The organism is Sphingomonas sp. BL-S-05 (assembly GCF_055521695.1).
The window spans coordinates 65,172-121,160 of record NZ_CM145499.1 but is presented as its reverse complement, the minus strand read 5'-3'; the positions used below and the strand labels follow the sequence as shown (position 1 = coordinate 121,160).

The 55,989-nt window shown below is 67.4% G+C and carries 55 protein-coding genes and 1 tRNA gene (2 of these 56 running past the window's edge); 34 read left to right on the top strand and 22 right to left on the bottom strand.

Annotated elements, in window-relative coordinates:
* The 5 genes from ACZ1JS_RS00540 to ACZ1JS_RS00520 form a co-directional block, all read right to left on the bottom strand.
* On the bottom strand, window positions 1-794 hold the 5' portion of the coding sequence (locus ACZ1JS_RS00540) for an aldose epimerase family protein (protein ID WP_465167235.1). 346 nt of this gene lie to the left of the window's left edge; the window shows 794 of its 1,140 coding nt (coding positions 1-794); the start codon lies at window positions 792-794; the stop codon falls past the left edge of the window.
* Window positions 795-900: 106 nt separating this feature from the next.
* Window positions 901-2,184: a UDP-N-acetylglucosamine 1-carboxyvinyltransferase gene (murA, locus tag ACZ1JS_RS00535; protein WP_465167234.1), complete on the bottom strand. Its 1,284-nt coding sequence runs from the start codon at window positions 2,182-2,184 to the stop codon at window positions 901-903.
* A gap of 202 nt (window positions 2,185-2,386) precedes the next feature.
* Window positions 2,387-2,713, bottom strand: coding sequence for an ATP-dependent Clp protease adapter ClpS (clpS, locus tag ACZ1JS_RS00530; RefSeq protein ID WP_066688376.1), 327 nt, complete (start codon window positions 2,711-2,713; stop codon window positions 2,387-2,389).
* Window positions 2,714-2,873: 160 nt separating this feature from the next.
* Complete coding sequence (locus ACZ1JS_RS00525; RefSeq protein ID WP_465168595.1) at window positions 2,874-3,665, bottom strand: phasin family protein; 792 nt, start codon at window positions 3,663-3,665, stop codon at window positions 2,874-2,876.
* A 124-nt stretch (window positions 3,666-3,789) separates the two neighbouring features.
* The gene (locus ACZ1JS_RS00520) at window positions 3,790-5,517 is read right to left on the bottom strand and encodes a PHA/PHB synthase family protein (RefSeq protein WP_465167233.1); all 1,728 of its coding nucleotides are present in this window, start codon (window positions 5,515-5,517) and stop codon (window positions 3,790-3,792) included.
* A 75-nt stretch (window positions 5,518-5,592) separates the two neighbouring features.
* Between ACZ1JS_RS00520 and ACZ1JS_RS00515 the strand changes: the two genes are divergently transcribed.
* The 3 genes from ACZ1JS_RS00515 (at window position 5,593) to ACZ1JS_RS00505 (ending at window position 7,811) form a co-directional block, all read left to right on the top strand.
* Window positions 5,593-6,804, top strand: coding sequence for an LL-diaminopimelate aminotransferase (locus ACZ1JS_RS00515; protein WP_465167232.1), 1,212 nt, complete (start codon window positions 5,593-5,595; stop codon window positions 6,802-6,804).
* A gap of 242 nt (window positions 6,805-7,046) precedes the next feature.
* Complete coding sequence (locus ACZ1JS_RS00510; protein WP_465167231.1) at window positions 7,047-7,445, top strand: MAPEG family protein; 399 nt, start codon at window positions 7,047-7,049, stop codon at window positions 7,443-7,445.
* 102 nt (window positions 7,446-7,547) lie between these two features.
* Window positions 7,548-7,811, top strand: coding sequence for a DUF2061 domain-containing protein (locus ACZ1JS_RS00505; RefSeq protein ID WP_242118282.1), 264 nt, complete (start codon window positions 7,548-7,550; stop codon window positions 7,809-7,811).
* A gap of 42 nt (window positions 7,812-7,853) precedes the next feature.
* Here ACZ1JS_RS00505 and ACZ1JS_RS00500 read toward each other — a convergent pair whose 3' ends face one another.
* Complete coding sequence (locus tag ACZ1JS_RS00500) at window positions 7,854-8,324, bottom strand: winged helix-turn-helix transcriptional regulator (RefSeq protein ID WP_242118284.1); 471 nt, start codon at window positions 8,322-8,324, stop codon at window positions 7,854-7,856.
* A gap of 137 nt (window positions 8,325-8,461) precedes the next feature.
* On the opposite strand from ACZ1JS_RS00500, the gene ACZ1JS_RS00495 reads away from it, so the two are divergent.
* From ACZ1JS_RS00495 to ACZ1JS_RS00480, 4 genes are all read left to right on the top strand, one after another.
* Window positions 8,462-8,767 (top strand): CC_3452 family protein, encoded by a 306-nt coding sequence (locus ACZ1JS_RS00495; RefSeq protein WP_465167230.1) that lies wholly within the window; start codon window positions 8,462-8,464, stop codon window positions 8,765-8,767.
* Between the two features lie 51 nt (window positions 8,768-8,818).
* Entirely contained in the window at window positions 8,819-10,909 is a 2,091-nt protein-coding gene (locus ACZ1JS_RS00490) for a RelA/SpoT family protein (protein ID WP_465167229.1), read from the top strand.
* A gap of 319 nt (window positions 10,910-11,228) precedes the next feature.
* On the top strand, window positions 11,229-13,058 hold the full coding sequence (gene cobT / locus ACZ1JS_RS00485; protein ID WP_465167228.1) for a cobaltochelatase subunit CobT: 1,830 nt from the start codon (window positions 11,229-11,231) through the stop codon (window positions 13,056-13,058).
* On the top strand, window positions 13,055-13,306 hold the full coding sequence (locus tag ACZ1JS_RS00480) for a ribbon-helix-helix domain-containing protein (RefSeq protein WP_465167227.1): 252 nt from the start codon (window positions 13,055-13,057) through the stop codon (window positions 13,304-13,306). Before cobT ends, ACZ1JS_RS00480 begins: the two co-directional genes overlap by 4 nt.
* A gap of 233 nt (window positions 13,307-13,539) precedes the next feature.
* Here ACZ1JS_RS00480 and ACZ1JS_RS00475 read toward each other — a convergent pair whose 3' ends face one another.
* Window positions 13,540-14,556 (bottom strand): glycosyltransferase family 2 protein, encoded by a 1,017-nt coding sequence (locus ACZ1JS_RS00475; protein ID WP_465167226.1) that lies wholly within the window; start codon window positions 14,554-14,556, stop codon window positions 13,540-13,542.
* A gap of 95 nt (window positions 14,557-14,651) precedes the next feature.
* On the opposite strand from ACZ1JS_RS00475, the gene ACZ1JS_RS00470 reads away from it, so the two are divergent.
* From ACZ1JS_RS00470 to ACZ1JS_RS00460, 3 genes are all read left to right on the top strand, one after another.
* A complete protein-coding gene (locus tag ACZ1JS_RS00470; protein WP_465167225.1) occupies window positions 14,652-14,999 on the top strand; it encodes a hypothetical protein in 348 nt (115 codons plus the stop codon).
* Window positions 15,000-15,061: 62 nt separating this feature from the next.
* Window positions 15,062-15,724 carry a peptidoglycan-binding protein gene (locus ACZ1JS_RS00465; protein ID WP_465167224.1) on the top strand — a complete coding sequence of 221 codons (663 nt, stop codon included), beginning with the start codon at window positions 15,062-15,064 and terminating at the stop codon, window positions 15,722-15,724.
* A 45-nt stretch (window positions 15,725-15,769) separates the two neighbouring features.
* Window positions 15,770-17,197, top strand: a complete 1,428-nt coding sequence (locus tag ACZ1JS_RS00460) for a GGDEF domain-containing protein (RefSeq protein ID WP_465167223.1) — start codon at window positions 15,770-15,772, stop codon at window positions 17,195-17,197.
* Window position 17,198: 1 nt separating this feature from the next.
* Here the strand turns inward: ACZ1JS_RS00460 and queG are convergent, their stop codons facing one another.
* Window positions 17,199-18,263, bottom strand: a complete 1,065-nt coding sequence (queG, locus tag ACZ1JS_RS00455) for a tRNA epoxyqueuosine(34) reductase QueG (RefSeq protein ID WP_465167222.1) — start codon at window positions 18,261-18,263, stop codon at window positions 17,199-17,201.
* Window positions 18,264-18,321: 58 nt separating this feature from the next.
* Here queG and ACZ1JS_RS00450 point away from each other — a divergent pair, with 58 nt between their 5' ends.
* Complete coding sequence (locus ACZ1JS_RS00450; protein ID WP_465167221.1) at window positions 18,322-19,242, top strand: ABC transporter ATP-binding protein; 921 nt, start codon at window positions 18,322-18,324, stop codon at window positions 19,240-19,242.
* Entirely contained in the window at window positions 19,239-20,456 is a 1,218-nt protein-coding gene (locus ACZ1JS_RS00445) for an ABC transporter permease (protein WP_465167220.1), read from the top strand. The genes ACZ1JS_RS00450 and ACZ1JS_RS00445 overlap by 4 nt, the downstream gene beginning before the upstream one ends.
* A gap of 256 nt (window positions 20,457-20,712) precedes the next feature.
* Here ACZ1JS_RS00445 and ACZ1JS_RS00440 read toward each other — a convergent pair whose 3' ends face one another.
* Together ACZ1JS_RS00440 and ACZ1JS_RS00435 are read right to left on the bottom strand one after the other, a co-directional pair.
* Window positions 20,713-21,435, bottom strand: coding sequence for a class I SAM-dependent methyltransferase (locus tag ACZ1JS_RS00440; protein ID WP_465167219.1), 723 nt, complete (start codon window positions 21,433-21,435; stop codon window positions 20,713-20,715).
* Window position 21,436: 1 nt separating this feature from the next.
* On the bottom strand, window positions 21,437-21,868 hold the full coding sequence (locus ACZ1JS_RS00435; protein WP_242118315.1) for a GtrA family protein: 432 nt from the start codon (window positions 21,866-21,868) through the stop codon (window positions 21,437-21,439).
* A 94-nt stretch (window positions 21,869-21,962) separates the two neighbouring features.
* Between ACZ1JS_RS00435 and ACZ1JS_RS00430 the strand changes: the two genes are divergently transcribed.
* A complete protein-coding gene (locus ACZ1JS_RS00430) occupies window positions 21,963-23,813 on the top strand; it encodes an AcrB/AcrD/AcrF family protein (RefSeq protein ID WP_465167218.1) in 1,851 nt (616 codons plus the stop codon).
* Window positions 23,814-24,053: 240 nt separating this feature from the next.
* Here the strand turns inward: ACZ1JS_RS00430 and ACZ1JS_RS00425 are convergent, their stop codons facing one another.
* From ACZ1JS_RS00425 to ACZ1JS_RS00410, 4 genes are all read right to left on the bottom strand, one after another.
* On the bottom strand, window positions 24,054-24,347 hold the full coding sequence (locus ACZ1JS_RS00425) for a hypothetical protein (RefSeq protein ID WP_345878947.1): 294 nt from the start codon (window positions 24,345-24,347) through the stop codon (window positions 24,054-24,056).
* A gap of 125 nt (window positions 24,348-24,472) precedes the next feature.
* A complete protein-coding gene (locus ACZ1JS_RS00420; protein WP_242118323.1) occupies window positions 24,473-24,856 on the bottom strand; it encodes an acyl-CoA thioesterase in 384 nt (127 codons plus the stop codon).
* A gap of 126 nt (window positions 24,857-24,982) precedes the next feature.
* Complete coding sequence (gene cobS / locus ACZ1JS_RS00415) at window positions 24,983-25,981, bottom strand: cobaltochelatase subunit CobS (protein ID WP_345878945.1); 999 nt, start codon at window positions 25,979-25,981, stop codon at window positions 24,983-24,985.
* Between the two features lie 60 nt (window positions 25,982-26,041).
* Entirely contained in the window at window positions 26,042-26,710 is a 669-nt protein-coding gene (locus tag ACZ1JS_RS00410) for a winged helix-turn-helix transcriptional regulator (RefSeq protein WP_465167217.1), read from the bottom strand.
* A gap of 70 nt (window positions 26,711-26,780) precedes the next feature.
* Here ACZ1JS_RS00410 and ACZ1JS_RS00405 point away from each other — a divergent pair, with 70 nt between their 5' ends.
* Genes ACZ1JS_RS00405 through ACZ1JS_RS00385 form a run of 5 tightly spaced genes read left to right on the top strand, consistent with a single transcriptional unit; the run spans window position 26,781 to window position 29,623 of the window.
* On the top strand, window positions 26,781-27,206 hold the full coding sequence (locus tag ACZ1JS_RS00405; RefSeq protein WP_465167216.1) for a VOC family protein: 426 nt from the start codon (window positions 26,781-26,783) through the stop codon (window positions 27,204-27,206).
* The gene (locus ACZ1JS_RS00400; RefSeq protein ID WP_465167215.1) at window positions 27,203-27,925 is read left to right on the top strand and encodes a DUF1428 domain-containing protein; all 723 of its coding nucleotides are present in this window, start codon (window positions 27,203-27,205) and stop codon (window positions 27,923-27,925) included. The genes ACZ1JS_RS00405 and ACZ1JS_RS00400 overlap by 4 nt, the downstream gene beginning before the upstream one ends.
* On the top strand, window positions 27,922-28,689 hold the full coding sequence (locus ACZ1JS_RS00395; RefSeq protein ID WP_465167214.1) for a VOC family protein: 768 nt from the start codon (window positions 27,922-27,924) through the stop codon (window positions 28,687-28,689). Before ACZ1JS_RS00400 ends, ACZ1JS_RS00395 begins: the two co-directional genes overlap by 4 nt.
* Entirely contained in the window at window positions 28,686-29,171 is a 486-nt protein-coding gene (locus ACZ1JS_RS00390; protein ID WP_465167213.1) for a VOC family protein, read from the top strand. The genes ACZ1JS_RS00395 and ACZ1JS_RS00390 overlap by 4 nt, the downstream gene beginning before the upstream one ends.
* On the top strand, window positions 29,168-29,623 hold the full coding sequence (locus ACZ1JS_RS00385; protein WP_465167212.1) for an SRPBCC domain-containing protein: 456 nt from the start codon (window positions 29,168-29,170) through the stop codon (window positions 29,621-29,623). Before ACZ1JS_RS00390 ends, ACZ1JS_RS00385 begins: the two co-directional genes overlap by 4 nt.
* 168 nt (window positions 29,624-29,791) lie before the next feature.
* Here ACZ1JS_RS00385 and ACZ1JS_RS00380 read toward each other — a convergent pair whose 3' ends face one another.
* A complete protein-coding gene (locus ACZ1JS_RS00380) occupies window positions 29,792-30,406 on the bottom strand; it encodes a J domain-containing protein (protein WP_465167211.1) in 615 nt (204 codons plus the stop codon).
* 36 nt (window positions 30,407-30,442) lie between these two features.
* Between ACZ1JS_RS00380 and ACZ1JS_RS00375 the strand changes: the two genes are divergently transcribed.
* From ACZ1JS_RS00375 to ACZ1JS_RS00360, 4 genes are read left to right on the top strand one after another with little or no spacing between them, the layout of a single operon-like run.
* Window positions 30,443-30,733 (top strand): BolA family protein, encoded by a 291-nt coding sequence (locus ACZ1JS_RS00375; protein ID WP_465167210.1) that lies wholly within the window; start codon window positions 30,443-30,445, stop codon window positions 30,731-30,733.
* Complete coding sequence (locus tag ACZ1JS_RS00370) at window positions 30,730-31,434, top strand: glutathione S-transferase (protein ID WP_465167209.1); 705 nt, start codon at window positions 30,730-30,732, stop codon at window positions 31,432-31,434. The genes ACZ1JS_RS00375 and ACZ1JS_RS00370 overlap by 4 nt, the downstream gene beginning before the upstream one ends.
* The gene (locus ACZ1JS_RS00365) at window positions 31,434-32,336 is read left to right on the top strand and encodes a pirin family protein (RefSeq protein ID WP_465167208.1); all 903 of its coding nucleotides are present in this window, start codon (window positions 31,434-31,436) and stop codon (window positions 32,334-32,336) included. Before ACZ1JS_RS00370 ends, ACZ1JS_RS00365 begins: the two co-directional genes overlap by 1 nt.
* Window positions 32,333-33,244, top strand: coding sequence for an alpha/beta fold hydrolase (locus ACZ1JS_RS00360; protein ID WP_465167207.1), 912 nt, complete (start codon window positions 32,333-32,335; stop codon window positions 33,242-33,244). The genes ACZ1JS_RS00365 and ACZ1JS_RS00360 overlap by 4 nt, the downstream gene beginning before the upstream one ends.
* A 242-nt stretch (window positions 33,245-33,486) precedes the next feature.
* On the opposite strand, the gene nusB is transcribed toward ACZ1JS_RS00360, so the two are convergent.
* The 3 genes from nusB to hisG all read right to left on the bottom strand — a co-directional run bounded on the left by nusB (window position 33,487) and on the right by hisG (window position 36,354).
* Window positions 33,487-33,954, bottom strand: a complete 468-nt coding sequence (nusB, locus tag ACZ1JS_RS00355) for a transcription antitermination factor NusB (RefSeq protein ID WP_242118346.1) — start codon at window positions 33,952-33,954, stop codon at window positions 33,487-33,489.
* Between the two features lie 451 nt (window positions 33,955-34,405).
* Window positions 34,406-35,707: a histidinol dehydrogenase gene (gene hisD / locus ACZ1JS_RS00350; protein WP_465167206.1), complete on the bottom strand. Its 1,302-nt coding sequence runs from the start codon at window positions 35,705-35,707 to the stop codon at window positions 34,406-34,408.
* The gene (gene hisG / locus ACZ1JS_RS00345; RefSeq protein ID WP_465167205.1) at window positions 35,704-36,354 is read right to left on the bottom strand and encodes an ATP phosphoribosyltransferase; all 651 of its coding nucleotides are present in this window, start codon (window positions 36,352-36,354) and stop codon (window positions 35,704-35,706) included. Before hisG ends, hisD begins: the two co-directional genes overlap by 4 nt.
* 50 nt (window positions 36,355-36,404) lie before the next feature.
* Between hisG and ACZ1JS_RS00340 the strand changes: the two genes are divergently transcribed.
* From ACZ1JS_RS00340 to ACZ1JS_RS00290, 11 genes are all read left to right on the top strand, one after another.
* Complete coding sequence (locus tag ACZ1JS_RS00340; RefSeq protein WP_465167204.1) at window positions 36,405-37,436, top strand: DUF2332 domain-containing protein; 1,032 nt, start codon at window positions 36,405-36,407, stop codon at window positions 37,434-37,436.
* A complete protein-coding gene (gene thiL / locus ACZ1JS_RS00335) occupies window positions 37,433-38,308 on the top strand; it encodes a thiamine-phosphate kinase (RefSeq protein WP_465167203.1) in 876 nt (291 codons plus the stop codon). Before ACZ1JS_RS00340 ends, thiL begins: the two co-directional genes overlap by 4 nt.
* 230 nt (window positions 38,309-38,538) lie before the next feature.
* The gene (locus ACZ1JS_RS00330; protein ID WP_465167202.1) at window positions 38,539-40,713 is read left to right on the top strand and encodes a sodium-translocating pyrophosphatase; all 2,175 of its coding nucleotides are present in this window, start codon (window positions 38,539-38,541) and stop codon (window positions 40,711-40,713) included.
* Between the two features lie 122 nt (window positions 40,714-40,835).
* A complete protein-coding gene (locus tag ACZ1JS_RS00325; RefSeq protein WP_465167201.1) occupies window positions 40,836-42,773 on the top strand; it encodes an alpha/beta hydrolase family protein in 1,938 nt (645 codons plus the stop codon).
* 451 nt (window positions 42,774-43,224) lie between these two features.
* Window positions 43,225-43,443, top strand: a complete 219-nt coding sequence (gene infA, locus ACZ1JS_RS00320; RefSeq protein ID WP_003049127.1) for a translation initiation factor IF-1 — start codon at window positions 43,225-43,227, stop codon at window positions 43,441-43,443.
* A gap of 30 nt (window positions 43,444-43,473) precedes the next feature.
* Window positions 43,474-44,043 carry a Maf family protein gene (locus ACZ1JS_RS00315; RefSeq protein WP_345879154.1) on the top strand — a complete coding sequence of 190 codons (570 nt, stop codon included), beginning with the start codon at window positions 43,474-43,476 and terminating at the stop codon, window positions 44,041-44,043.
* A complete protein-coding gene (locus ACZ1JS_RS00310) occupies window positions 44,036-45,010 on the top strand; it encodes a ribonuclease (RefSeq protein ID WP_465167200.1) in 975 nt (324 codons plus the stop codon). The genes ACZ1JS_RS00315 and ACZ1JS_RS00310 overlap by 8 nt, the downstream gene beginning before the upstream one ends.
* Window positions 44,988-45,188, top strand: a complete 201-nt coding sequence (locus tag ACZ1JS_RS00305) for a DNA gyrase inhibitor YacG (RefSeq protein ID WP_465167199.1) — start codon at window positions 44,988-44,990, stop codon at window positions 45,186-45,188. Before ACZ1JS_RS00310 ends, ACZ1JS_RS00305 begins: the two co-directional genes overlap by 23 nt.
* Before the next feature lie 29 nt (window positions 45,189-45,217).
* A tRNA-Phe gene (locus ACZ1JS_RS00300) sits at window positions 45,218-45,293 on the top strand.
* Between the two features lie 140 nt (window positions 45,294-45,433).
* Entirely contained in the window at window positions 45,434-46,612 is a 1,179-nt protein-coding gene (locus tag ACZ1JS_RS00295; protein WP_465167198.1) for a M24 family metallopeptidase, read from the top strand.
* The gene (locus ACZ1JS_RS00290) at window positions 46,609-47,496 is read left to right on the top strand and encodes a glycoside hydrolase (protein WP_465167197.1); all 888 of its coding nucleotides are present in this window, start codon (window positions 46,609-46,611) and stop codon (window positions 47,494-47,496) included. The genes ACZ1JS_RS00295 and ACZ1JS_RS00290 overlap by 4 nt, the downstream gene beginning before the upstream one ends.
* Here ACZ1JS_RS00290 and ACZ1JS_RS00285 read toward each other — a convergent pair.
* The 3 genes from ACZ1JS_RS00285 to ACZ1JS_RS00275 are packed head-to-tail and all read right to left on the bottom strand — an operon-like array spanning window position 47,493 to window position 52,626.
* Window positions 47,493-49,235 carry a DUF885 domain-containing protein gene (locus ACZ1JS_RS00285; protein WP_465167196.1) on the bottom strand — a complete coding sequence of 581 codons (1,743 nt, stop codon included), beginning with the start codon at window positions 49,233-49,235 and terminating at the stop codon, window positions 47,493-47,495. The two genes, ACZ1JS_RS00290 and ACZ1JS_RS00285, sit on opposite strands and share 4 nt — an antisense overlap.
* The gene (locus ACZ1JS_RS00280) at window positions 49,232-50,236 is read right to left on the bottom strand and encodes an Ldh family oxidoreductase (RefSeq protein WP_465168594.1); all 1,005 of its coding nucleotides are present in this window, start codon (window positions 50,234-50,236) and stop codon (window positions 49,232-49,234) included. The genes ACZ1JS_RS00285 and ACZ1JS_RS00280 overlap by 4 nt, the downstream gene beginning before the upstream one ends.
* Before the next feature lie 17 nt (window positions 50,237-50,253).
* Window positions 50,254-52,626 carry a beta-L-arabinofuranosidase domain-containing protein gene (locus tag ACZ1JS_RS00275; protein WP_465167195.1) on the bottom strand — a complete coding sequence of 791 codons (2,373 nt, stop codon included), beginning with the start codon at window positions 52,624-52,626 and terminating at the stop codon, window positions 50,254-50,256.
* Window positions 52,627-52,701: 75 nt separating this feature from the next.
* On the opposite strand from ACZ1JS_RS00275, the gene ACZ1JS_RS00270 reads away from it, so the two are divergent.
* A complete protein-coding gene (locus ACZ1JS_RS00270) occupies window positions 52,702-55,371 on the top strand; it encodes a DUF5695 domain-containing protein (RefSeq protein ID WP_465167194.1) in 2,670 nt (889 codons plus the stop codon).
* 197 nt (window positions 55,372-55,568) lie between these two features.
* Here ACZ1JS_RS00270 and ACZ1JS_RS00265 read toward each other — a convergent pair whose 3' ends face one another.
* A protein-coding gene (locus tag ACZ1JS_RS00265; RefSeq protein ID WP_465167193.1) for a glycoside hydrolase family 2 TIM barrel-domain containing protein crosses the window boundary here: on the bottom strand, window positions 55,569-55,989 show its end. The gene runs 2,693 nt beyond the window's last position; only the last 421 of its 3,114 coding nucleotides appear in the window; its start codon lies beyond the right edge, outside the window; it ends in the stop codon at window positions 55,569-55,571.

The following is a 55,989-nucleotide window of genomic DNA, read 5'->3' as shown; positions in this document are numbered from 1 at the left end:
CCGTCGCGCACATCCTGTCCGACGATCCGCCCGCGGGTGAAATCGAACACCGTGCCGGCGACCGGGCGACGCTCGCCGGTCGGGATCAGCGCATCGTTGACCGGCGTGTAGCGGCTGGCGGGAATGGTCAGCTTATGGGTCATCGTACCCAGCGTGCTGCCCTCGCCGCCCATGTCGAACAGCGCATGGTTGGTCAGGTTGACGATGGTCGGCGCGTCGCTCTTCGCATCGAAATCGATGGTCAGCGCGCCCTTGTCGTCGAGCGCATAGGTGACGGTCACGTCGAGCGTGCCGGGATAGCCCTGATCGCCATTCGGACTGTTGAGCGCCATGGTCACCGACGCGCTCGGGCCGTCCTTGACCGACACGATCCGCCACACGCGCTTGTCAAAGCCGACCGTGCCGCCGTGCAGCGAATTGGCCTTGTCGTTCTGCGTCAGCTGATAGGCCTTGCCGTCGAGCGTGAACTTGCCGCCGGCGATACGGTTGGCATAGCGGCCGATCGTCTGACCCCAGTAATTGGGGGCGGTGACATAGCTGGCGGCATCGTCATAGCCGAGCGTGATATCGGCGACCTTGCCCTTGCGATCGGGCGCGTTGAACGCTTGCAAGGTGGCGCCGAGCGTCATGATCTTCGCGCTGACGCCGTTGCTGCCGGTCAGCGTCACCATCTCGACCGCGGTACCGTCGGGCAGCTTGCCGAAGCTCGACCGCTTGGCCGTGGCGGCATTGGCCGCACCGCCGCACAATATCGTTGCCATGGCCAATGTGCTGACCAGAAACGCCTTTTTCATCGTCACCCTCCCAATGCCGCCGGCGGGCGTTCGCGCCGCGTCCGGTTCGTCGGGAGGGGTATAGTCAGACAATAAGCGCTTGTTCAAGCGGCGAGCGGCGCAAAGCTCAACCGTCGCCGAGCCGTTCGATATCGGCGCCGACCGCCTGCAGCTTTTCCTCCAATCGCTCATATCCGCGATCGAGGTGATAGACGCGGCTGACCGACGTTTCGCCGTCCGCCGCCAAGCCGGCGATGATCAGGCTCATCGACGCGCGCAGATCGGTCGCCATCACCGGCGCGCCGACCAGGCCGGCGACGCCGCGCACCACCGCCGAACGGCCGGTGACGGTGATGTCCGCCCCCATGCGCGCCAGTTCGGGGACGTGCATGTAGCGGTTTTCGAAGATCGTCTCGGTCAGCACGCTCGCCCCGTCGGCGCGGGTCAGCAGCGCCATGAACTGCGCCTGCATGTCGGTCGCGAAGCCCGGATAGGGCGCGGTCGACAGGTTGATCGGACGGACGTCGCTCCCGGCCTCGACGAACAGCGACGTCGCTTCCTCGCGCACCGCGACGCCGGCTTCGACCAGCGCGTCGATCGTCGCGCGCATGTCGGAGGGCACGACATTGGCCAGCTCGACCGCGCCGCCGGTGATCGCGGCGGCACAGGCATAGCTGCCCGCTTCGATCCGGTCGGGCATGACGGCATAGGTCGCGCCATGCAGCCGGTCGCGCCCTTCGATGGTCAGCGTGTCGCTGCCGATACCGTCGATCGCCGCGCCCATCGCGACGAGGCAGCGGCACAGGTCGACGATCTCCGGCTCGCGCGCGGCGTTTTCGAGGACGCTGGTACCCTTGGCCAGCACTGCCGCCATCACCGCATTCTCGGTCGCGCCGACCGAGACCACCGGGAAGCGATAGCGCCCGCCGGGCAGCCGGCCGCCGGGCGCAGTCGCCTTCACATAGCCCGCCGCCAGTTCGATCTCGGCACCCAGCGCTTCGAGGGCCTTGAGGTGAAGATCGATCGGGCGGTTGCCGATCGCGCAGCCGCCGGGCAGCGACACCGTCGCCTCGCCCGCGCGCGCGACCAGCGGGCCGAGCACGAGGATCGAGGCGCGCATCTTGCGCACGATGTCGTAGGGGGCGACGGTCGAAGTCAGCCGCTGGCCGCGCATGGTCATCACCCGCCCGAACTCGCTGGGATGCGAGCCCTCGATCGTGGTCGACACGCCGAACTGATTGAGCAGATGGCCGAAACTGTCGACATCCGCCAGCCGCGGCAGGTTGCGCAGCGTCAGCGGCTCTTCGGTCAGCAGCGCGCAGGGCAGCAGGGTGAGCGCGGCGTTCTTCGCGCCCGAAATGACGATGCGGCCGGACAGGCGATTGCCGCCGCGAATGACGATACGATCCATGGGGCAGCTTCTAGTGGGTACGCGGGGGTGTGCAAGAGGGCGCACCGATCCTCCCCGCTTGAGGGGAGGGGGACCGTCGCCGAAGGCGATGGTGGAGGGGGCTCTTCGCGAACGCAGCGGTTCCGACTGCGGCCCTCCCCCTCCACCAGCCTGCGGCTGGTCCCCCTCCCCGTGAACGGGGAGGATTTCACGCGGTGAGCGCCTACGCCTTCTCCAGCGTGCACTGCAGCGGGTGTTGGTTCTGGCGGGCGAAATCCATGACCTGCGCCACCTTGGTCTCCGCGACCTCATAGGTGAAGACGCCGCAGACGCCGACGCCGCGCTGGTGGACGTGAAGCATCACCCGCGTCGCTTCCTCCATGCTCATGCGGAAGAAGCGTTGCAGGCACAGGACGACGAATTCCATCGGCGTGTAATCGTCGTTCAGCATCAGCACGCGGTACGGCGTGGGCTTCTTGACGCGGGTCTGGGTGGCGACGCCGAGACCGGTCGAGCGGTCGTCGTCATGGTCGCGGTCGTCACCGGCCATCTGGATGCGGGGCTGTCGAGACATGTCGCCGCAAAATATGGCATTCGCGCCCGACAGGGCAAGGGGGTGGTTGGTCATATGCGCCGAATTGGAAATAGCAAAAGGGGCGACCGCTCGCGCGATCGCCCCCTTCGTTAGACCGTAAAGGCTAACCGACCGCTTACGCGGTGACCTTCACCTTGTCGGCGGCAACCGCGACGCGGTTGCTGATCGGCTGCGCGGCGTCGCCGGCCAGCTTGATCATCATTTCGGTGGTCTTCGACGCTTCGGCGACGAACGAGTCGAACGACTGGCGGACGAAATCCGACTGCAGCTTCATGAACTCGGTCGGCGACTTGACGGTGGCGAGGGTCTTCGCGGTCGAGGTGGCGTGCTCGAACGACTTGCGGCCATATTCGGCCATTTCCTGACCGAGCGTTTCGAGGCCCTTGGCGGCGATGCGGCTGGCTTCGACCATCGCTTCGATGTTGCCCTTGGCCATCTCGTTCATTTCCTCGAAGCCCTTGGCGCCCTTTTCGAACGCGGCCTTCGCCTTTTCGTTGAATTCGGTGGTCATCGCCTGCGCCTTGCTGGCGGCGTTCTGGGCGGTGGCGGTCGCTTCGTTGGTGACGTCCATGGTCTTTTCCTCGACTAGAGCGGTGACGGTTTCGACCGCCTTTTCAGTTTCCTCGGCCACGACCTCGACGGTCTCGGCAACGGTCTTGGCCTCTTCCACGACCGGTTCGACGGGCGGCGTCGGAACGACCACGGCGGCGGTTTCGGTCTTGAGAGGCAATTCGGCCGGCGCGGGCTTGGTCGCGGCGACGAACGGTACGGGCGGAAGCTCCGCTTCGACCGGTTCGACGGCCGGTACCACCGGTTCCGGCGCCGCAGGAACGACGGGGGCGGCCGCGGCCGACCGGGTGGAACGGGAACTGGCGGGCTTGCGCGCGCCGGTCTTCGGACCTCGCATGGTCACTCGGACATCCTCCATCTGCTACTGCTGCGACGCACCAATTAGGCTGAGGTTCCTACAGTTTCAAGACGAAATTTGTGCAGCGCAACATAAATATACGCGACTGAAATTTCAAACGATTTCATCGCGTGCGCACATAGTCTCCGGGCGCATCGCCCAGCGATACCGCACTGCCCTTGCCCGGGATGCGCGCGCCCGTCGCCGGCACGGTTGCGCCGTCCGCCTCGGCGATCCACCGGCGCCAGTCCGGCCACCAGCTGCCCTTCGTCTCGCGCGCGCCGGCAATGAACGCGGCCAGCGAGTTTGCGGGCTGGTCGTTGGTCCAATATTGATATTTGCCGGCCGAGGGCGGGTTCACGACGCCGGCGATATGCCCCGATCCGGCAAGGACGAAGCGCAGGGGGCCAGCGAAATGCTCGGTCACCTTCCACACGCTTTCGGGCGGGGCGATGTGATCCTCGCGCCCTGCCTGGATATAGGCGGGTGTCCTTACCGTGGTCAGGTCGATCGGGGTGCCGTCGACGGTCATCGACCCCGGCTGCGCCAGCCGGTTGTCGCGGTACAGGTCGGTCAGATAGCCCAGATGCCAGTTCGCCGGCAGATTGGTGACGTCGGCGTTCCAGTGCAGCAGGTCGAACGGCGCATAGTCGTTGCCGAGCAGATAATTGTTGGTGACGTAATTCCAGATCAGGTCGCGCCCGCGCAGCAGGTTGAAGGTCGCCGCCATGTACCGCCCGTCGAGATAGCCGTCCTTGCCGACCTGCCGGATCAGGCCGAGTTGATCGTCATCGACGAACAGCGACAATTCGCCGGCATCGGCGAAATCGACCTGCGCGGTGAAGAAGGTGGCGGTCGCGACCTTCGCCGCTTCGCCCCGCGCCGTGAGCAGCGCCAGCGTCGCCGCCAGCGTCGTGCCGGCCACGCAATAACCGATGGCATGGACCGATTCGACGCCCAGCACCTTGCGCACCGTGTCGATCGCATCGATCTGCCCGCGCACGACATAATCGTCCCACGTCACGTCCTTCATCGACGCATCGGCGGATTTCCACGACACGACGAACACGCTCAAGCCCTGTTCGACCGCCCAGCGGATGAAGCTCTTCTCCGGCGTCAGGTCGAGGATGTAGAAACGATTGATCCACGGCGGAAAGATCAGCAGCGGGATCGCCCCGACCTTCTCGGTCGTCGGCGCATAATGGATCAGTTCGTAGAGCGGCGTGCGCTTGATGACCTTGCCCGGCGTCGTCGCGACGTTGCGGCCCAGTTCGAACGCGCTGGTGTCGCTCTGCGTCATCTGCCCCTTGGCCATGTCGGCCAGCATGTTCTGCAAGCCTTTCAGCAGATTCTCGCCGCGCGTCTCGATGATCTTCTCGACGACCAGCGGGTTGGTCGCGGGGAAATTGGTCGGGCTCATCGCATCGATCAGGCCGCGGGTGGCGAAGCGGATCTGCTCCTTCTGCTTCGGATCGACCCCGTCCAGCGCGTCGACGCCCTTCAGCATATGGTCGGCGACCAGGAAATAGCTTTGCCGGATGAAGGCGAACAGCGGATCGTCATGCCATTGCTTGGCCTTGAACCGTTTGTCGCGCGCGCGCTCCGGCGACTCGTCGACCGGTTCGGCGTTGGCCGGGTCGAGGAAGCGTTGCCACAGCTTCATCGTATCGGTCCAGAAATCGGTCTGGACCTTCAGCATGCCGGTCGGGTCGGGCAAGGCGGGTGCGCGTTCCATCAGGTCGATGCCCTGCTCCAACATCATCTGTTGCGCGCGGCCCAGCATCTGCGTCCAATGCTGCAGCTCTTCCAGCGACATGGCCGTCGCGGGCGGCACGTTCGGCTTGTCGGTCATTTTCCTCTCCCAACGGTATCCGGGCCTACCCGTTTATTGCTTCCTAGCGTAAGGGCGATGACGAAAGGAACGAGAATGTCCGACGAATTCTACCGCATGAAGCGCCTGCCCCCCTATGTCATCGCCGAAGTGAACGCGATGCGGGCCGCCGCGCGTGCCGGTGGTGAGGACATTATCGACCTCGGCATGGGCAATCCCGATCTGCCGCCGCCCGACCATGTCATCGAAAAGCTGGTCGAGGTCGCACGCAAGCCCTCGGCGCACGGCTATTCGCAGTCGCGCGGCATTCCGGGGCTGCGCCGCGCGCAGGCCAATTATTACAGCCGCCGCTTCGGCGTCGACATCGACCCCGACAGCGAGGTCGTGGTGACGATGGGGTCGAAGGAGGGTCTGGCCAGCCTCGCCACCGCGATCACCGCGCCGGGCGACGTCATCCTCGCGCCCAATCCCAGCTACCCGATCCACATGTTCGGCTTCATCATCGCCGGCGCGACGATCCGCGCGGTGCCGACCACGCCCGACGAGCATTATTTCGAAAGCCTCGAGCGCGCGATGGCATTCACCGTGCCGCGCCCCAGCGTATTGGTGATGGGATATCCGTCGAACCCGACTGCCGAGGTCGTCGACCTCGCCTTCTACGAACGCGTCGTCGCCTTCGCGAAGGAACATGGGCTGTGGATCATCTCCGACCTCGCCTATTCCGAGCTTTATTATGACGGCTGCCCGACGCCTTCGATCCTGCAGGTCAAGGGCGCGAAGGACGTCGCGATCGAATTCACCTCGCTCAGCAAGACCTATTCGATGGCCGGCTGGCGCATGGGCTTCGGCGTCGGCAACAAGAAGCTGATCGCGGCGATGACGCGGGTGAAGTCCTATCTTGATTACGGCGCCTTCACCCCGATCCAGGCGGCGGCCTGCGCGGCGCTGAACGGTCCGCAGGATATCGTCGAAAAGAACCGGCAGCTATATCACAAGCGCCGCGACGTGCTGGTCGAAAGCTTCGGCCGCGCCGGCTGGGACATCCCCTCCCCGCGCGCGTCGATGTTCGCCTGGGCGCCGCTGCCGCCCGCGCTCGCGCATCTGGGCAGCCTCGAATTCGCCAAGCAGTTGCTGACCGAAGCCAAGGTCGCGGTCGCACCGGGTGTCGGCTATGGCGAGAATGGCGAAGGCTATGTGCGGATCGCGATGGTCGAGAACGAACAGCGGCTGCGCCAGGCGGCACGCAACGTGAAGAAATATCTGCAGTCGATGGGCGTCAACACGCCGGCGGGACGGAACGCGGGGTAGGAGCCACCATGGCCCTTACCGTACCCCTGCGCACGCGGGGGGCCGGGTTGCGCTGAAGCGCGCCGAATTCATCGGCAGTGCGTATCCCCAGGCGGCCGGTGTCCAGAGTTTTAGAATGTCACGGATGGTCCATGCCGCCCTGGATCCCCGCCCGCGCGGGGATATGATACGGTCGGGAGACCGGCTGGAACCCCGACCCGCTTCCCGACGCTATAGGCAGCAACGCAACCCGGAGCGTGCCGATGACCACCCTGCCCCTCGAAATCACCCTGCTCGGCTGGTCGGTCGTGCTGCTGGTCGTGGCGTTGATGCTGCAAGGGCAGTTGGCCACGCGCGAACTGGGCGTGAAATGGAATGCCGGCCCGCGCGACGGGGACCGGCGTCCCCAAAGTGCACTGGCCGGCCGCGCGCAGCGGGCGCTCGACAATTTCAAGGAAACCTATCCAGCGTTCATCGCGCTCGTACTAGCTTTGGCCGTCAGCGGGCGGACCGGCGGGCTGGGTGCCACGGGCGCGTTGCTGTGGTTCGTCGCGCGTGTCGTGTATCACCCGCTCTATCTGTTCGGCGTACCCTATGCCCGCAGCCTGGTATGGGTCGCGTCGATGTTCGGGCTGTTGCTGATGCTGATCCGGCTATTGTGACAAAGTGTTGCTTGCGCGGTCCCATATTTTCCTCGCTACGCCGCCGTGCGGCGCTGTCGCACCCAGTGGCGCCCGGCATCCCGCACGGGCGGAGTCGACGCCATGTTCCTGTTCAAGGGTCTTGAGAGCCATCCGCGCAGTTTCGTGAAGGCGGTGTCGTGGCGAACGGTCGGATCGATCGATACCTTCGTACTGGGGCTGCTCTTTTCCGGCTCGGCCAAATTGGCAGGCGCGATTGCCGGCACCGAAGTGCTTACCAAGATAACCCTGTTCTATTTCCATGAGCGCGCATGGTCGCTCGTCCGCTGGGGCCGTCGCGAGGAACCGGTGGCGACCGGCGAAACGGCGACGCTTCCAGCCGGCTGACGCCGCCGCGCCTGTCGCGAGGGCACAGGCGTTCCCGATGGGTCAGGCGCCCGACACGTCCTCGGGCAGCGACCAGACCAGATCGCCCTTGCCCAGCACGCGCCCGTCATGGCTGTGTACCGCGACCGGCTGCACCGGGCGATGGTCCCGCGCGTCGACCAGCACCGGCGTCGCCGGTACGCCGGTCTCCCACCGCTCGCCCCACTGGCGCAGCGCGACCATCGTCGGCAGTAGCGCATAGCCCTTTTCGGTCAGTCGATATTCAATCTTGCGCCGGTCGCTCTCGACCACGCGGCGTTCGAGAATGCCGTGCCCGACCAGCCGCGACAGCCGGTTCGCTAGGATGTTGCGCGCAATGCCCAGTTCCGACTGGAACTCCTCGAAATGCGACAATCCGTTGAACGATCCGCGCAGGATCAGGAACGACCAGCGCTCGCCCATCGCCTCCAGCGCGGCGGGCAGGCTGCACTGGCTGGCGAGGTCGCGCAGCGGTTCTCGAAGAGCGGTCGTCATCCGCTACGGGTCTAGCGCATGGCGACGACCAGGGAAATAGCGACTTTTCGCAATCGCAGCAAACATATCAACTTGCAACTTACATGAATGTATATTAGCCGGCGCCCTAGTACGATCGCTTTGAGGAGCCCGTGTCGATGAAGATGTTCGCCCTGCTGACCGCCGCCGCGCTGACCCTGCCCTTCGCCGCCGCAGCACAGTCGAACCGTGGCTATAGCGCGGTTCCGGCGACCGCACCTGCCAGCGACACGCTCCTGACGCGCAGCACCTTGTGGAAATGCACCGCCGAACGCTGCGCGACGCCGCGTGCCGAGGGCAGCCATCTGACCATGTGCCAGCTTGCCGCTGCCCAGCTTGGTCCGCTGACCGCCTTTACCGCCAACGGCACCGCTTTCGCCCCCGAACAGCTCGCCAAGTGCAACATCCGCGCCAAAGGTGCCTGATCCGCGCGAAAACGGTTGCAAAGCCGACCCGGCCCGCTCCATCTAGTTCCCATGCTGCGGCAGTATGAATTGGTGGAGAGGGTCAAGACCTACGACCCGGATGCGGACGAGGCGCTGCTCAACCGCGCCTATGTCTTCTCGATGCACGCGCATGGCAGCCAGAAGCGCGCATCGGGCGACCCTTATTTCAGCCATCCGATCGAGGTGGCCGGCATCCTGACCGACCTGCATCTCGATGACGAGACGATCGCGACCGCGATCCTGCACGACACGGTCGAGGACACGGTCGCCACGCACGAGGAAATCCAGGCCAAGTTCGGCGAGAATGTCGCCCGGCTGGTCGAAGGCGTCACCAAGCTCAGCAAGATCGAGGCGCAGACCGAGAACGAGCGCGCCGCCGAAAATCTGCGCAAGTTCCTGCTGGCGATGTCCGACGACATTCGCGTGCTGCTGGTGAAGCTGGCCGACCGGCTGCACAATATGCGCACGCTCCATCACATCGCGAAGCCCGAGAAGCGCAAGCGGATCGCGCGCGAGACGATGGACATCTATGCCCCGCTCGCCGAGCGGATCGGCATGTACGAGTTCATGAACGAGATGCAGACGCTGGCATTTCGCGAGATCGAACCCGAAGCCTATGAATCGATCACCCGCCGCCTCGAACAATTGGAGGAAGGCGGCGGCGATCGCGTCGCCAAGATCGGCGGCGACCTGAAGACGATGCTCGACCGCCACGGCATCGCTGCCGAGGTATCGGGCCGGCGCAAGCATCCCTATTCGATCTGGCGGAAGATGTCGGAGCGGCATGTCACGCTCGAACAGCTATCGGACATCATCGCCTTCCGCGCGATCGTCGACAGCGAGGAGGAATGCTACCGCGCATTGGGCATTATCCACCGGCGCTGGCCGATGGTGCCGGGCCGGTTCAAGGACTATATCTCGACACCCAAGCGCAACGGCTATCGTTCGCTCCACACCAGCGTCATCCATGCCGAAAATATGCGGATCGAGGTGCAGATCCGCACGCGCGAGATGCATGCGCAGGCCGAATTCGGGCTGGCGGCGCACTGGGCGTACAAGCAGGATGCGGTCCGCCCCGATACGCAGGTGCGCTGGATTCGTGATCTGGTCGAGATTCTCGACAATGCCGAGAGTCCCGAGGAGCTGCTCGAACATACCCGCATGGCGATGTATGCCGACCGCATCTTCGCCTTCACCCCCAAGGGCGAGCTGCACCAGTTGCCCAAGGGCGCGACCCCGATCGACTTCGCCTATGCCGTCCACACCGATTTGGGTGATCAGGCGGTGGGTGCGAAGGTCAATGGCGGCGTCGTGCCGCTGCGGACCGAACTCAAGAACGGCGATCAGGTGCAGATTCTGCGATCAAAGGCGCAGCGTCCGCAGGCCAACTGGCTGAACTTCGCGATCACCGGCAAGGCGCGGGCCGCCATCCGCCGTTACATCCGCCTGCGCGAGCGCGACGAGACGGTGGCGCTGGGCAAGCGTATGTATCAGGAACTGATCGCCCGCCTGCCCGTCCCGCCGGGCACGGACGCGCTGGCCGAGGGGTTGAAGCGACTGAAACTCGCCGACGAAGCGACGCTGTTCGAATGTCTGGCGCATGGCAAGCTGACCGACGAAGCCGTCATGGAAGCGGTGATGCCCGGCGCCGTCGCCGATCCGAAGGCCGAACCGATCCCGGCGCAACGCGCGCCGATCGAGATTAAGGGGCTGACCGCCGGCGTCGGCTACGACCTCGCCACCTGCTGCCATCCGGTGCCGGGCGACCGCATCATCGGCATCCGCCGCGGCGACGGCCGGTTCGAGGTGCATGAGATCGGCTGCGAGACGATCGAGGCGATCGACCCGCACCACTGGATCGACCTGACCTGGGGCAATAATGCCGAGGGCGCGACCGCGCGCATCGCGGTGACGCTGAAGAACGAACCCGGCGCGCTCGGCGCGGTGGCGACCGTCATCGGCGGGCACAAGGCGAACATCCTCGGGCTCCGGCTCGACAACCGCGACACGACCTTCCACACCAACACCATCGACGTCGAGGTGCGCGACGCCGCGCATCTGATGAAGCTGCTCGCCGGCCTCCGCGCGGCGGACGCGGTGAACAAGGCCGAACGCCTCTAAAATCTACCCGGCACGGGGAGGGGACCGCGCCCGCAGGGCGTGGTGGAGGGGCATCGCCCCGGACGGAACGATATCGTTCGCCGCCCTCCCCCTCCACCATGCTGCGCATGGTCCCCCTCCCCACGATGTGGGGAGGGGGACCATGTTATTCCTCCCCGGCACGGGGAGGGGGACCAGCGTAGCTGGTGGAGGGGGGTGTCGGCATACGGAACCGCTGCGTTGCGCGGCCGTCCACCACCGCTCGGCGACGCCCCCTCCCCGTACCGGGGAGGAACTTCCCCCCTTGCCTCCCCCGCCCCCAATCCCCAAAGCACAGCCCATGGCACAGGAATCCCCGCTCGACCGGTTTCGTGACGTCCTGCGCGGCACGTCGCGCGCGATCGCCGACGAACCCGAGGTCGAACTGGCCTTTACCGCCGACGCTCCGACCGCATCGGGCAAGCATATCAAGGTGCCGATGCCTGCCCGCGCGCTGCCCGCCGATCAGGTCGCCGAAGCGCGCGGCCTCGCCGACGGTTTCGCGCTCCGCATGCGCCACCACAATGCCGCGCTCCACGCCCGCAGCGCACCGGGCGAAGCGGTCGCGCGCGCGGTCTATGACGCGGTCGAACAGGCGCGCGTCGATGCGCTGGGGTCGGCGGGCTATGACGGCATCGCCGACAATCTCGACCATGCGCTGGCGATGCGGATGCGGTCGGACCCGATCACCCGCGCCCGCACCCGCGCCGAAGTACCGTTGTCGACCGCGGTGCAGATGCTGGTGCGCGAACGGCTGACCGGCCGTGCCCCGCCCGCCGCCGCCGCGCCCGGCATGGCGCTGGTCACCGACTGGATCGAGGAACGCGCCGGCGCGCAGCTCGACACGCTGGCCGGGCTGGTCGCCGATCAGGCCGCGTTCGGGCGCAGCATCACCCGTCTGCTCGAGGACCTCGAACTGGTCGAGGGCGAGATCGAACCCGAACAGGCCGATGACGGCGGCGACGATTCCGAAGGCGAGGACGAACAGACGCCCGAGGATGACGGCGACGATTCCGGCGAACAACAGGGCGGCGAAGGGCAGGTCGAGGCGCGCGGCGAGGACCGCAGCGACGACCAGTCCGACGGCCAGTCCGACGACATGAGCGAGGACGTCGACGCCGAGGGCGACGACATGGCGGATGGCGAGGACGAGGGCGGGATGATGCCGGTCCGCCCCAACCGGCCCTTTGCCGACCTGCATCCGCAATTCGAATATCGCGCCTTCACCACCAAATATGACGAGGTGATCGCCGCCACCGAGCTTTGCGAGGCCGACGAGCTCGAACGGCTACGCGCCTATCTCGACCAGCAACTCGTGCAGTTGCAGGGAGTGGTGACCAAGCTCGCCAACCGCCTGCAACGCCGGCTGATGGCGCAACAGTCGCGCTCCTGGGATTTCGATCAGGAGGAAGGGCTGCTCGATGCCGCGCGGCTGGCCCGGGTGGTCATCAATCCGGCGCAGTCGCTCAGCTACAAGATCGAGCGCGACACCGAATTCCGCGATACCGTCGTCACGCTGCTGATCGACAATTCGGGGTCGATGCGCGGACGTCCGATCGGCATCGCCGCGATCAGCGCCGATATCCTCGCCCGTACGCTCGAACGCGTCGGGGTTAAGGTCGAGATCCTCGGCTTCACGACCCGCGCGTGGAAGGGGGGACAGGCCCGCGAATCCTGGCTCGCCGCCGGTCGCCCGCCGCAGCCGGGTCGCCTCAACGACGTTCGCCACATCGTCTACAAACAAGCCGACGAACCGTGGCGCCGTGCGAAAAAGTCGCTCGGGCTGATGATGCGCGAGGGGCTGCTCAAGGAGAATATCGACGGCGAGGCGCTGCTCTGGGCGCATGGCCGGCTGCTGGCACGACCCGAGGACCGCAAGGTGCTGATGGTGATCTCCGACGGCGCGCCGGTCGACGATTCGACGCTGTCGGTCAATTCGGGCAGCTATCTGGAACGGCATCTGCGACAGGTGATTGCGTGGATCGAGGGCAAGTCGCCGGTCGAGCTGGTCGCGATCGGCATCGGCCATGACGTGACCCGCTGGTACAATCGCGCCGTCACGATCATGGATGCCGAACAGTTGGCCGGCACGATGATCGAACAACTGGCGTCGTTGTTCGACAGCGAATGAAGCCGACCGCCCCGCCCGGCGGCTTTCGCGGGCCGGTCAAGCGGTCGATCACCATCGCCGGCCACGCGACCTCGATCAGCCTCGAACCCGGCTTCTGGGCGGCGCTGGAGGCGGCGGCGGCGCGGCGATCGCTGCCGCTATCGGCGCTGGTCGCGGCGATCGACGCGGTACGGATCGAGGGCGACGACCCGCCTAATCTGGCGAGCGCGATCCGGTCGTGGTTGCTGGGCGAGGTTTCGGGGCGGTAAGGGGTTCATGCGGAGGCGCAGAGAAGAAAGTAGATTTCGCGCAAAGGCGCAAAGGGCGCAAAGGGGTTGCGGTTGCTCCGGCGGGAATCTGTCCGGCGAAGCCCTTTATGCCTTCTGCCCGAAACAGGACCGCTTGCGCGGCAAGACCCTTGCCCTAAACGCGACTCCTTTGCGCCCTTTGCGCCTTTGCGCGAACCAAATCTCTTCCTCTTCGCGCCTTCGCGTGAACCGACCTACTGCTGCTCGGGCAGAACCGGCGCGACCGTGACCTCGTTATGATCCCCCGCGCGGTAGCCCAAGCTCGCCCGCCCCTTCACCGGTCCGGCGACATCCGCGACCAGATAGAGCGGCCGCCGCTTCGATTCGACGTACAGCCGCCCGAGATATTCGCCGATCATCCCCAGCACGAACATCTGCACCGCGCCGAGGAACACGACGACCAGCATCGTCGACGTCCAGCCCTGCACCGCGCTGCCCGACAGCCAGCCGATCGCGATATAGGCGAACAGCAGCAGCGACAGCGCGGTCAGCACCAGCCCCATATGGCTGGCGAGCCGCAGCGGCGCGGTCGAGAAGCCGGTCACCGCGTCCAGTGCGAAGCGGATCATCTTGCCCAGCGGATATTTGCTTTCGCCGGCCAGGCGTTCGTCGCGGTCATAAGGAAACGGCACCTGCCGGAAGCCGACCCATGCTACCATGCCGCGGATGAAGCGCGCCTGTTCGGGCAAGCTGAGGAACGCGTCGAGCGCCCGCCTGGTCATCAGCCGGAAATCGCCGGTGTCGAGCGGGATCGGCGTGTCGGTCACCCGGTCGAGCACGCGGTAGAAGGCGGCGGCGGTCAGCTTCTTGAAGAAGGTCTCGCCTTCGCGCTTGCGGCGCACGGCATAGACGACGTCCGCCCCTTCCGACGCCATCGTCTCCAGCATCGGCCCGAGCAATTCGGGTGGGTCCTGTAGATCGGCGTCGATGATCAGGATGCGTTCGCCCGCGCAAAGGTCCAGCCCGGCGGTCAGCGCCAGTTGGTGCCCGTGATTGCGCGACAGGTTGATCGCCACCAGCCGCGGATCGGCGGCGGCGAGCCGTTCCATCACCGCCCAGCTCTGGTCGCGCGACCCGTCATTGACCAACACGATCTCGTGATCGTCGCCGACCACCGCCCGCGCCGCCGCCGAAATGCGGGCGTGCAGCGTGTCGAGACAGGCAGCCTCGTTATAGCAGGGAACGACGACGGAGAGCGCGGGACGGATCATGGGCGGCTGCGTTACTCCATGCGACGCGGTTGGAAAAGCCGGATGGCACCGGTGCCGCATCCCGGTTAGGATCGGGCGTCGATGGAGCAATGCCGATGCGTGCCGCCCTTCCCTTCCTGCTGCTCGCCCTTGCCGCGCCTGCGTCCGCGCAAATCTGGGACGGTGGGCGCTCCGCGTTGCGCGAGATACCGTCAGCACCGCCGGCGACCTCGCTGGTTGCAAGCGATCTGGGCGACATCAACCGCGCGATCCGTGACGGGCGGCGGCGCGGCGACCTGACCCGGGCGGAGGCACGGACGTTGCTGGCCCAGAGTGCGGTCATCGGTCGCCTCAACCGCCAGTACCGACAGGGCGGTCCGATCGCGCTGAACGCCCCGGCACTCGTCGAGAGCACGCTGGCGTTGCGCGGACAGGTCGACGCGGCACGGGCACGGCCCAGATGATCCGGCTTGCGATGTAGGATTTCACTTGCCACCCCGGACCGCGGCAACGGGGAAACGACACGATGATCGGGGCAAGCGTCGGCGAGGACGGCATCAACCGCGCGGAGGATGTGCGGACGGTCCAGTGGCTCTTGCTGCGGATCGGCATCGACCCCGGCGCGGTCGACGGCCTTGCCGGGCCGCGGCTGGTCGCGGCGATCCGCACCGCGCAGGACCGGTTCGGTATCGACGCCGATGGCCGGATCGATCCCGGCGGACGGACCATTGCCCGCCTGTCCGCCGCCCCCGCGACATGGGACGGCGACAGCCGCAACTGGCCGCAGGAGCGCAAGCTCGCCAGCCTGCATCCCCGCTTTCGCAGCCGCATCGCCCGCGTGATCGCGAAACTGCGACGCGACGACCTGCGACCGACCATCGTCTATGGCTGGCGATCGGTCGCGGTCCAGCGACGCCTGCTCCACGAAGGGGTGACGCAGGTCGGCTTCAGTTTCCACAATGCACAGACGCCTGACGGCCTGCCCGCCGCCTGGGCCGCCGATCTGGTCGATGATCGCTGGTACTGGACCGAACCCGAATGCCACATCTTCTTCCGCGCGCTGGGTGCTGCGGGCAAGGCCGAGGGGCTGGTCTGGGGCGGCGACTGGACGTTTCGCGACTGGGCGCATCTTCAGGGGCGGCGCAATGGCGAACTGGCCGCTGTCCGGCGCGAGAGCGGACTGACCTGATCTACGTTACCGATTCTTCATCTCCCCGACTTAGCCTCGCCGGCCATGTCGTCCCCCGCCCCGCCACGACCGATTCCGGCCCGCACCGTCCCGGGCGCGGCGATGCTGCGCGACTTCCTGCTGGTCGCGGCGGTGGTGACGGCCGGGGCGATGATCGGATTGTTCAGCCACCACGCCTTTTCGGTCGCCTTCTGGCCCGCCAACGCCATGCTGGTCGGGATCATGCTGCGGAAACCATCGCTGTTCCGGCCGTTGGGCTGGGCAGGTGCTTTCGTCGGCTTCCTCGCCGCCGATCTGATGTTCGACCGCAATCTTGGCCTGTCCGCCTTCTTCGCGCTTGCCAATACCGCCGGCACGCTGACCGCGACGATCGCGCTGCGGCGTCTCGACCCCGCCGACCTGCGGCTCGAACGCGTCCATTCGGTGCTGCGAATCCTTGCCGGCCTGATCCCCGGCTGTCTGGTCGCCGCGCTGATCGGCGCGCTCCTGGTCGTCGTAGAATTTCACGGATCGGCCGCACAGACGATGGTGACCTGGCCGGCGAGCGAGCTGGTCAACTATCTCGTCGTCCTGCCGGTGCTGCTGACGCTGCGCCACCCCGATGCCCAGCCGCCCGCCATCGCCGAACCGCCGCTGTGGCCGACATTCGCGCTGGCGCTGTCGTGCGTCGCGGCGGTACAGTTTGACGGGCCGGGCAGCATCATGTTCCCGATGCCGGCGCTGCTGCTGTGCGCCCTCACCTATCCGGTCGCGATCACCGCGGTGCTGACGATGCTGCTCGGCACCGGCTGCCTCGTCACCATCGGTCTCGGCATGGTCGCGATCGGACAGGACATGGCCATCCCGCACCTGGTGCTGTCGGTGCGGATCGCGGTCGCGTTCCTCGTCCTCGTGCCGCTGACGATCAGCAGCGTGATGGCGGTGCAAAACGCACTGCTGCGCCAGTTGCGCGAGGCCGCCGAACATGACGGGCTGACCGGCCTGCTCAACCGGCGGGCGTTCGAACAGCGGCTGGAGAAACGGCTGCTGCGGCGGCTGCCGCCGGGGGACGGGCTTGCGCTGCTGTGGCTCGATCTCGATCATTTCAAGGCGATCAACGACCGTCACGGCCATGCGGCGGGCGACGCGGTGCTGCGCGCGGTCGCCGACACCCTGCGCGGCGTGTGCGGTCCCGGCGAGCTGTGCGGACGGCTGGGCGGGGAGGAGTTCGCGCTGCTCCTGTCCGCCCCCGACCGCGCCACCGCCCACCGCGTCGCCGAACGCCTGCGCGATGCGATCGCCACGCAGCAGGTCGACTGGCACGGTGCCACGGTCCACGCCACCGCCAGCATCGGCGCCTGTCACCTCACCCGCATGCCGATCGACACCGCCCCCCTGCTCCGCCGGCTCGACGAGGCGATGTACCAGGCCAAGCGCAGCGGCCGGAACCGCATCGAATGGCTCGACGCGCCCGAGGCGGCCCGCGCGGCCTGACTCAGCCGGAGTTTCCCTCGAGCCGCGCCAACGCCCATTCCGCCGCCTCGCGCACCACCGCATCGGGGTCGGTACAGGCCGCGCGCACCGGGCCGACCAGCGCCGCATCGCCGCTATTCCCCGCCGCGATCAGGGCGTTGCGCACCATCCGGTTGCGCCCGATCCGCTTGATCGGCGACCCTCGGAACACCTCGCGAAACCCGGCATCGTCGAGCGCGATCAGGTCGGCCAGCCGGGGCGCGGCGAATTCGGCCCGCCCGGCAAAGGCACGGTTGGCGGCGGCGGCATCGGCGAACTTGTTCCACGGACACACCGCCAGGCAATCGTCGCAGCCATAGATGCGGTTGCCGATTCCCGCCCGGAATTCGACCGGGATCGGCCCGGCATGTTCGATCGTCAGATACGAGATGCAGCGCCGCGCATCCAGCCGGTAGGGCGTAGGGAACGCGTCGGTCGGGCACGCCCGCTGGCACGCATCGCACGACCCGCACCGGTCGCGCGCCGCCGGATCGGGCGTCAGGTCGAGCGTGGTGTAGATCGCGCCGAGGAACAGCCAGCTGCCATGGTCGCGACTGACCAGATTGGTGTGCTTGCCCTGCCACCCAAGGCCCGCCGCTTCGGACAGCGGTTTTTCCATCACCGGCGCGGTATCGACGAACACCTTCAGGTCGCAGCCCGATTCCTGCGCCAGCCAGCGGCCGAGCGCCTTCAGCGCCTTCTTGACCACATCATGATAGTCGCTGCCCTGCGCATAGACCGAGATACGACCACGATCGCCCGCCCCGGCCAGCGCCAGCGGGTCGACGGCGGGGGCATAGCTCATGCCCAGCGCGATCACCGACTGCACCTCGCTCCACAGCGCCGCTGGCGAACCGCGCTGTTCGCTGCGCTCCTCCATCCAGATCATCGACCCGTGCCGCCCTTCGTCCAGCCACTGCCGCAGCCGCTCGGCGGTGCGCGGCGCGGCATCGGCGCGGGCGATGCCGCACGCGACGAAGCCGCATTCGGCGGCCTTGGCGCGAATACGCTCGACGATATCGCCTGACGGGGCCTTGTCTCGGGTCACCTCCCCCCGCTACCCTCTAACCGACGCGCGCTAAAGGGCGACGTGTGGGGGATGTTGCTTGCAGGACGAAAATTGGGCGCTCAGCGCGGACGGACTGGTCAAGCGCTTCGGCGATCGGCGCGTCGTCGACGGGATCGATCTGCAGGTACCATATGGCGCGGTCTATGGCGTGCTCGGGCCCAATGGCGCGGGCAAGACGACGACGCTGCGCATGCTGCTCGGCATCATCGAACCCGACGAAGGCCATCGCACCCTGCTCGGCCAATCCGCCCCGCGCGACGCATCCGACCGGGTCGGCTATCTGCCCGAGGAACGCGGCCTGTATCCCGGCATGAAGGCGCGCGAGGCGATCGCCTTCATGGGCGCGCTGCGTGGCCTCGACTGGTCGGTCGGGCGCAAGCGGGCGGCGGTGATGCTCGAACAGGCGGGGCTCGGCCACGCGGTCGACAGCAAGATCCGTAAATTGTCCAAGGGCATGGCACAATTCGTCCAGCTGCTGGGATCGGTCGTCCACCAGCCCGAATTCCTCGTGCTCGACGAACCTTTCTCCGGGCTCGACCCGGTCAATCAGGAACGGCTGGAGGCGCTGATCCGCGCCGAGCGCGATCGCGGGGCGACGATCCTGTTCTCGACCCATGTCATGGCCCATGCCGAGCGGCTGTGCGACCGGCTGTGCATCATCGCCGGCGGCAAGCGCCGATTCGAGGGGACGGTCGACGATGCCCGCGCGCTGCTGCCGATGAAGGCGCAATATGTCCCGCGCGACCCCAGCCCCGGCATCGCCGCGCTGCTGCCGGGCGATGCGCAGGAGGAACGTGGCGGCTGGCGCTTCACGCTGCCGCCTGCGGGGATTGAGGGGATATTGGTGCGACTGATCGACGCGGGCTACGGCATATCGGGGCTGTCGATCGAACGGCCTGGGCTGCACGACGCGTTCGTGCGCATCGTCGGCGAAGCCGATGCGGAGAAGGCCGCATGAGCCGCCTGATCCGCCAGACGCTGACCATCGCCCGTCGGGACTTCATCGCCACGGTGATGACGCCAATGTTCCTGCTGTTCCTGCTCGCCCCGCTGCTGTTCGGCAGTTTCGGCGCGGTCGGATCGCTGGGCGCGCAGAGCGTCGGGCAGAGCGCGGAGGGCAAGGAACGCATCTACGCCATCGCCGCGCCCGCCGACGCCGCCCGGCTGCGTGCCGCCGATGCGCTGATCCGTCCGGCGGTGTCACGCGAGCGCGGGCTGCCGACATTGGTCACCGTCGCGCCCGCCGCCGACCCGGCGGTGCAGGCGCGCACCCTCTTGTCCAATCCCGATATCGACGTGCCGGCGGTCCTGTACGGCCCCCTCGACCGGCCGCAACTGATTCACGCCAACCCCCAGTCGACCACCGCGCGCTATCTCGCGGCGCTCGCCGAACAGGCGCTGCGTGACAGCCGGGCGAACCTCGGCGCCGGCCGGCTATCGCGACCGACCTTCGCCCGCGTCGAGCGCAGCAGTACGTCGCTCGGCGGCAAGAGCGCGGCCGGCTTCTTCGCGGTCGTGTCGCTGTTCGTCGTCACGCTGATGCTTGCCGGACAGGCGGTCGGCACGATGGCGGAGGAACGATCGAACAAGGTGATCGAGGTGCTGGCCGCCGCCGTACCGCTCGAATCGGTCTTCCTCGGCAAGCTGCTCGGCATGTTCGGGGTGGCGGTGCTGTTCCTCGCTTTTTGGGCGGCAGTCGGGATTAATATCGGTGCGCTGTTGCCGCCCGACTTTGCCGAAGGGCTGTCGGGCATCGCCCCGGCGATCGGCATTCCGGGCTTCGTCGTGCTTTACATCCTGTATTTCACCATGGCCTATATGCTGCTCGGCGCGGTGTTCCTTACCGTCGGCGCACAGGCGGCCACGCCGCGCGAGATCCAGATGCTGTCGCTGCCGATCACCATTTTCCAGATGGCGATGTTCGGCTTTGCGCTGGCAGCGATCGGCCGCCCGGGCAGCTGGGTCGCGCTCGCCGCCGAAATCTTCCCGTTCAGCAGCCCCTTCGCCATGGCCGCGCGCGCCGCGACCAGCGGTGAATGGTGGCCGCATCTCGTCGCGCTGGCATGGCAGCTGCTATGGGTCGCGCTGACCATCGTGATCGGCGCGCGGCTGTTCCGGCGCGGGGTATTGCAGTCGGCCGGGCCGAAGTTCCGGTGGTTCCGGCGGGGCTGAGGCTCCCGCGACCGAGCATATCCGTTCGTGCTGCGTAGGGACTGAGCTTGTCGAAGTCCCGTATCGAAGCACCCTCGGCGGTCCTTCGATACGCCATTTCGACAGGCTCAATGGCTACTCAGGACGAACGGACAACGGGGTCAGTTACCTCGCAAACGTCGCCCCAGCGAAGGCTGGGGCCTCGTGCGGCGAGGCACGCGTCTATTTCAGGCAGATCCCAGCCTTCGCTGGGATGACGCTTGCGGCCCTCAAGCCCCTACTTCGTCACCAACGTCACGATCGAAAGCCCCGGCGGCATCGGAATGCGCCCCAGCAGATGCCGCTCCAGCCGGAAGATCGTCTCGAACGCGGTGTTCAGCGCCTTGGGCGGCGGCGAATCGTCGCTGTCGTCCTTGCCGGTCAGCTTGCCCGCGACCCGCGCCGCGACCGCGGCCGGGAACAGCAGCGAGTTGAAATAGCGCAGGCCGTTATGTTTCAACCCCGCATCGGCGATCGCCTTGGCCAGCGTCGCCTTCGAATAGCGGCGGTGGTGATGGTTCACCACGTCATGCGCGCTCCACATCCATTGATGCGCGGGTACGGTGACGAGGATCTTGCCACCCGGCGCCAGCCGGTCGGCCATGCCGCGGAACGTCGCGACATCGTCCTCGATATGCTCGACCACGTCGAGCACCGCGATCATGTCATATTGCGCGTCGACCCCGTCGAGCGTCGGCAGCGGCGCGGTACCGACCGGCTTGCCCAGCCGCTCGCTGGCGATTTCGCGCGCCGCCGGATCGATCTCGATCGCGTCGACCGTGCCGAACCCGGCCAGCATCGGCAGGTTGTGGCCCGTGCCGCACCCGATTTCGAGGATGCGCGCGCCCGGCTTCAATCCCGCATAGCGCTCGACATAATCGGCAAGGATTTCGCGCCGCGCGCGATACCACCAATGCGTCGAGTCGTGCGCCGCCATGCGGTCGTAAACGATGCGGTCCATCTTATCCGAATACCCATGAACGATTGAGCGCGAAGGTGGCGAAGGGGGTGACCAGCACGGCGGGGACCAGCGGTACCCAGTCCGCCATGCCCGCCAGATCGACCAGCCCGAAGGTGAACAGCGCGTTCAACACCATGCCGAATCCCTGCACCAGCAGGAACTTGACCGGCTGTTCCGCCCCTTCCGACCGCGTGCCATGGTCGCGAAAGCTCCACCGGCCATGCGCGACCCAGCCGAACGCGGCGGCGACGACGAACGCCGGCACGACCGCGACGAACGCATAGCCGGTCGGCAGGACATAGGTGACCAGCGGCAGGTACACGATCGCATAGATCACCGTCGACAGCCCGCCGACGATGCCGAACCGGATCAATTGGCCCAGCACGCCGTCGGGTATCAGTCGTTCGATCCGCGCGATCACCCGCGTGCCCACCCTTGTCCTTTGCGCGCCATCCGATACAGCGCCGCCTTTGCCACCATGGCTGGACAGCCGCCGTAGATTGCGCGGCGCGCGGGGGAAAGTAGTTTTGACCAGGCATCCCTCCTTCGCCCACGAACTCGACCGGCACTGGCTGCGCTGGCTGCTGCTCGCCTGGGTCGTGCTGGCGGCATGGTTCCTGTGGCAACGCTGGAACGCGGTCCACTGGCTGGCCCTGTCCGATACCGACGACAATATGCGGCTGATGCAGGTCCGCGCATGGCTGGGCGGGCAAGGCTGGTATGATCTGCGCCAATACCGGCTGAACCCGCCGGGCGGGCTCGACATCCACTGGTCGCGGCTGGTCGATCTGCCGATCGCCGGACTGATCCTGTTGCTCAAACCCTTTGCCGGACCGGTCTGGGCGGAACGGCTGGCGGTCGGCATCGCGCCGCTGTTACCGATGGGGGTGGCGCTGATCGCCCTGTCGGTGACGGTGCGGCGGCTCGTGTCGCCCGTCGCATGGCCGCTGGCAGTGCTGTTCCTGCTCGGCTGTTCGTCGACGCTGCTGATGTTCATGCCCGAACGCATCGACCATCATGGCTGGCAACTTGCCTGCCTCGCCTGGACCGTCGCCGGCATCGCCGATCGCAAACAGGCGCGCGGCGGCATGGTCGTCGGCCTGTCGTCGGCCGCCTCACTGACCATCGGCCTTGAACTCCTGCCCTATTGCGCGATGGCCGGGGCGATCGTCGCCTTGCGCTGGGTATGGGACCGGGCGGAGGCGCGGCGGCTGACCGTCTACGGAGCGACGCTGGCCGGGGCGAGCGCGATCGGCTTCGTCGCCTTCGCCTCCAACGCCAATTATACGATGCGCTGCGACGCCCTCACCCCGGTCTGGCTGTCGGCAGTGGTCGCGGGCGGCGCGTTGCTGGTGCTGATCGCGCGCATCGGACCCAGGGCGTGGAGCGTGCGCCTCGTGCTGACGCTGATCGCGGGCGGTGCGCTCGCCGCGGCCTTCGCCACGCTCTTCCCGCAATGCCTGCAAAGGCCGGAGGGGGTGTCGGAGGAACTGGCCCGCACCTGGCTCAACAATGTCCGCGAGGCGAAACCCCTCTACACCATGCCGGGGCGGACCATCTTGCTGATCGTCACCGGGCCGATCATCGGTCTGCTCGGCGCGATCTTCGCGACGTGGCGCGCGCGGCGTTCGGCGGATTTCGTCGGCTGGGCGGTGGTCACGCTGTTCACGACCTTTGCGGTGGCGATGCTGTTCTGGCAGATTCGCTCCGGCCCGGCCGCCCAGCTGCTGGCGATCCCCGGCACGGTCGCGCTCGCCTGGATCGTCGTGCCGTGGCTGCTGTCGCGCAAGAGCGCGGCGGTGCGGGTGCTCGGCACGGCGGCGCTGGTCTCGCTGCTCGTACTCGGCAACCTGTTCGTCGATCAGGTCAGCAAGCTGCTGTCGATGCTGCCCGACAGCGGCCTGACCAGCCATGTCCGCATCAAGCCGCAGGACGCGCGCACCAAGGTGATCCTGCGGGCCGGCGCGCGCTGCGCCAGCCTGCCCGCGCTACAGGCACTGAACCGGATTCCGGCGGCGGTGATGTTCACCCATGTCGATCTCGGCCCCCGCCTGATCGTCGCGACGCATCATGACGGCATCACCGGCCCCTATCACCGCAATGGCGACGCGATCCTCGACGTGCACCATGCGTTTCAGGGCGATCCCGACAATTTCCGCACCATCGCCCGCCGCCATGGCGCGACCTATCTGCTGACCTGCCCCAACATGGCGGAAACCACCGTCTATCGTGCCCGCTCGCCCGGCGGTTTCTACGACCTGCTGGCGCATAACAAGGTGCCCGACTGGCTGACCCCAGTGCCGTTGCCCAAGGGGTCGCCGCTCCGGCTGTGGCGGATCGATTATAGCGAGATGACGGCTTCATCGGCGAATCAATGAAACCAGGATCGAAGAGCCGACCCTCATGCTCCCGACCGTTCGTCCTGAGTAGCCATTGAGCGAAGTCCAACTGGCGTATCGAAGGACCGCTGAGCAAATGCTTCGATACGGGTCCTCGACAAGCTCAGCCCCTACTCAGCACGAACGGGCGGAGCGTCAGTCGCGACCAAGCCACCCCCAAACGCAAAGCGCCCGCCCCCTTGCCGGGAACGGGCGCTTCAGACCGAAAGGCCCTGTCGCTTAGCGGGCAGCGACCTGCTGCGCCGGGGTCAGCGGCTTGGCGATGCGGAAGCGGACCGGACGGCCGCCGACTTCGCCCGACACGGTGCGGTCGCGCACTTCGAGGCGGAACGGCTCGCCGCTGGTGACGACGGTGCCCGACAGCACGGTCGCGCCATTGTCGGCGACGGTGCGGGTATAGTCGAACTTGTAGCCGTCACGCTCGATCTCGCTCGCCGAAGCGAGGGTCGGGATCAGCATGCCCGCGGCGACGAGGGCGACACGAAAAGCGGCGGCGGCGGCAAAGCTGCGCATGGTGTTTCTCCGGCTGGTTGAGGGGTGACGCTCGGGCGTCGTTTCGTTGCCAGAGTTGTGCATGGTGCAGCGCAATATCGCAACTGCACAGGTTTTTACCGCAATTGCAGAAAACGAAATCGGAATTAGGGTAAAAAGCGATTCACCACATCGCGGGCCAGCCGCGCCGGCCGCTTCGTCCCCGCATCGAGCGAGCACCAGGTGCTCTGCACCTCGGCCAGCACCTCCTCGCCACGCTGGATCAGCGTCGAGAAATAGGCGCGCACTCCCTCGACCCGTTCGGCGACGACCGTCGCGACGATCGTGTCGTCGAGGAATGCGGGCCGGCGATAGGTGATCTCATGGCGCAGCGCGACCCACAGATGCTTGGCCACCGCCTCGGCCGGTGCCACACGTTCCCAATAGGCGACGACCGCATCCTGGACCCATGACAGGTACACGGCATTGTTGACGTGCCCCATATGGTCGATGTCGCCCGGCGCGACGGCAAGCGGATGCTGATGTCCCATTGCCGGAGCGTGGGCGCTGCTGACATACGAGTCAATGCGGGTCGCGCCGAACCGAACGGCAACGGGCGACCGGTTGGCCGGTCGCCCGTCGATCGACGCCCATCCCCCCCCCCCCCCCCGCGCAGGCTACGCCTTCGCCACCACGCTTTCGGGCAGGTCCTTACCGAACACCCGCTGATAATATTCGGCGACCAGCGCCCGCTCGGCCTCGTCGCACTTGTTGAGGAACGACAGGCGGAAGGCGAAGCCGACATCGCCGAAGATCAGCGCATTCTGCGCCCAGGTGATCACCGTCCGCGGCGACATCACCGTCGAGATATCGCCGTTGACGAACCCGCGCCGCGTCATGTCCGCCACGCGCACCATCTTCTCGACCGTGTCCTTGCCGCCGACCTTGTCATATTCGCCCGACTTGGCGAGCACGATCCGCGCTTCGGTGGCGGCGGGCAGGTAGTTCAGCGTGACGACGATGTTCCACCGGTCCATCTGCCCCTGATTGATCTGCTGCGTGCCGTGATACAGGCCCGACGTATCGCCCAGACCCACGGTATTCGCCGTCGCGAACAGGCGGAAATAGGGGTTGGGCCGGATCACGCGATTCTGGTCGAGCAGCGTCAGCTTGCCCTCAGTCTCCAGCACGCGCTGGATCACGAACATCACGTCGGGGCGGCCGGCGTCATATTCGTCGAACACCAGCGCGGTCGGCGTCTGGAGCGCCCAGGGCAGCAACCCTTCGCGGAATTCGGTGATCTGCTGCCCGTCCTTCAGCACGATCGCGTCGCGCCCGATCAGGTCGATGCGGCTGATATGCGCGTCGAGGTTGATGCGGATGCACGGCCAGTTCAGCCGCGCCGCGACCTGTTCGATATGCGTCGACTTGCCGGTGCCGTGATAGCCCTGCACCATCACCCGCCGGTTGTGCGCAAAGCCTGCAAGGATCGCCAGCGTCGTGTCGGGATCGAACACATAAGCCGGATCGGCATCGGGCACGCGTTCGTCGGCGACCGAGAAAGCGGGTACTTCGAGATCGCTGTCGATGCCGAACAGCTCGCGCACCTTCACCATCCGGTCGGGTGCGCTCAGGATCGTGGTCGCGGCAGCTTCGGGCAGGGTATCGGTAGTCATGCGGGCCTTTCGCGTGGGCACAGGGGAGCGCCCGCGGTCCTTTAGGACGAAGCGGGCCGCCTACTCAACCTTCGGCGGCAATCGGAACAGCGACGTGAACCGTTCGGCAATCGCCCGGTTCCCCTCGACTGCAATTGCCGCCACCGTCGCCAGTGGCCGTCCGCCATACACGACCGGCAGGAACGCCGACGGCGCGCCCGACAGCGTCGCATCGACCACCCCCTGCCCCCGCCGGACGTGCAGTGCCCCCTCGGCCAGCGTCGCGACATAGCCATCGTCGCCGAACCGGAACGCCACCTGCGCCTGCCAGTCCCCCGCCCGCTCCGCCACCAGCAGCATCTTGAGCGACAGCATCAGCGACACGGCGGAAAAGGGCAGCGTCGGATCATGCGTCGGCGACCGCAGCGCCCATTTCGCCAGCGCCAGCACCACGCCCTCGCTCTCATAGCCCCAGCGCGTCAGTTCATAGACCTGCACATTGGCGGGCGGCGGCAGGCGGTGGCGATGGACGATCCCCGCCGCCTCGAGTCCCGCCAGCCGCTGCGTCAACACATTGGCGCTGATCCCCGGCAGACCGGCGCGCAATTCGCCAAAGCGGCGCGGGCCCAGCAGCAATTCGCGCATCAGCAGCAGCGCCCAGCGCTCGCCGACATATTCCATGCCCAGTGCCGCGCCGCACGCATCGTCATAGCGTCGCCGATCGGCCTTGGTTACTTTTTCTAACTCCATCGTTGCAATTTGTAACCCAAGGGCGCACCCAAGACAAACAGCGATTCGAAAGGTCCGGGGAGAGGGTGCCATGTCGAAGATGATTTTCGTGAACCTCGCGGTGGCCGATGTGCCTGCCGCGACACGATTCTACGAAGCGATCGGCTTCGTGAAGGACGAGCGTTTCTCGAACGATCGCGGATCGGGCATGACATGGTCGGAAAGCATCCACGTGATGCTGCTCGACCGCGATTTCTACGCGACCTTCACGCCCAAGCGGATCATCGACGCACGGACCGAAAGCGGCGTGTTGCTGGCGCTGTCGTTCGACGACCGCGCCGCCGTCGACACGATCACCGAGTCCGCGCTGGCGGCGGGCGGACGCGAACTCCACGATCCCGAGGACGAAGGCTATATGTACAGCCGCGCGTTCGAGGATCTCGACGGCCATGGCTGGGGGCCGTTCACCATGGACATGGCCGCCGCCGCTGCCGCCCATGAAGGAACCGGCGCATGACCTATATCGACGGTTTCGTGACCCCCGTCCCGCGCGCCAACCGCGCCGCCTACGAACATCATGTCGCGCAGGCGGCGGCGATCTTCGCCGATCTCGGCGCGACGCGGCTGGTCGAATGCCGGGGCGACGATGTGCCGGCGGGAAAGCATACCGACTTCGCGCGATCGGTCGCCCTGACCGACGACGAGGACGTGTTGTTCAGCTGGATCGAATATCCCGACCGCGCAACCCGCGACGCGGCAGGCGCGGCGATGATGGCCGATCCGCGGATGGAGGCGCTCGGCATGTCGTTCGACGGCAAGCGCATGATCTATGGCGGGTTCGACGCCGTCATGGTCAGCGGCGACGACGCGACGCCGGGCTATGTCGATGGCTGCCTGACCCCGGTCCGCAGCGAGGACCGCGACGCCTATCTCGCCTTCTCGGCCGAATCGGCGCAGCTGTTTCGCGATCACGGTGCGTTGCGCGTCGTGGAGGGCTGGGGCGACGACGTGCCGGGCCAGCACACCGACTATGCCCGCGCCGTCGACCTGCAACCGGGCGAGGTCGCCTGCTATTCGTGGATCGAATGGCCGTCCAAGGACGCGCGCGACAGCGGCTGGCAGGCGGTGATGGCCGATCCGCGCATGGCCGATCGCGCCATGCCCTTCGACGGCAGGCGCATGGTCTATGGCGGTTTCACCCCGATCTTCGACCAACGCATGGGAGCAGGCGCATGAACCGGCAGGGCGACTTCATCTGGTATGAATTGCTGACCGGCGACGTGGACGCGGCAGCGCGCTTCTACACCGACGTCGTCGGCTGGCAGGTACAGGAATCGGGCATGCCCGGCATGGACTATCGCCTGTTCGTCGCCCCCGACGGCGCGATGATCGGCGGGCTGATGGCGATGCCGCCGGGCATGCCCGCGCCGGTGTGGCTCGGCTATGTCGCGGTCGACGATGTCGATGCCGCCACCGCCGATTACCTCGCGCATGGCGGCACGCAGCACATGCCGCCCACCACCATCCCCGGCGTAGGCCGCATCGCGATGCTGACCGATCCGCAGCGTGCGGCGCTCTATCTGATGCGCAGCGAGAGCGACGAAACCAGCACCGTCTTCCAGCCCGCCGACCGCGCGACGCCCGGCCATTTCGTCTGGAACCAGTTGATGGCTCCCGACCCCGACGCCGCCATCGCCTTCTATGTCGACCGGTTCGGCTGGCGACAGGAAGGGTCGATGCCGATGGGATCGTTCGGCGACTACAAGTTCCTGCTGAACGGCGACGTCGCGATCGGCGCGGCGATGGGCATGGTGCCTGGCGGCCAGCCCGGCTGGCAATATTCCACCCATGTCGCCGATATCGACCATGCCGCCGACCGGATCAGAGGCGGCGGCGGTACGATCCTGCAGGGGCCGGACCAGATCCCCGGCGGCAGCTATTCGATCGTCGCCACCGATCCCCAGGGCGCGCGCTTCGGCCTGGTCGGTCCGCGCCGATGAGCAAGCTGCAACTATGCCTCGTCGTCAACGGCCGGGCGGAGGAAGCGGCACGCTTCTACGCCGCCACCTTTCCCGACAGCGCGCTGGGGGCGATCCACCCGGCCGCTGCCGACTTTCCCGGCGGCAAGGCGGGCGACACGCTGGTCGTCGAATTCACGCTGCTCGGCCAGCCCTGTTTCGCGCTGAACCACGGCCCGCCCACGCCCTTTTCCGACGCGATCTCGTTCCAGGTGCTGACCGACGATCAGGCGGAGACCGACCGCTACTGGAACGCGATCGTCGCCGATGGCGGACGCGCCCGCGACTGCGGCTGGTGCCAGGACCGTTTCGGCCTGTCGTGGCAGATCACGCCGCGCGCGCTGATGGCCGGCATGGCCGATCCCGATCGGGCGGCGGCCGCGCGGGTCATGCAGGCGATGATGACGATGCAGAAGATCGACGTTGCGGCTATCGAGGCGGCGCGCAACGGAGAGCAGCAATGACCGAACATGAACTTGCGATCGAACGCCGCATAGCCGCCCCCGTCGACGCGGTGTGGCGGGCATGGACCGAACATCTTCCCAAATGGTGGGCGCCGCGCCCCTGGACCACCGAGCTCCTCGCCCTCGATCTGACGCCGGGCGGCCGCTTCGCGACGACGATGCGCGGCCCGGGTGGCGAGGCGATGACCGGCGAGGGCGTGATCCTCGACGCGGTTCCCTACGAGCGCATCGTCTTCACCAACGCCTTCGCCCCCGGCTGGATACCCCAGCCGCAGCGGCTGGCGTTCGTCGGCATCTTCACCTTCGAAGCCGATGGCGACGCGACCCACTACCGCGCCGCCGCCCGCCACTGGGACGAAGAGACCGCGAAGATGCACGCCGAAATGGGCTTCGAAGGCGGCTGGGGCATGGTCGCGCAGCAATTGGAGGCGGTGGCGGTCAATTTTGCGTGACGGTTCCTACCTCATCCTACTGCCACCCGTTCGGTTCGAGCAGCTTCGAGCGAAGTCGAGAAGCGTCTGTCGAGAACTCCCCGTTTGGGGCACCGCCTTCTCGACTACGCTTCTCGACAGGCTCGAACCTGCGCTCGAAGCAAACGGATTACAAAAAGCGGCGAGGACTCACGCAAACGCCGCCGCCCCCTTCAACTGCTGATAGGCGGCGATCACCTTCTGCAACGCCGCCTCATGCTGCCGGTCGCCGCCATTGCGGTCAGGATGATAGCGGCGCACCAGTTCCGAATAACGCTGGCGCAATCCCGTCCGGTCGACATCGATCTCCAGCCCCATGACCTTCAGCGCCGACCGGTCGGCGGGGCTGAGCGGCCGGCCGTCCTTGCGCTCGGCGCGGTTCACGCGCGCGTCGCGGAACTTCGCCCCGATCGCGTCGAGCGGATCGGCGAAATCGGCCCAGGCCGGCCCCGGATCGCCGCCCGCGCGCGCAAAGGCGCGCGTCTCGCGGTCCCAGCCGGCATAGGGCCGTTGCGCGTCGTGGATCTCCTCGGCGGTCATTCCGGCAAAGTAATTATACCCGGCATTGAACGCGCGGATATGGTCGAGGCAGAACCAGCGATAGGCGCTCGGCCGTTCGCCCCCCTGCGGCGCGCCCTCAAGCGGCGGCGCACGGAATTCGCCCGCTTCGTCACATCCCGGCACTTCGCATGGCCGGCCATTCGCCTCGACCCGCCCGTGGAAGCGGGCATTGGGGCGATCCTTGCTGATCTTCTCGCGCGCCACGCGACTCCCTTTGGCAAAACCGGTTATATAGGGCGGATGACCGACACCACCACCATGCCGCTCGCCGATCTGATCGCCCAGCGGCTGCGCGACGCCCTGTCCCCGACCCATCTGGTCGTGACCAACGACAGCCACCACCATGCCGGCCATATGGGCGACGACGGAACCGGGGAGACCCATTTTTCCGTCGAGATCGTCGCGGATGGCTTTATCGGCCAGTCGCGCGTTGGGCGGCAACGGATGGTCAACCGGGCGCTCGCCGACCTGTTGGCCACCCGCATCCATGCGCTGGCGATTCGCGCCCGCGCGCCGGGAGACCGCGATTGAGCTACGACCTCTGGTACTGGCCGACGATACAGGGCCGCGGCGAATTCGTTCGACTGGCGATGGAGGGCGCGGGCATCGCCTATCGCGACCGCGCGCGCGAGGATGGGGTGGAAGCGATGCTCGCGATGCTGGAACGGCACCCGCGCCCGCCCTTCGCCCCGCCCTTCCTGTCGCTCGACCACATGGTCATCGCGCAGGTCGCCAACATCCTGCAATATCTGGGCGAGCGCCATGGCCTGAGCATGTCGAGCATCCGCGACCGGCAATGGGCCAATCAATGGCAACTGACCATCGCCGACCTCGTCGCCGAGGTGCATAATGTCCATCACCCGGTCGGCACCGGCGATTATTATGACGCGCAGAAGCCTGAGGCCGCCCGCGCCGCCACGCAGTTCCGGGACGAACGCCTGCCCAAATTCCTGACCTATTTCGAAGCGCTGCTGGACGAAAACAGCGACCCCTGGGCGATCGATCATCGCTGGACCTATGTCGACACCTCGCTGTTCCAGCTGGTCGAGGGGCTGCGCTACGCCTTTCCCAGACGGATGGCGGCACTGGAACCCGGCCTGCCGCGCCTGATCGCGATTCACGACGCCGTCGCCACCCTGCCCGGCATTGCCGACTATCTTGCCAGCGACCGGCGTATCCCTTTCAATGAAGACGGAATTTTCCGCCACTATCCCGAACTGGATGCCGATTGATGGAAAACGACCGCTTCTTTCTCCAGACGATCCAGCCGATCACCCACGATCTGGGCGGGTTCAAGGTCCATCGCACCCTGCCGACCAGGACGCGGACGATGGTCGGTCCGTTCATCTTCTTCGACCAGATGGGCCCGGCCGAACTCGACCCGGGTCAGGGGATCGACGTGCGCCCGCATCCGCACATCAACCTGTCGACCGTCACCTATCTGTTCGGCGGCGCGATCGACCATCGCGATTCGCTCGGCACCTTCGCCCGGATCGAGCCGGGTGCGGTCAATCTGATGACCGCCGGCCACGGCATCGTCCATTCCGAACGATCGCCCGACGACGAACGGGCCGGCGGGCCGCTGCTGTCGGGCATCCAGACGTGGCTGGCGATGCCCGAGGATCGCGAAGAAATCGATCCGGCGTTCGAGCATGTCGAAGCGACCCGCCTGCCCGTCGTCAGCGGCAGCGGCGCGACCGCGCGTGTCGTGATGGGCGACCTGTGGGGCGTCTCGGCCCCGACGACCCAGTACGCCGCGACCATCTATGCGGACATCATCCTCGAATCGAACGGCGCGATTCCGATCGATGCGGGTGCCGACGAACGCGCGCTGTACCTGACCCATGGCGACGCGGCACTGGACGGCGTCGCGCTCGAACCGATGACGCTCTACGTCCTGCGGCCGGGCATCGCCGCCACGCTGCGATCGTCGGGCGGCGCGCGTGTCATGCTGTGCGGCGGGGAGGCGTTCACGACGCCGCGCCATGTCTGGTGGAATTTCGTCTCCTCGCGCCGCGACCGCATCGATCAGGCCAAGGCCGACTGGAAAGCCGGCAACTTCCCCAAAGTCCCCGACGATGCCGAGGAATTCATCCCCATCCCCGAAATTCCCAAGACGGTCAGCTATCCATGACGCCCTTGCGCCGTATCACGCTATCGAGCGGCGTGTCGCTCGACGTCGCCGTCGCGGGTGATCCGGCCGCGCCGGCGATGATCTTCCTGCACGGCTTTCCCGAATCGCATCGGACGTGGCGGCATCAACTGTCCGAGTTCGCGCGCGATCACTATATCATCGCCCCCGACCAGCGCGGCTATGTCCGCTCCGACAAGCCGGCGGCGGTCGCCGACTATGCCCCCGATCGCATCGTCGCCGACCTGATCGCGCTCGCCGATGCGCTGGGCGTCCGGCGCTTCACGCTGGTCGGCCATGACTGGGGCGGCGCGATCGCGTGGATGGCGGCGCTCAGGCATCCCGACCGGATCGACCGCCTCGTCATCCTCAACGCGCCGCATCCGCTGATCTTCCAGCGTTCGCTGTTCGACGATCCCGACCAGCGCGCCGCCAGCCAGTACATCGCCCGCTTCCGCGACACGTCGATCGATCGCGGGCTGATCGGCGCCGGCCTCGAACATTTCTTCGCGACCGGCTTCGCCAAGCTGGTGACGCGTACCATCGCGGGCGCGGACAAGGCCGCCTATCTCGACGAATGGTCGCAGCCGGGTGCGATGACCGCGATGCTCAACTGGTACCGCGCCTCGGCGATCGTCGTTCCCGCACCCGGCGAAACGCCTGAACGCCCGGCGTGGATCGACGCCCCCTTCCCACCGGTCACACAACCGACGCTGGTGATCTGGGGAACCCGCGACAAGGCGCTGTTGCCGGTGCAGGTCGAGGGGCTGGACGCAGTGGTGCCCGACCTGACGGTGGTGAAGGTCGATGCCGGGCATTTCGTGCCGTGGGAGGCACCAGAGGCGGTGAATGCGGCAATCCGGGGTTGGTTACCGGATGTTTCCTGTAACCAAACCGTTCGTGCTGAGTAGGGACTGAGCTTGTCGAAGGCCCGTATCGAAGCACTCGCCACAGACGGTCCTTCGATACGCCATTTCGACAAGCTCAATGGCTACTCAGGACGAACGGGTTAGGCCGGCAGCCACCCTCTCCACCCCGTTCAGTTCGAGCAGCTTCGAGCTTGTCGAGAAGCGTCTGTCGAGAACCCGCCCGCTTGGGGCACCATCTCGACTACGGTTCGAAGCGAACGGAGAGAGGAAGAAGGCAGGGGACCCTATCCCCGAACCACCTTCGCCACCGAATCCAGCAACCCGTTCACGAACCCCTTTTCGCGCCGGTCGTAGAACGCATCGGCCACGTCCAGATATTCGCTGATGACCGCCGCCACCGGCACGTCCGGCCGCGCGATCAACTCGTACGTCCCGGCGCGCAGGATCTGCCGCATCGGCTTGTCCAGCCGGTCGAGCGTCCAGCCGGTCGACAGCTTGGAGGCAATCATCGCGTCGATCTCGTCGCGGCGGGCATCGACGCCCTTGACCACGTCGTCGAAGAAATGGACGTCGGCCTCGGCATATTCGACCTCTTCGATCGTCGCGCCCAGCCGGTGCTGGTGGAATTCGTGGAGCAAGGCCGGGATCGGCGTCGCTTCCATCTCATGCTGGTACAGCGCCTGGACGGCGGCCAACCGGGCGGCGGCGCGTGCCTGACGGGCACCCCGCGGGCGGGAATTCTTGCTGGTCATAAGCGCCGCCCCATAGCCGCTGTCGCACCGACAAGTCGAGGGGGCGCTTTCCTACAGCGCCGGACCATGGCAGCGTCGCCGCGCTCCTTGAACCGTCCGCCTTTCCGACCGCCGGGATCGACCCGCTGCACAACTGCGCGCCGAGTGTGACCTTTGTGAACTTTGCCGCTTACGTCATCCCAGCGAAGGCTGGGATCTCCCGGTCATGCAGCGCGCGCCAAGCCGCAAAATGCTCCAGCCTGCGCTGGAGCGACGCCGTGACGAGACACGTGCGAGTGTGAACTTTGTGACCTTCGGCGTCTAACCCATTGAAAGAAGGCGGACGCCCGCGACCGTCACCATCCGGCCGAACGACGCAACTTAAGGGCCGCCACGGGCAAAGCCCGTGCCGTCGGACGGCGCTGCCAGCGCCGCCGGCCGGACGCGCCTCATACGGCTTGGCGCTGCTTCGCTACGCCTTGCCCGGCGCGTCCAACCGGATCGCCACCGACCGCGCATGCGCCGGCAGCCCTTCGGCCCCGGCCAGCGTCACCGCCGCCGGCCCGATCTTCGCCAATGCCGCCGCGTCCAGCCCCAGAAAGCTGGTCCGCTTCATATAGTCGAGCACCGACAGCCCCGATGCGAAGCGTGCCCGCCGCCCGGTCGGCAGCACATGGTTCGGCCCCGCGACATAATCGCCGACCGCTTCGGGCGTGTACCGGCCGAGGAACACCGACCCGGCATGGCGCACCGCCTTGAACAGCGGTTCGGGATCGCCGACCGCCAGTTCTAGATGCTCGGGCGCCAGCCGGTCGACCAGCGGCATCGCATCGGCCAGGGTCGGGACGACCACGATCGCCCCGTTCGCATCCCAGCTCGCCCGCGCCACCTGTCCGGTCGCCAGCTCGGCGATCTGTTCGTCGACCGCCTTGGCCACCCAATCGGCAAAGCCGGCATCGTCGGTGAACAGGATCGACTGGCTGGTCGGATCATGCTCAGCCTGGCTAAGCAAATCGGCGGCGATCCATGCCGGATCATTCTGCCCGTCGGCGACGACCACGATCTCCGACGGCCCGGCGACCATGTCGATCCCGACCACGCCGTATAGCTGCCGCTTGGCCTCCGCGACCCAGGCATTGCCCGGCCCGGTCACGACATCGACCGCCTTGATCCGGTCGGTGCCATAGGCCAGCGCCGCGACCGCCTGCGCGCCCCCGATCCGCCACACTTCGTCGACCCCGGCCAGCGCGGCGGCGGCCAGCACCAGCGGATTGACCTCACCCTTGGGCGTTGGCGTGACCATCACGATCCGCTCGACCCCGGCGACCTTGGCCGGCACGACGTTCATCAGCACCGACGACGGATAGGCGGCACGTCCGCCGGGCACATAGACGCCCGCCGCCGCGACCGCGCTCCACCGCGCACCCAGCCGCACGCCATCGGCATCGACCTCGTCGCGATCCTCGGGCCGCTGCTTGGCGTGATAGGCGACGATCCGGTCATGCGCCAATTCGAGCGCCGCGCGCAAGGTCGGGTCCAGCCCGTCCAGTGCCGCCCGGCATTCCGCCAGTTCGATCCGCCAGCCGGTCACGTCCGGGTCATGCCCGTCGAACTTCTCGGTAAAGGCGCGCACCGCGGCATCGCCCTCGTCGCGCACCGCGCGCAGGATAGCGGTCACGTCGCGCGCGACGTCGCTATCGGCCTCGCGCCGCGCATCGACCAGCGCTGCGAAGTCGGCGGCGAACCCCGCCGCGCTCGCGTCCAGCCGGATCATGCCGCCACCGCCCGGCGGAACGCATCGACCAGCGGCACGACCGCCCCCCGCGTCTTGAACGCCGCGCGGTTGACGACCAGCCGCGACGTCACCTCGGCGATGGTTTCGACCTCGACCAAGCCATTCTCCTTCAGCGTCCGTCCCGACGACACCAGATCGACGATGCGCGGCGCGAGCCCCAGCACCGGCGCGAGTTCCATCGCCCCGTTCAGCTTGACGCACTCCGCCTGAACGCCCCGCGCGGCGAAGTGGCGCTGGGTGGTGTGCGGATATTTGGTGGCGATTCGCACATGGCTCCACCCGCGCGGATCGTCGGTAGCGGCCATGCCGGCCGGCTCGGCGACCGAGATGCGGCAATGCCCGATCTTCAGGTCGACCGGCGCATACAGCTCCGAATAATCGAACTCGGCCAGAACGTCCGACCCGACGATGCCCAGTTGCGCCGCGCCATGCGCCACGAACGTCGCCACGTCGAACGCGCGCACGCGGATCAGGTCGATGTCGTGCCGGTCGGTCTTGAACCGCAGCGCCCGGCTGTCGGGATCGCGAAACGCCGCCTCCGGCACGATGCCGGCGCTGGCGAGCAACGGCATGGCTTCGTCGAGAATACGCCCCTTGGGCACGGCGATGATGATGGGATCGGTCATGAGCGACTGGCGCTTTACTTGGGGCGCGTGACCGGCGCAACACGCGGCCCATGGCCGATGAACCGACGAATCGCCACGCCTTTCGCCAGCAGGCGGCATTCTGCGCGGCGATGGGGGCACCGATCACCGCGCGCGTCTGCACCGCGCTGGCCGACGCCCTGTCGCACGACAGCGCAACGGGGCGCCGGACGCTCGGCTGGCCGGGCGAACCGATCCCCGACGCGCTGCCTTTGCGGCTGGTCGGCGGGCTGCACGCGCTGGCACGGACAGGCGTCGATCCCGACCTGACCGCGCTGTTCGCCGGCAAGGCCGATCCCGACACGATCCTCCGCCGCGTGCTGATCGAACACGATGCTGCGCTGCTGCCATGGCTCGACGGCCCGCCCCAGACCAACGAGCCGATGCGCTCGGGCGTCCTCATGACCGGGCTGCTGGCGGTCGCCGCACGCCACGGCCCGGCGGTCGAATTGCTGGAGATCGGATCGAGCGCCGGCCTCAACCTGCTGATCGACCGATATCGCTTCGATCTGGGCGGCGTGGGCGTCGGCCCCGCCGATGCACCGGTCGCGATCGTCCCCGACTGGCAGGGCACCCCGCCGCCGCCCGCCCCGATCCGTATCGACGGGGTACGCGGCGTCGATATCCAGCCGCTCGACGCCACCGATCCGGCAGTCGCCACCCGCCTCGCCGGCTATATCTGGGCGGATCAGCCGGAGCGGCAGGACCGACTGGCGGCGGCAACCGCGATGCTCCGCGCCCGGCCGGTCGATCTGGTCGCGGGCGATGCGGTCGAATGGCTGCGCGACCGCCTCGCCGAACCGCAGGCCGCAGGCGTGACGCGCGTGCTGATGCATTCGGTGGTCTGGCAATATCTGGGCGACGACCGCCGTGCCGCAATCGGCAGGATGATAGCGCAGGCCGCCGCAGCCGCCACCGCCGACCGCCCGCTCGCCTGGGTCCGCATGGAGCCCGACCGCGTGCTGCAACGGCAGGAACTGATCGTGCAGAGCTGGCCCGACCATGGCGAACCCCGGATGCTGGCCACCGCCCACGCCCATGGCGCATGGATCGCCGCCGCGTGACCGAAGCCGACTTCATCGCCGCGCTGCGCACCTTGCCGCTTCACGAAGGCGCGCATGGCCTGACCGACGACGCCGCGCATCTGGGCGACCTCGTGCTGACCAAGGACATGATCGTCGAGGGGGTCCATTTTCTGCCCGGCGATCGCCCCGCCGATATCGCGTGGAAACTGGTCGCGACCAACCTGTCGGACCTCGCAGCCAAGGGCGCGGAGCCGGTCGGCGTCATGCTTGGCTATCCGATCGGCGACGACGCATGGGACCGCGCCTTCCTCGCCGGCCTCGACGTCGTGCTGCGCAGTTTCGCCTGCCCGTTGCTCGGCGGCGACACGGTAAAGCTGCCGCCGCACGCCCCGCGCCTCCTGTCGCTGACCGCGCTCGGCCGCAGCGCCCATGCCCCACGCCGCGACGGCGCGAAGCCGGGCGATGCGCTGTGGGTCACCGGTACGATCGGCGATGCCGGCGCGGGTCTCGCCATCGCGCGCGGCGCACACGGACCGGCGGCGCTGCTGCAGCGCTATCGCCGCCCGACCCCGCGCCTCGCCGAAGGACAGTCGCTCGCCCCCACCGTCCACGCGATGATGGACGTGTCCGACGGCCTGCTGATCGACGCCACCCGTATGGCGGCGGCGAGCGGGCTGGCGGTGACGATCGACCTCGCCGACGTCCCGCTGTCGGAAGCGTTGCGGACCTTCGGCCACGATGCGCTGACCGCAGCGACGGCCGGCGACGACTACGAACTGCTCTTCGCCTGCGACAATACGCCGCCGGTAGTCGCGACCAGGATCGGAACGTTCGCAGCGGGCGCAGGGCTCACCCTGCTCGACCACAGCCAGCCCGTCCACCTGCCCGATCGCCTCGGCTATCAGCACTAAATCCTCCCCGGCACGGGGAGGGGGACCAGCCGCAGGCTGGTGGAGGGGGGATAGCCGCAGACGGAACGCAAGTGGCGATCCCCCTCCACCACCGCTTCGCGGCGGTCCCCCTCCCCGCGAGCGGGGAGGAATTAACGGTTGCGCCCCCCGCCCATCGGCATAAGCTGCCCCGTTTCCAAGGGTTCGACCCGACGAGACAGCCGGGCGGCCCCATGCAGGAGGGGTTGCGGATGACGATAGTCTATCTGGCCATGGCGTGTGGTGCGCTGGCCGTGTTGTACGGTGTGTTCACGAGTATGCAGGTGCTGCGCGCCTCGGCGGGCGACGCGCGGATGCAGGATATCGCCGCCGCGATCCAGGAAGGGGCCAAGGCCTATCTGGGTCGCCAGTATCGCACCATCGCCATTGTCGGCGTCATCGTCGCCATCATCCTGTTCCGCACGCTCGGGCCGCTGTCGACGGTCGGCTTCCTGATCGGTGCGATCCTGTCGGGGGTTGCGGGCTATGTCGGCATGGAGATTTCGGTCCGCGCCAATGTCCGCACCGCAGAGGCCGCGCGCGGGTCGCTGCAAGGCGGCCTGACCATGGCGTTCCGATCGGGCGCGATCACCGGCATGCTTGTTGCGGGGCTGGGTTTGCTCGCGATCTCGGGCATCTTCTGGTACCTCGTCGCGATCGCAGGGCACGGTCCGGGCGACCGCGAAGTCGTCGAGGCGCTGACCGCCCTCGCCTTCGGCGCGTCGCTGATCTCGATCTTCGCGCGCCTCGGCGGCGGCATCTTCACCAAGGCGGCGGACGTCGGCGCCGATCTGGTGGGGAAGGTCGAGGCGGGCATCCCCGAGGACGACCCCCGCAACCCCGCCGTCATCGCCGACAATGTGGGCGACAATGTCGGCGACTGCGCCGGCATGGCCGCCGACCTGTTCGAAACCTATGTCGTGACGATCGGCCTGACGATGGTGTCGATCGCGCTGCTGGTACAGGCGCCGCCCGCCGAACTGCTCCGCCTGATGGCGCTGCCGCTGGTCGTCGGCGGGGTGTGCATCGTTACCTCGATCCTCGGCACCTATATGGTCCGCCTCGGCAGCGGCCAGTCGATCATGGGCGCGCTGTACAAGGGGTTCTGGACCACCGCGCTGCTCGCCGTCCCGGCCATCTATTTCGCGGCAAGCTGGGCGCTGGGCGATCTCAACGCCGTGATCGGCGGCGCGGGTTTCCTCGATCCCGGCGGCGATACGCTGACCGTCGAGGGCGCACTGGGCGCACAGGCCCCGGTCGCGGGCACGGCCTTCACCGGCATGGACCTGTTCTGGTGCATGATGATCGGCCTCGCCGTCACCGCCGCGTTGGTGTGGATCACCGAATATTACACCGGCACCGCCTATCGCCCGGTCAAGTCGATCGCGCGCGCCAGCGTCACCGGCCATGGCACCAACGTCATCCAGGGCCTCGCCATCAGCCTCGAATCGACCGCGCTGCCGACATTGGTGATCGTCGTCGCGGTGATCGCTTCCTACCAGCTCGCCGGCATCATCGGCGTCGCCTTCGCCGCCACCGCATTGCTCGCACTGGCCGGCATGGTCGTCGCGCTCGACGCCTATGGCCCGGTCACCGACAATGCCGGCGGCATCGCCGAAATGGCGAACCTGCCCGACGAGGTCCGCCACCGCACCGACGCGCTCGACGCGGTCGGCAACACGACCAAGGCGGTGACCAAGGGCTATGCGATCGGTTCCGCCGCGCTGGCGGCACTGGTGCTGTTCGGCGCCTACACCACCGACCTGAAGCTGTTCTTCCCCGACCTGACCGTCGATTTCTCGCTGTCCAATCCGTACGTCATCGTCGGGCTGCTGCTCGGCGCGCTGCTGCCCTATCTGTTCGGTGCGTTCGGCATGACCGCGGTCGGTCGCGCCGCCGGATCGGTGGTCGAGGACGTCCGCGCGCAATTCGCCGCCGACCCCGGCATCATGGCCGGCACCAGCCGCCCGCAATATGGCCGCACCGTCGACATCGTCACCCGCGCCGCGATCCGCGAGATGATCGTGCCCTCGCTCCTCCCCGTCCTGTCCCCCGTCGCGGTCTATTACATCGTGACCTGGGTCGCGGGTCAGGCGCAGGGTTTCGCGGCGCTCGGCGCGATGCTGCTCGGCGTGATCGTGTCGGGCCTGTTCGTCGCCATTTCGATGACCAGCGGCGGCGGCGCATGGGACAATGCCAAGAAATATATCGAGGACGGCAATCACGGCGGCAAGGGATCGGAGGCGCACAAGGCCGCCGTCACCGGCGACACCGTGGGCGATCCGTACAAGGACACTGCCGGCCCGGCGGTCAATCCGATGATCAAGATCACCAACATCGTCGCGCTGCTGCTGCTCGCCGCTCTTGCCGGGAATGCCGCCGGATAGGTTCCTTTGGCCGATTGCGTCCCCCATCCGCTGCGATAGAGTTCGCGGCGGATGGGGGCGTCCACTCTTGCCGGAACCGGTGCGCGGGGGCGCATCTCGGCCGTCCCCGAACAGGGGGTTTCATGCGGTTCGTTGCGGCCATCGGCCTGATCCTTGCCACCGTCGCTTCGGCACAGACGCCGCCCGCGGCCAAACCCTCCCAAGTCGATCCCGCTGCCCCCGTCCCGATCGAGGCATTCGCCGAATTGCCGTCGATCGAATCGCCGAAACTGTCACCCGACGGTAGCCGCGTCGTCGCAAAGAGTGCGATCGGCGGCAGACAGGTGTTGGTGCTATCCTCGCTGTTCGGGAACGGCCAGCACCGGTCGCTCAGCGCGCCCGCCGATACCGACATAAACTGGTGGCGCTGGGTCAATGACGACTGGCTGATCGTCGGGCTGGGCACGCAGCAGATGCTGTACGGCAACGAACATTACGTCACCCGCGTGCTCAGCGTGAAGGCCGATTTCCAGACGACGCGCCGGCTCGACTGGGACAAATCGGGCTTGCGCGCCGACGACGTGCTGTGGGTGGCGCATGACGGATCGCCGCGCATCCTGCTCTCGCGCCAGACGGGGATCGAAAGCGAATCCGACTTCAACCCGGCGGTGTTCGAAATCGACGTCTCGACCGGCAAGTCGCGCCGCGTCGCCGATGGCCGCGCCAACGTGTATGACTGGTATGCCGATGGCGAGGGACAGGTCCGCGCCGCCTATCAGTATAACGACGAGAAGCGCAGTTCGGCGCTGCTTTACCGCACCAACAATACCGAAAGCTTTCGCGTCATCGCCCGGCGCGCGCGGAAGGACGAGGACGGGCTGACCATCCCGATCACCTTCCGCGCCGATGGCAGCGCGATCGCCCTCGACGACGAAGGCGGCTTCACCTCGGTCTATCAGGTGTCGTTGCCCGATCTGGCGCTCGGCAAGAAACTTTATGCGCTCGACGGCTATGACGTCGACGGTATCATCGACAATCCCGACGAGAATGACGTCGCCGGCGTGACCCTTACCGACCGGCACGGCCGCACCGTCTGGTTCGATGACAAGCTCAAGACGCTGCAGGACGATATCGACAAATCGATCGGCGATCGCCGGGCGAGGATCGTGTCATGGGACCGCAAGCGCGACAAGTTTCTGGTCGAGGTCGCCGCCGCGTCGCAGCCGGGCGGCCTTTATTACTGGGACAGCGCGTTCAGCCGGATGCAGCGCATCGCGTGGAACAGCAACACGCTCCAGAACCGTCGCCTCTCCCCCGTCAGCACCATCCGCTATACCGCGCGCGACGGGACGCCGATCGAGGCGGTGCTGACCATGCCGCGCCATCGTTCGGGGCAGAAGAACCTGCCGCTGATCGTCCTGCCGCATGGCGGCCCCTCGGCGCGCGACAGCGAAGGCTGGGACTGGTGGACGCAATATCTGGCGGAGTTGGGCTATGTCGTGGTCCAGCCCAATTATCGCGGATCGTCGGGCTATGGCGTCGCCTTCGCCCGCAAGGGGGCCGGCGAATGGGGCCTGAAGATGCAGGACGACCTGAACGACGCGGTCACCCATCTCGCGAAGGAAGGGATCGCCGATCCCAAGCGCGTCTGCATGGTCGGCGCGTCGTATGGCGGCTATGCGGCGATGCGCGCCGCGCAACGCGACGGCAAGCTGTATCGCTGCGCGATCAGCTATGCCGGCGTGTCCGACCTGGCGGCGTTGCGTCGTTACGACAGCCAGTTCCTCAACGGCCGCACCATCGGCGACTGGCTGCGCTCGCAGGCGCCCGATTTCCAGTCGGTTTCGCCGCGCTTCCACGCCGCCGACTTCTCGACCCCGATCCTGCTGATGCATGGCAAGGTCGACAAGCGCGTCCCCGTCGCCCAGTCACGCACGCTCGCCGCCGAACTGAAGCGCGCGGGAAAGCCGCATCGCTATGTCGAACAGCCGCTGGGCGACCATTTCTTCTCGCGCAGCGAGGACCGGCTGCAATTCCTGCACGAAATGACCGCGTTCCTGAAGGAGCATAATCCCGCCTGACCGCGCGTATCCATCATCGTCATCCCGGGAGCTTCCGCTTCCGTTTCGCTTGGAGAGTAAGCAGGACCGCGAATGCGGGTCGGGACGCTGCGGAAGTCTCTATCGCCGACCTTCTTGCGTACCCCCGCGCAGGCGGGGGTCCAGGGCTCCAGTCGCAAGCGCTTGTTTTTCTTGGCTCTGGCCCCCGCCTTCGCAGGGGTACGGCGGGTATGCAGTGCGCGCCCGGACTTTCGTAAAGGATCCACTCCAGTTCAGCGGGACGTCACAGCCATCCTCGAACGACCCCCGCCGTCGCCCTTGCGCCCGCCGGCCGCTAGACCTATTTCCCACCGTAACGCATCGACCGGCCGTGCCAGCCACGGGTCCGGTCGTTCGCGCTTTCCTTTTTTGCGGTTTGCGCCTATGGGAACCCGCCCGTTTCCGGTGCGCCCTAATTTCACGAGGTATCTGTTTGGCGAAGGAAGAACTTCTCGAAATGCGCGGCCAGGTGGTCGAACTGCTGCCCAACGCGATGTTCCGCGTCCGGCTCGAGAACGATCACGAGATCCTGGGGCACACCGCCGGCAAGATGCGCAAGAACCGCATCCGCGTGCTGGTCGGGGACGAAGTGCTGGTCGAACTGACCCCCTATGACCTGACCAAGGGTCGCATCACCTACCGCTTCAAGTAAGCGCGGTTCCGCGTGACCGGGTCCACGGCCATGCGCCTGATACTTGCTTCGACCTCGCCCCGCCGCCGCGACTTGCTGGCGCGGATCGGCGCCGTGCCCGATCGGGTCGAGGCCCCCGATATCGACGAGAGCCCGCTGAAGGGCGAATTGCCGCGTCCCTATGCGCTGCGACTGGCGGAAGCGAAGGCGCGCGCGATCGGTCCGGTCGACGGCGCGGTTGTGCTGGCCGGCGACACGACGATCGCGCTCGGCCGTCGCATCCTGCCGCCCGCGACGACCGAGGACGTGCAGCGCGAGCTATTGGGCCTGTTGTCCGGCCGTCGCCACCACTGCCTGTCGGCCGTCTGCGTGCTGATGCCCGACGGCAAGGCGCGCATACGGCTCGCCGACACCATCGTCGCGTTCAAGCGGCTCGAGCAGCGCGAGATCGACGCCTATGTCGCGTGCGGCGAAGGGCTGGGCAAGGCCGGCGGCTATGCGATTCAGGGGCGGGCGGAGGCGTTCGTCCGCTTCCTCTCGGGCAGCCATTCGGGGGTGATCGGCCTGCCGCTGTTCGACACCCGCGCCTTGCTCGAAACCGCCGGCGTGCCGCTTGGCTGACTGGATCGTCGAGCGCGGTATCGGCGAAGTCCGGGCCGCGCGCATCGTCGATGGCGAGATTGTCGAGGCGCGCATCGAACCCGACGATGCGTTGCGCGCCGGCACGATCCTGCCCGCCCGGCTGGTCCGCCGCCTGCCCCTGCGCAATGAAGGGCTGGTCGCATGGGAAGACGGCGAGGCACTGCTGAGCCCCCTGCCCCGCGCGGTTACCGAAGGCGCCACGCTGCTGGTCGAGATCACCCGCCCGGCGCTATCCGAACCCGGCAAGCCCAAGCGCGCCCGCGCCCGCCCCGCCGCGCCCGGTGCACAGCCCGGCGACGGCCCGTCGATCGCCGACCTCCCGGACGCTCGGATCGTCGGCCCGTTCGACCGCGACCTGCTGGGCGAAGCGGGCTGGCCGTTGCTGATCGAGGAAGCGACTACCGGCCAGGTCGCCTTTCCCGGCGGCGCGCTGTCGATCGCATTGACCCCGGCGATGACGCTGATCGACATCGATGGCGAGCTTGCCCCCGCGGCGCTGGCCCTTGCGGGCGCGCGTGCGGCGGCAGCGACGATCGCGCGGCTCGATATCACCGGGTCGATCGGCATCGACCTGCCGACCGTGCAGGACAAGGCGGCTCGACTGGCGATCGCCGAAACGGTCGACGCCGTCCTGCCCCAACCTTTTGAGCGTACGGCCGTCAACGGCTTCGGCTTTCTCCAGATCGTGCGGCGGCGGTCGCGCGCCTCGCTCCCGGAACTGTTCGCCCATGTCCCGGCCCATGCCCGCGCCCTGCTGCGACAGGCGGAACGGACCGGGGGCAGCGGCGAACGCACGCTCGCCGCGCATCCGGCGGTCGTCGCCGCCATCGCGGCGCGCCCGGACTGGACGCAGGCGGTCGAACGCATGCTCGGTGCGCCGCTCGCCTTGCGGGCGGAGACCGGCCTCGCCATATCCGCCGGACATGTCCAGGCCCGCTTCCCGTAACAACTGCCCGCTGTGTTCCGCCCCGACGGACGCCGCCTTCCGTCCCTTTTGCAGCCGGGGCTGTCGCGACCGCGACATGCTGAACTGGATGGGGGAGGGATATCGCATTCCCGGCCCCATGGCGTCTTCCGACGAAAAATCCGAAACCGGGCTGGACAGGGACGATTCGCGCGGCTAACAGGCCGGCTCTTCCGGTCACCCGGACAGGCCCAGGTAGCTCAGTTGGTAGAGCATGCGATTGAAAATCGCAGTGTCGGCGGTTCGATCCCGTCCCTGGGCACCACCTTTCCCCAGCATCGGTTCGAAGCGGTCCGTCCGTTTGGCGCGTCCCTGATGGACGCCAGCGGCTGTTGACGGTTCAACCCTATCGAAATCCGTTCTAGGACGATCCTTCCCGAACCCGCAGTTCGACAGGAGACCAGCATGACCATCGGCGGATCGACCGCGACCACGGAACTCGCCGCGATCCGGCCCTTCGCCGCTGCCCCGGCGATCACCGCTGCCGAGCGTGCCGACCGGATCGAGCAGGCCCGTGCGCTGACGGCGCGCGCCAACGCCGATGCATTGCTGGTCCACACCGGTGCCTCGCTCGACTATTTCACCGGCATTCCGTGGGGCGCCAGCGAACGGATGGTCGCTTTGCTGCTGCCGGTCACCGGCACGCCGCGCATCGTCTGCCCCGCGTTCGAACGCGGCACGCTCGAGGCCGATCTGGCAGTCGCCGCCGACCTGTTGCTGTGGGAAGAGGATGCGGATCCGACCGCGCTGGTCCGGGACGTGCTGCCCGCCGGCGCGACACTTGCCGTCGATCCGCTGCTCCCCTTCGCATGGGGGCAGAAGCTGGCCCGTCACGGCCTGACCCTGACCGACGGCGCGCCCGTGATCGACGGCTGCCGCATGGTCAAGTCGCCGGCGGAACTCGCCTTGCTGCAAAGTGCCAAGGACATGACGCTGGCGGTACAGGCCGCCGCCGCGCGCATTTTGCGCCCCGGCATCCTCGCCAGCGAAGTCGTCCGTTTCATCGACGACGCCCACCGCGCGATCGGCGGCGGCTCCTCCTATTTCTGCATCGTCCAGTTCGGCCGCGCCACCGCCTTTCCCCATGGCCTGCCCGGCGACCGCGCGCTGAACGAGGGCGAACTGGTGCTGATCGACACCGGTTGCCGCGTCGGCGGCTATCATAGCGATATCACCCGCACCTATGCCTTTGGCCCCGTCGCCGACGAGGTTCGCGCGATCTGGGACATCGAACATGCCGCACAGGCCGCCGCCTTCGCCGCCGCCGCGCCCGGCGTCCCGTGCGAAGACGTCGACGCCGCCGCCCGCGCGGTGTTGGTACGCGAAGGGCTGGGTCCCGATTATCGCCTGCCCGGCCTGCCGCATCGTACCGGCCACGGTATCGGCCTGTCGATCCACGAACCGGCCTATCTGGTGCGCGGCGACCGGACGCCGCTCGCGCCCGGCATGTGTTTCTCGAACGAACCGATGATCGTCATCCCCGATCGCTTCGGTATCCGGCTGGAGGATCACTTCCATGTGACCGAAACCGGTGCCGCATGGTTCACCCCGCCACAGCCATCGATCGACCGCCCGTTCGGATGAGGGCGCTAGCGGCGTTGCTGCTGGCGGCGGTCGCGGTGCCGGTCGCCGCCGCCCCCGGTCGCTACGCGGCAGCGACGATCGGGCCGCCACCCGCAGCGCTGCGGCTCGACCCCTTCTACACCCGCCATGTCGATGCCGGGGGCATTCCGGTCGTATCGTCGGCCAAGGTCCCTGACGACGCGCTGCTGTTCGCACGCGACATTGCGATCGCGATGCTCGCCGACCGCCCCGATCTGCGTCGCTGGATGGCGGCGTCGGGGTATCGCGTCGCGATCATCGCGTTGACCGAGGGGCTGGTCGACCTGCCCGAACAGCGCCACTGGACCAAGCCGACCGCCGACGATCCGCGGCTGACGACGTGCGAGCGCAAACATTATGCCGAGCGGATCGGCCGGTTGAGCGACCGCGATTACTGGAACAACCGCGCGCGCGGCATGGGCGGGCAACTGACCACCGCGCCGGCTGAAAATCTGATCGGCACGCCCGGTACCTGGTATTATGGCGAGAATAATTTCGTCCACGAATTTGCCCACGCGATCCTGGCGGCCGTCCGGCAGCGCGATACCGCGCTCTATGCCGCGCTCGAACGCGCCTATGCCGCCGCCATGGCGCGCGGGGCGTGGCGCGGCGAATATGCCGCGACCACCGTCGACGAATATTGGGCGGAGGGGACGCAGCTTTGGTTCAATACCAACCGGCTGATCGTCGTCGACGGACAGCGGCTGCTCAACGACGAAGACCTGCAACGCTACGACCCAACGCTGTTCGCGCTGCTGGCGCAAGTCTATGGCGACCGCCACCGCCTGCCCGGCGACGTCTTCTACCGCCACCCCGCCCGCGTACCGCCCGGCGACCCACCCAAGACGACGGCGGAGATTTGCTAGGGCAGCGGGTACGGCCCCTTGCCGCCATCGGCGATGAAGCGGTCGACCCGCGCGTCGATCATCGGCAGCGGCACCGACCCGAGGCTAAGCATCGCGTCGTGGAACGCGCGATAGTCGAACCGGTCGCCCAGCGCCGTCTGCGCCTTCGCCCGCGCGTCGAGGAAGGCCAACTCACCCATATAATAGCTCAGCGCCTGTCCCGGCCATGCGATATAGCGGTCGACCTCGGTCGTGATCTCGTGGTTCGACAATGCGGTATTGTCGCGCAGGAATGCCTGTGCCTGTTCGCGCGTCCATCCCTTGGAATGGATGCCCGTATCGACCACCAGCCGCGCCGCGCGCCACATTTGGTAGCTGAGCATGCCGAACAGATCATAGGGCGTGTCGTACATCCCCATATCCTCGCCCAGCGCCTCGCAATACAGCGCCCAGCCCTCCCCGTACGCCGAGATATATTCGTTGCGCCGATATTCGGGCAGGTCGGTCAGCTCCATCGCGAACGGCATCTGGAAGGCATGGCCCGGCGCGCTTTCGTGGAGCGTCAGCGCGGGCAACGAATAAAGTCCGCGTGACGGCAGGTCATAGGTGTTGACCAGATAGATGCCCGGCCCGCCACGCCCGCTGGTATAGAAGGGCGCGATATCGGGCGCGACCGGCTTGATCGCGAAGCGCATCCGCGGCAGCCGCCCGAAATAGGTCGCGGCCTTGCCGTCGAACGTCTTGGCAATCCACGCCGCCCGGTCGAGCAGGTCCTGCGGCGTCTTCGCATAGAAGCGCGGATCGGTACGCAGATGGTTCAGGAACGTCGGCAGGTCGCCCTGCCATCCGACCTGCGTCATCACCGTCTGCATCCGCGCGCGAATCTTGGCGACCTCGCCGAGGCCGATCGCATGGATTTCCTCGGGCGGCAGGTCGCGGGTGACATATTCGCGGACCTTCGAGCGATAATAGTCGCGCCCGTCGGGCAGGTCGTACGCCGCCAGCTTTTCCTGCGCATGGGGGATATAGTCGTCGCGCAGGAACGTCATCAACTTCGCATGCGCCGGCACGACCGCTTGCGCGATCACCCGCTTCGCCTCGGCGCGCAGCGCGTCCTGCCGCGCCGCCGGGATGGTCGCGGGCAACGTCCGGAACGGCGCGTAGAAAGGGGACGCCTCGCTCGCACCCGCCTGCACCACCTCGCGCACGCCGGCATCGCGGCCCTGTAAGGTGACGCGGGGCGGCGTGAAGCCGCGCTGCATCCCGGCGCGCATATTGGCGATCTGCTGGTCGAAATAGCGCGGAACGCTGGCCAGTTGCGACAGGTACAGCCGCAACGCCGCCTCGTTGCGATACGTCTCGCGCGCCATGCCCGCCAGGTCCATCCAGAAGCTGGTATCGGCGTTCAGCGGCTTTTCGTAATCGCGGAACCGCTGCCGGGCGAGCAGCGCCGCGATCTGCGCGCGATAGACGATATAGTCGTCACGCGCCGCGCTACCGAGCGTCGCCGGATCGATCCGGTCGAGTGCTGCCAGCGTCTCGGTCCAGCGCTGCGTCATCCGTGCCTGCGCTGCCGGGCCGACATCGGGCAGCGTCGCGTTCTTGCTGGTCGGGGCATCCTCGCCGGGACCGGTCAGCGTCTTGCGCCACGCATATTCGCGCTCGGACAATTGCCGGAACGCCGCGTCGCTTGTCGGTACGGCAACGGTCGCCACCGGTTGCGCCACGATCGACAGCGCCAGTGCCAATGTGATCGTCATGCCCTGTCCCCCGTTACATGGTCGATATCGCTCAGCAGCGCGCGCGACACCGACACCCCATCGCGCTCGCTGACCGGGCGCAGCGCGTGGCGGCGCGCGCCCGATATGCGGGCACCCTGCCCCTCGATCGCGGCGAACACGCTTTCCGCGCGCACCATTTCGGCCGCTGCCGCCGCGCCCAGAAACCCGGCGGGATCGAGCGCGAGGATCAGTTCGCCGCCCAGCGGCGAACCCTTTCGCCCGCCGTCCCACGCGATCGATTCGGCGCTGGTCAGGTCGCCGATCAGCGGCCCGGCGAGCAGTTCGACCATCAGCGCCAGCGCCGACCCCTTGTGGCCGCCGAACGTCCGCATCGCGCCGGCCAACACCGCCGCCGCATCGGTCGTGCCGCTGCCATCGGGGGCATGGCCCCAGTCCGCCGGCACCGGTTTCCCGGCACGGCGGTGCAGTTCGATCTCACCGCGCGCGATCGCGCTGGTCGCGAAATCGAACACGAATGGCGCGGCACCGGCACGCGGCCAGCCGAAGGCGATCGGATTGGTCCCGAACACTGGCTGCGTACCGCCCGCCGGCGCGACCCATGCATGGTTCGCCGTCACCGCCAACGCGACCAGCCCGTGCTCGACCAGCGCCTCGACCTCGGGCCATAGCGCCGCGAAATGCACGACGTTGTTGATCGCCAGCGCCGCGATCCCGTTGGCCCGCGCCCCCGCGACCAGCGCGTCGCGCCCGGTCTCGAACGCCAGCTGCGCAAAGCCGCCGCGTCCGTCGACCCGGACCACGCCCGCCGCGCGCTGCTCCAGCACCGGCATTGCATCGGGCACCACCACCCCGCTCGCCACCGAATGCGCCGCGACCAGCAACCGGTACAGCCCGTGCGCGCCGCAGCCGTCGCGCTCGCCCGCGACGATTGTCTCGGCAACCGCCGCGACATGCGCCGGCGCCAGCCCGACCCGCGTCAGCGTGGCGCGCGCATAGTCGCGCACCTCCGCCAGCGTCATGCGCACCTGCGCGTCGCTCACGCGACCGATCCCGGCTTGGCGGTGAACAGCCGCACGCCGAACACCGGTCCCGCGCTGTTCTTGTCATGCGGCACGAAGCGCACCTTCACCTGCCGCTTGCCCCGGGTCAGCGGCTCGGGCACCGGATAGTCGACATCGAAGAACGCGCCCGGCCGGTCGGCGTCGAGCGTCTGGGTCGCGATCCGCTGATTGTCGATCAATATGTCGAAGCTGCGCTTGCGCTCGTCACCCCAATAGGTCGCCTGCAGCACCAGCGACCCCGGCTTCACCGCCATGGTGAATTCGAAGAAGCCGCCGCTGCGCGCGTCGCGGCCGTTGCGACCGCGATAGACGACCGGATAGGAAATATCCGACGTCAGCGCATGATCGCGCTCGGGCTGCATCTCGCCCAGATGCATCACGTCGACCGATCGCGCCGCCAGATCCTTTTGCCGCGCCTGTTCGGCAAGGAACGCGGCTTCCTCAACCTGCCACTGCGCATCGGTGAACCGCTTGAAATACACCGCCGATCGCCGGTCATATTGCCGGTAGAAGGGTACGAAATTCAGGTCGCCCGGCCGGATCAGCCCGCGCGTCGCATATTGCGCCTCTTCCGGGGCGACCACTGCGAAACCGGCGAGCAGATCGTCGCCGACCATCGACGGGTCGGGCTTGTCCCATTCGCCATCGGCGCGGCCCAGATCGCCCGCCAGCACCAGCGGTCCGCGTAGCACCGCGATCGTCTGCGCATCGCCCGGCGTCGCCTCGATCCGCAGGTCGAGCGGCAGGCGGATCGTCACCCGGTCCCCCGCCTGCCAGCGCCGTGTGACGATCGCATAGCCGCCCGCCGACGCCGCCTCGACCGGCCGGCCGTTGACCAGCAGCTCGCGCCCCTTCGCCCAGCCCGGCACGCGCAGCGCTACGGGGAAGCGGCCGGGCCTGCCCAGCGTCGCAAAGCTCAGCGTCGCCGCGCCGTCGAACGGATAAGCGGTCTCCAGCCCCAGCGTCGCATCGCGCGCGCCCCAGCTCGCATCGGCGGGGATGTAGAGGTTGACGATCAGCATATCGTCGCCGGTCCAGAAGATGCTCTCGCCATGTTTGGCGTGGCTTTCCATGCCGGTGCCGACGCAGCACCAGAATTCCTCACCATCGCGCGCCGAATAGTCGCGCTTCGCCCCGGTCATCAGCGGCGTCATGTAGCTGAAACCGCCGTTCACCGGCTCCTGCTGCGCCATCACATGGTTCAGATGCGCGCGTTCGTAGAAGTCGAACAGCGCACCATCCGGCTGCCACGCATAGAGATGCCGGGTCAGCTTGAGCATGTTATAGGTGTTGCAATGCTCGCACGTCTGCTCGGTGATGTGCTGTGCGATCGTGTCCGGCGCGCTGAAATATTCGCGGTCGGCATTGCCGCCGATCACATAGCTGTGATGCCGCGTCACCCGTTCCCAAAAGAAGCGCGCCGCGGTTGCCGGCTCGGCCTTGCCGGTGATCTCGTGCAGCCGCGCCAGCCCGATCAGCTTGGGCACCTGCGTATTGGCGTGGAAGTTCGCCAGCTGGTCGCGCTTCTGCGTCAACGGGTCGAGGTTGCGCCGGTCATAAATCCGCTCGGCCAGCCGCAGCCAGCGCGCATCGCCGGTCCGGACGTGCAGTTCCGCGAAACTCTCGTTCAGCCCGCCATATTCGCAGGCCAGCATCACCTGCACCTGATCGTCGCTCAGCGCGGCGAACACCCGGTCGATATAGCCGCCCAGCGCCACCGCGATCGCCATCGCCTGTTCGTTCGGGCCGATATGGTCGATGACGTCGAACAGACCGGTATAGAGCTTGTGCCAGTTGTAATAGGGCACCCAGCAACCGTTCAGGTCGAACCCGGCCGATCGGATGTCGCCGCGCATGATCTCGGGGAAGATCTCCTTCCCGTCGACGACCGTCCCGTCCTTGCGCTTGCGGGTGAAGCCCGCGACATAGCCGTCGCCCTGCGCCGCCTGACACCGCGCCAGTTCGCCGACGATATAGGTCGCGCGGGTGACGCAGTCGGTACAGCCGGTCTGCGCATGGGTCAGCGCCAGCCCCGACAGATAATGGCCGAGCGTATGGCCCGCGATCGTGTCGCTTTCCCACCCGCCATAGACGGGCGCCTTCGGCACGAAGCCGGCGAACTTGTGGAAATTGTGCAGCAGCCGGTCGGGCGAGAGCCGCAGCAGATAGGCGCGGTTGACCTCCACCGCGCGCGCATAGTCGGACGGGCGCAGCCGCACCGCCGACAGCGGAAACGGCTTGGCGGTCGCCGGCATTGCCGCCATGCTGCGCGCCGCCGCCGGCAGCGCCAACACCGGCAACGTCGCCGACGACATCAGGAACGCGCGACGACCAACCAGCATTTCCATCTCCCGATAATATCGTATACGATAGGGCAATGACGATCGGAGTCAACCGATTGGTCGAGGTGAGGGGGCAGCGCGATGCGGCAATGGGCACTTTATCTGGGCGGCGCGGTCCTTGGTACCGGGGCGATGCTCCCGGCCGTTGCGCCCGCGCCCGTCCGCCATGGCGTCGGCGACCTGACGGTCACGCTCGACCCTGCCAGCCAGACGCTGCTGCACCTCTCCCCACGCGCCGAACCGGGCTTCGACTTCGCCCCCGGTGATCGCGCGCAGCAACGGCAGGGCGACGGCTTCGTCCAGTTGGGCGACCTGCACATGCGACTGCGCACGGCGGGTGGCGCATGGCGCGACTTCTCCTCGGCACGGCACCGCGTCGCGGTCCGTGCCTTGCCGCCCGGCGGTACCGTGATCGCCCGCGCCGACATGACCGCGACGATGGGCGACCGCCTGCCGCTGACCGTCGAGCGGACGTGGCTGCGCGACCGGGGCGCGCTGGTGCTGCGCTTCACGCTGCGCAACCGCGGCACGACCCCGGTCGAGATCGGCGCGCTCGGCATGCCGATGGTGTTCGACAACATCATCACCGACCGCACGCTGGAGGCGGCGCATGCGAAGGCCAGTTTCGTCGATCCCTATATCGGCAACGATGCCGGCTATCTTCAGGTCACGCGGCTGAACGGCAAGGGGCCGGCGCTGCTGGTCCTGCCCGATGGCCGGTCGCCGCTCGAACAATATCGCATCCTGCACGATGCCAAGCGCGCACCTGCCGGGGATATCTTCACCGATCGCACCCCGCGCCAGCAGACGTTCGAGGGCTTTTACGACTGGATGGTCGCCAGCGGCGGGATGGGCGATGCCGGCCAGCCATGGAACCCGGCCACCGGCTTCACGCTGGCGCCGGGTGGGTCGCGCAGCATTGGCGTCCGCCTCGTCACCGCACCCTCGATCCGGAGCATCGAGGGGACGCTGATCGCCGAGCGCCGCCCGTTAGCCATCGGGCTACCGGGCTATGTCGTCCCGACCGATAGCCCCGCCGACCTGTTCATCCGCACGCATCAGGCCGTGCGGCAGGTCAGCGTTACCCCCGCCGACGCGCTGACGGTGACCAGGGTCGCCGGTCCGCGCGGCTGGCACCGCTGGCGGGTCACCGGCACCGGATGGGGCCGGGCGCGGGTCGCCATCACCTATGCCGATGGCAGCGTGCAGAGCGTCCATTACTACGTCACCAAGCCGCTCGCCGAGGTGTCCGCCGATCTCGGCCGCTTCGCGACCACTCGCCAATGGTATGACGACGCCCGCGACCCGTTCCGCCGCGCGCCCGCCATCCTGACCTATGACCGCGACGAGAACCGCATCGTCACCCAGGACCAGCGCGTCTGGATCGCGGGGATGAGCGACGAGGGCGGCGCCGGCGCATGGGTCGCGGCGATGATGAAGCAGCTCGACCATCCCGACGCCGGCGAGGTCGCGAAGCTCGAACGCATGGTCGACGAAACCGTGCTCGGCAAGTTGCAGGTGCCAGGCGGCGGCGTGAAGAAAAGCCTGTTCTATTACGATCCCAAGGCGTTCCCCGACGCTTACGACCAGCGCATCGACTGGTCGACCTGGGCATCATGGGACCGCAAACAGGCCGACGATCTCGGCCGGTCGTACAATTATCCGCATGTCGCGATCGGGCACTGGGTGCTGTACCGGCTGGCGCGGCACCATGCCGGGCTGGTCACGCGCCACGACTGGCGCTTCTACCTCGACCATGCCTATCGCACGACGATCGCGATGCTGCGCGACGCGCCGCATTATGCGCAGTTCGGGCAGATGGAGGGCGAGGTGTTCCTCGACATCCTCGCCGACCTGCGGCGCGAGCGAATGACCGCCGAGGCCGACGATATCGAAGGCCGGATGCGCGCGCGGGCCGACCATTGGCGCACCCTCGCCTATCCATTCGGCAGCGAGATGGCGTGGGATTCGACCGGCCAGCCCGAAGTCTATGCATGGATGCAGCATTTCGGCCATGCCAAGGAGGCGGCGGTCACCCGCGAGGTCATCCTTGGCTACGACCCGACCGTTCCGCACTGGGGCTATAACGGCAATGCCCGCCGCTACTGGGACTTTCTCTATGGCGGAAAGGTCCAGCGGATCGAGCGGCAGCTCCACCATTACGGATCGGCGCTGAACGCGGTGCCGCTGTTCGATGCCTATCGCCGCAATCCGGCCGACCTGCACCTGCTGCGCGTCGCCTATGGCGGCTTCATGGGCGGGATCACCAATGTCGATCGCGACGGCTTCGCCTCCGCCGCCTTCCACTCCGAACCCGACATGATGCGCTGGGACGCCTATAGCGGCGATTACGGCATGGGCTATTTCGGCCACGCCTATGCCGCCGCGACCTATCTGGTCCATGACGCGACCTTTGGCTGGCTGGGCTTCGGCGGCATCGTGCGCGAGACGCCGGACGCGATCACCATCGAACCGCGCGACGGCGCGCGCACCCGCCTGTTCGTCGCGCCCGCCGGACAGTGGATCACGCTGGCCGCCGGCACGATCGCGCGCGCCCGCTGGCTGCCGGCGACGCGCCGCATCGAACTGACGCTGGACCGGGCCAGCGCGACGACCCCCGCTGCACACCTGATGGTCGAGGCACCGGCGGGCGGCTCCGCCTATCGCATCGATCGCGGCACGCTAGCGCGCGGCTTCACGACGATCCCATTGGCGGCGACGCAAACGGTGGTGACGCTGACGCCAAGTTAGGCACCTTCGCTCGCCGGGAGAGGGAGAGGCAAGCTTAGAGCATGATGACAACAGGCAGAACCGTTCGTGCTGAGTAGGGGCTGAGCGAAGCCGAAGACCCGTATCGAAGCACCTGCCACCAACGGTCCTTCGATACGCCATTTCGACAAGCTCAATGGCTACTCAGGACGAACGGGCCTGACTCATGTCATCCTGCTCTAGCGCGCAGCCGGCGCTCTCAGCGTGAACGTCCACTCGATAGGTGCCAGCGGCACGCGGTAGCGCATGTGCGGGCGGCCGTCGGTGCTCCAGCCGGTATCGCCGCCGACCCCGCTCTGCGCGACGTCGATCAGCAGCGTGCCGTCGCCATGCGGGCGGATGTCGCTGCTATGCGCCTTGCCCGGCGGTTTCTCCATCAGGTCGGCATAGGGAAAGGGCAGCGCATTGACCGCGAGCGGCCGGTCGCCGGTCACGCGCACCCCCGCCCCGCCGGCACCGGTCACGCCGATCCAGCGCACGTCCTGCTTGGTCCCCGATTCCTGCGGCCGGGCATAGCCATGATATTGCTCGGCCAGCATGCCCGCATAGTCGCCGACCAGCGCCGCGGTCTTGCGATCGGCATAGCTTTCGAACGGCCCG

Coding starts and splice junctions, on each gene's coding strand:
- murA (WP_465167234.1), bottom strand. CDS start 2,184: ATGGATCGTATCGTCATTCGCGGCGGCAATCGCCTGTCCGGCCGCATC.
- clpS (WP_066688376.1), bottom strand. CDS start 2,713: ATGGCCGGTGACGACCGCGACCATGACGACGACCGCTCGACCGGTCTC.
- ACZ1JS_RS00525 (WP_465168595.1), bottom strand. CDS start 3,665: ATGCGAGGTCCGAAGACCGGCGCGCGCAAGCCCGCCAGTTCCCGTTCC.
- ACZ1JS_RS00520 (WP_465167233.1), bottom strand. CDS start 5,517: ATGACCGACAAGCCGAACGTGCCGCCCGCGACGGCCATGTCGCTGGAA.
- ACZ1JS_RS00515 (WP_465167232.1), top strand. CDS start 5,593: ATGTCCGACGAATTCTACCGCATGAAGCGCCTGCCCCCCTATGTCATC.
- ACZ1JS_RS00510 (WP_465167231.1), top strand. CDS start 7,047: ATGACCACCCTGCCCCTCGAAATCACCCTGCTCGGCTGGTCGGTCGTG.
- ACZ1JS_RS00505 (WP_242118282.1), top strand. CDS start 7,548: ATGTTCCTGTTCAAGGGTCTTGAGAGCCATCCGCGCAGTTTCGTGAAG.
- ACZ1JS_RS00500 (WP_242118284.1), bottom strand. CDS start 8,324: ATGACGACCGCTCTTCGAGAACCGCTGCGCGACCTCGCCAGCCAGTGC.
- ACZ1JS_RS00495 (WP_465167230.1), top strand. CDS start 8,462: ATGAAGATGTTCGCCCTGCTGACCGCCGCCGCGCTGACCCTGCCCTTC.
- ACZ1JS_RS00490 (WP_465167229.1), top strand. CDS start 8,819: ATGCTGCGGCAGTATGAATTGGTGGAGAGGGTCAAGACCTACGACCCG.
- cobT (WP_465167228.1), top strand. CDS start 11,229: ATGGCACAGGAATCCCCGCTCGACCGGTTTCGTGACGTCCTGCGCGGC.
- ACZ1JS_RS00480 (WP_465167227.1), top strand. CDS start 13,055: ATGAAGCCGACCGCCCCGCCCGGCGGCTTTCGCGGGCCGGTCAAGCGG.
- ACZ1JS_RS00475 (WP_465167226.1), bottom strand. CDS start 14,556: ATGATCCGTCCCGCGCTCTCCGTCGTCGTTCCCTGCTATAACGAGGCT.
- ACZ1JS_RS00470 (WP_465167225.1), top strand. CDS start 14,652: ATGCGTGCCGCCCTTCCCTTCCTGCTGCTCGCCCTTGCCGCGCCTGCG.
- ACZ1JS_RS00465 (WP_465167224.1), top strand. CDS start 15,062: ATGATCGGGGCAAGCGTCGGCGAGGACGGCATCAACCGCGCGGAGGAT.
- ACZ1JS_RS00460 (WP_465167223.1), top strand. CDS start 15,770: ATGTCGTCCCCCGCCCCGCCACGACCGATTCCGGCCCGCACCGTCCCG.
- ACZ1JS_RS00445 (WP_465167220.1), top strand. CDS start 19,239: ATGAGCCGCCTGATCCGCCAGACGCTGACCATCGCCCGTCGGGACTTC.
- ACZ1JS_RS00440 (WP_465167219.1), bottom strand. CDS start 21,435: ATGGACCGCATCGTTTACGACCGCATGGCGGCGCACGACTCGACGCAT.
- ACZ1JS_RS00425 (WP_345878947.1), bottom strand. CDS start 24,347: ATGCGCAGCTTTGCCGCCGCCGCCGCTTTTCGTGTCGCCCTCGTCGCC.
- ACZ1JS_RS00420 (WP_242118323.1), bottom strand. CDS start 24,856: ATGGGACATCAGCATCCGCTTGCCGTCGCGCCGGGCGACATCGACCAT.
- cobS (WP_345878945.1), bottom strand. CDS start 25,981: ATGACTACCGATACCCTGCCCGAAGCTGCCGCGACCACGATCCTGAGC.
- ACZ1JS_RS00410 (WP_465167217.1), bottom strand. CDS start 26,710: ATGGAGTTAGAAAAAGTAACCAAGGCCGATCGGCGACGCTATGACGAT.
- ACZ1JS_RS00405 (WP_465167216.1), top strand. CDS start 26,781: ATGTCGAAGATGATTTTCGTGAACCTCGCGGTGGCCGATGTGCCTGCC.
- ACZ1JS_RS00400 (WP_465167215.1), top strand. CDS start 27,203: ATGACCTATATCGACGGTTTCGTGACCCCCGTCCCGCGCGCCAACCGC.
- ACZ1JS_RS00395 (WP_465167214.1), top strand. CDS start 27,922: ATGAACCGGCAGGGCGACTTCATCTGGTATGAATTGCTGACCGGCGAC.
- ACZ1JS_RS00390 (WP_465167213.1), top strand. CDS start 28,686: ATGAGCAAGCTGCAACTATGCCTCGTCGTCAACGGCCGGGCGGAGGAA.
- ACZ1JS_RS00385 (WP_465167212.1), top strand. CDS start 29,168: ATGACCGAACATGAACTTGCGATCGAACGCCGCATAGCCGCCCCCGTC.
- ACZ1JS_RS00375 (WP_465167210.1), top strand. CDS start 30,443: ATGACCGACACCACCACCATGCCGCTCGCCGATCTGATCGCCCAGCGG.
- ACZ1JS_RS00365 (WP_465167208.1), top strand. CDS start 31,434: ATGGAAAACGACCGCTTCTTTCTCCAGACGATCCAGCCGATCACCCAC.
- ACZ1JS_RS00360 (WP_465167207.1), top strand. CDS start 32,333: ATGACGCCCTTGCGCCGTATCACGCTATCGAGCGGCGTGTCGCTCGAC.
- nusB (WP_242118346.1), bottom strand. CDS start 33,954: ATGACCAGCAAGAATTCCCGCCCGCGGGGTGCCCGTCAGGCACGCGCC.
- hisD (WP_465167206.1), bottom strand. CDS start 35,707: ATGATCCGGCTGGACGCGAGCGCGGCGGGGTTCGCCGCCGACTTCGCA.
- hisG (WP_465167205.1), bottom strand. CDS start 36,354: ATGACCGATCCCATCATCATCGCCGTGCCCAAGGGGCGTATTCTCGAC.
- ACZ1JS_RS00340 (WP_465167204.1), top strand. CDS start 36,405: ATGGCCGATGAACCGACGAATCGCCACGCCTTTCGCCAGCAGGCGGCA.
- ACZ1JS_RS00330 (WP_465167202.1), top strand. CDS start 38,539: ATGACGATAGTCTATCTGGCCATGGCGTGTGGTGCGCTGGCCGTGTTG.
- ACZ1JS_RS00325 (WP_465167201.1), top strand. CDS start 40,836: ATGCGGTTCGTTGCGGCCATCGGCCTGATCCTTGCCACCGTCGCTTCG.
- ACZ1JS_RS00315 (WP_345879154.1), top strand. CDS start 43,474: ATGCGCCTGATACTTGCTTCGACCTCGCCCCGCCGCCGCGACTTGCTG.
- ACZ1JS_RS00305 (WP_465167199.1), top strand. CDS start 44,988: ATGTCCAGGCCCGCTTCCCGTAACAACTGCCCGCTGTGTTCCGCCCCG.
- ACZ1JS_RS00295 (WP_465167198.1), top strand. CDS start 45,434: ATGACCATCGGCGGATCGACCGCGACCACGGAACTCGCCGCGATCCGG.
- ACZ1JS_RS00290 (WP_465167197.1), top strand. CDS start 46,609: ATGAGGGCGCTAGCGGCGTTGCTGCTGGCGGCGGTCGCGGTGCCGGTC.
- ACZ1JS_RS00285 (WP_465167196.1), bottom strand. CDS start 49,235: ATGACGATCACATTGGCACTGGCGCTGTCGATCGTGGCGCAACCGGTG.
- ACZ1JS_RS00280 (WP_465168594.1), bottom strand. CDS start 50,236: ATGACGCTGGCGGAGGTGCGCGACTATGCGCGCGCCACGCTGACGCGG.
- ACZ1JS_RS00275 (WP_465167195.1), bottom strand. CDS start 52,626: ATGGAAATGCTGGTTGGTCGTCGCGCGTTCCTGATGTCGTCGGCGACG.
- ACZ1JS_RS00270 (WP_465167194.1), top strand. CDS start 52,702: ATGCGGCAATGGGCACTTTATCTGGGCGGCGCGGTCCTTGGTACCGGG.